We start from the raw sequence: 57,671 nt of genomic DNA, 5'->3' as shown, positions 1-57,671 counted from the left end.
ATATAGTCAAAATAGGTGATATGAGAAAATATTTTTTTATATCATTTTTAACGGGAATAGTGCTTTCAACTGGTTCATACCTTATAATACTTCCGTTACTCTCTATTATTACTATTGTTCAGTTAAATGCAGATGAGAACAAAATTAAGATATTAATAACTATTTATGTTATATATTTTGCAAATACAATATACACTTTTATATATACCTTTTATGGCGAAAAATTACAGAATATACCTTTTAGAGCTATATTGATACAGTTTATGATAATGTCATGTGTTATTATTATGGTATCTCTAATAATAAATAAAATTAGTTCTATGAAAAGAGTACAAAGGGAATCTTCTTCGTCTCAGATAAGACTTAAAATGATTTTAATAATAAGTATACCACTAACAGTAATTATATATGGAATTTTTCTACTTACATATCCATCTCCAATAGGTAAGGAAAAGATGGATTTTATAATGGGTAATTTTATTCCAGAAGCACTGCCTTTAATATCAATAATACTTACAAGTATCATAGTTTATAATTATGATAAGAGTGTTGAATATAGGGTAAGGTTAAAAAGAGAAATTGAAGAAAAACATGAAATAGAGGAATATTCACGTATAGTAGAAAATATGTATGCTGAAACTAGAAAATTCAAGCATGACTATATAAACATGCTTTTACCCCTTAAAGAATATATAGATAATAATGATAATGAGGCACTACGTGAATTTTTCTATAGCAATGTTATTGACATAGACAAAGATATAAAGTGGAGTGATAGTAATATAGACAAACTTAAATATGTTAAAATTTTAGGTTTAAAGGCATTACTATCTACAAAACTTATAAAAGCTGCATCTATGAATATCGATATAAAAGTTGACATTGTTGAGGACATACAGTATATATCTATGAATATAATGGACTTATGTAGAATAATAGGAATACTGATGGATAACGCCATTGAAGCGGCAGAATTATGTGAACATCCTAAGATCTGCATTTGTGTTGTAAACAAAAATGGTTATATAATCATAGCCCTGCAAAATAATTTTAGTGGAGAAAAGCCAGTGATTTATAAGATATATAAGGAAGGGTTCTCTACTAAAGGTAGTGGAAGGGGACTAGGTCTTTATACTGTTAAAAGTATTATAGATAAAAAATATGATAATGTATTTCTAAATACCTCTATAGAAGAGAGTATGTTTATACAGGAACTATGGATTAAGAATATGCAAAGGGCATCCTAAAAATAGGATGCCTTTTTCCTAATCGTAAATTTTTTAATCCTGAGCGTAAATAGTAATATTATTTATGATTTTATAAACATGACTTAGGAAGTAGGAGCAAATAGCGTGAAAAAATCCTGCTAATATAAAATAAACAAAATGTTTTAGAAAAGCTGTTAAATTGATTTACTACTTATATAGAAAAGATAGCGTATTGTTTATTAAAATTCCTAAGGAAAGGATGAATATTAGATGGAACCAATTTTAGAGGTAAGGAATTTGAGCAAAGAATATAAAAGCAAGAAAATAATAAGTGATATCAATATGAAGGTATTTAAAGGAGATATATATGGATTTATAGGACCTAATGGTGCAGGAAAAACTACTACAATTAAAACAGTTTTAGGATTATTAAAGGCATCTAAAGGTGAGATTTATATAGAAGGAAAAAGAATTCTTAATGATAATAATCCTCCAGATATTGGGGCAATGATAGAATATCCAAGCTTTTATCCATATTTATCAGGATATAAAAATCTATTGTTGTATGCAAATGTTTTAGATTTAGGTAAAAAAAGAGTAGAAGAGGTTTTAGAACTAGTTAAGCTATCAAATGATAAAAATAAAAAAGTAAGTGAGTATTCTATGGGCATGAAACAGCGGCTAGCAGTGGCCAGGGCCTTTTTAAACCAACCTAAAATTGCCGTATTGGATGAACCTACCAATGGGTTAGATCCAGAAGGGGTTAGAGATATGAGAGATTTAATAAAATACTTGGCAAAGGAAGATGGTACAACTTTTATATATTGTTCTCATATCTTAAACGAAGTCCAAAACCTGTGTAATAGAGTGGCTATTATAAATAAAGGGAAAATACTTGTGGAAGATTCCGTAAATAATTTATTGGGCAAAAATAATCATAGCTCATTAGAAGAGTACTTTATGAAAAAGGTTGGGCTTTAATATGATAAAAAATGAATTAATAAAATTTTTCACACCTTTAAAAGTATCAATATATGGAGGATTTATATTAACATTTATATTGATATCTGATGTGATATTTGCGGATAAACCAGTTAAAGTGCAGGACCTAGATGGGTTTTTAAATGATAATATGAAGATGTTAATATTTGTGCTCCCTTTAATTTTAGCAGCGATAATATCGGAGATTTTTACCTACGATTATGAATCAGGCTGTATGAAATTCTTTATTATTTATAAAAGGAGAGAAAGTGTATTTTTTTCTAAAATATTTGCTGGAACTATAATAACAGCATTACTTATTATTATTACCTTCATTATTTTAATTTTAGTTTATACTATTCAGAATCCAAATCAAATTAATGAATTAGAAAATCAGGTATCATTAGTTTTAAAAATGATAGTAATATTTTTAATTACTCTACTGCCTATTTTACTTATATATATATTAATTTCTATAATCTATAAGAATAGTACAATGATATCGATATTGACCTTCCTTCTAGTAATAATGTCTGATTTTTTTCCTAAATTCGTTGGAGATATAACTCCTAGAAGATTTTTTATGATATTTTTACTAAAAGATAAGCAGGTTGATAAATTTTCTATTGTTTTATTTCTGTTATATCTAATAGCTTTTACAGTGATAGATATAAAATTATTTTCAAAAAAGGAGATGATACATTGACAATTAAATTTTTAAAAAATGAAATTATTAAAATAATGCATTCAAAGAAAATTTATATATTATTGTCCTTTGTAATATTTATGGTTTTAGCCATCTCATATATTATGTATTCAGAAAAAAATAACATAATAAATAATGTGCCTCGTACTTTAAAGTATAGTGAGCAATTTAAAATGGAAGTTCTGCATATGAATAGTACTATATTCTTAAAGCAGTATAGTATTGAGTTTGTCTTTAGAACAGTTGTACCATATTTTATATTTTTTATAATTGCATTCTCAGTAGAGATTTTTGGTGAAGATTTTTTCAGCGGAAACATGAAGTATTTTGCAAGATTAGATAAGAATACTGATAGTATATTTAAAGCCAAAGTGCTAAGTCTGATTGTCTATTCATTTTTAATTGTAGTTATTAACATAATTTTAGGTTTTGTTATTAGTTCTTTTATTTTTGGAGTAAGTTTTTATGGATTAGCTAGAGTTATATTTATTTATTCGTCAGCGGTTATTCCGGCTGCTTCTTTTGGATTAATTATTGGGATAATATCCATGTTTATAAAGAATAGAACTGTTAGTTTAACTTTAGGAATTGTTTTTTCTATATTTTTAACTATTACTGATAGATTGGCAATTACAAGCAAGTTTTCACCTATTGGGATATTAGGGATTATGGACAAAGCCAGAATAGAAAATATAACTGCAAAAACTTTAATTATAGCCAATATAACTTCTTGCATTTATTTAGTTGTAGCTTATTTTATAGGAAAAAGGATTTTTAAAACTAAAGAATTTTATTATTAGATCACCTTAGAAACTTCCTTCTCCAGCACCTTTTATTACATAAACAAAGGTAATTTAAATAATATAGATAAACAACTCAAGATATAAAAATATTTTTCGAGTGTTTTTACAAATAAAGGTATTTTGATAAGAATGAAGAATATTTAAGTTGGGGGTGTTACTATGTTTAATTATATTGAAGATAAATTAAAAAGTTTTGATGATACTGAAATATTCTATAGGAAGGATATAGTTGAGAATTCAAAAGCTGCAGTAGTTATAGTTCATGGCTTGTGTGAACATTTTGGTCGTTATGATTACTTTACTAAAAGACTAAATGAAGCAGGATATACAGTTTATAGATTTGATAATAGGGGTCATGGTAAGTCTGCAGGGGAAAGAGGCTATGTAGATAACTTCCAGGATTTTTTTGAGGATGCAAATAAGATAGTTAATATGGCTATAGAAGAAAATAAACATGTTCCTGTATTTATGTTTGGTCACAGCATGGGAGGATTTATTACTGCTGGCTATGGTATGAAATATACGAATAAATTAAAAGGTCAAATATTATCTGGAGCTGCAGTAATTGAACTTCCTATATTTGAGGACTTAAAGAGAGATAACTATTTTGAAAGCCATCCTATGGAGAAGTCTCCAAATGCTCTTTCTAGTTTAATATGTAGAGATAAAAAAGTTGTAGAGGATTATGATAATGATCCGCTGGTATTAAAAGAAACTAACCTTAAACTTTTGGGAGAGGCCTTTGTAAAAGGACCTATTTGGATTAAGGAGAATGTTAAAAACTACACTTATCCTTGTTTAATACTACATGGAGAGAATGATCAAATAGTTATAAATCAAGCATCGAAATGGCTATTTGAAAATATAAATTCCAAAGACAAGGCTGTAAAAATATATCCTAAGTGTTATCATGAAATACTAAATGAAAAAGAAGAAAAATACATTGTTATAGAGGATGTTTTGAATTGGATTGAAGCTAAATTATAGGTATTGATCATGTTTATGTCCCATCAAACTAAAAGTTTGATGGGATTTTTCTTATTGCAAGAGGAGAATGAATGGAATTGAGTTTTTCTCTTAAAAAAGTAGAATGGGAAATGGAGATATATTGAAATTTTGTAACTAAATAAATTAAGGATTATTTAATGTTGAAGTTATCATCAGTTAAGGTTGTATATTTATAATAAAAATAAATGATAATTAAAGAGATGACAATAAATAAAAGAAAAAATGCATCTATAATATGTTTATCTACTATATTTACCAGTAGAACTTATTTTTAAAGAGTTATTCTTTGAAAATTACAAGTGGATGATTATTTTTGCAGCAACACTATTCTAATTGTATTTCTTAAATTGCTGAAAATATTGAGGAGGATTTTTATGCAAGAATATTTGTTACCTATAAAATATGCTTTTATCACATTCCCGTTTATAGCTTTACTTTTTACTTTTCCATTTGCGATTTATCAATACAAAAAGTATGGATATATAAACAAATTTAGAATTTTTATTTTATATTCCTTTTTATTATATTTAATTGCAGCTTATTATTTAGTAATATTACCTCTGCCAAAAACAAGAGATATAAAAAGTTTGCAAAGACCTGGTACTCAGTATTATAGTCTAGTACCCTTTAGGTTTATTAGTAATATATTTAAAGAAACCAGTGTAGTTCTAACCAAGCCCTCAACATACAAATATCTATTAACGGAAAGGGCTTTTTTACAGGCAGTTTTTAATGGAATTTTACTTACTCCACTGGGCATTTATTTGAGATATTATTTCAAAAAAGATTTAAAAAAAACTCTAGCGATTACTTTTCTAGTTTCACTATTTTTTGAAATAACACAGCTTACCGCATTATACGGTATTTACAATGCTCCATATAGAATTTTTGACATTGATGATTTATTTTTAAATACACTTAGTGGGTATATTGGATATTTGATAACTCCAATTTTTGCTTTTTTTCTTCCAGATACAAATGAAATTGATAATAATGTAAACTTTGAAGAAATAAGAGTAAGCTATTTTAGAAGAATTTTAGCATTTTTCATAGATATGTTTATAATTGGTTTAGTTCCAAACATAAAGGAAAATATTATTTTCGAAGGATTAATATATTTTGTATACTTTATTTTAATTGTTTATTTTACTAATGGTAAAACCATTGGTAAATGGCTTACAAGTACAAGAGTAAAAGGACGAGAAAATAAGTTAAGCTTTGAAGAAGTATTTAAGAGATATGGTATTTTGTATTTTGGGATATTTGGTTTAAACAAAGCTCTACTTTCTGCAGCTACATTAAATCTAAATAGTGCAATTGGGTATGTATTTGTTGTTATAACTCTAATACAATTTGTAATAATCTTCTTAATTCTAGTTCATGCAGTGCTTTGTGTTATTAAGAAAAACAGATTCTTTTATGAAAAAATTAGTAATACTCGTATTGTTGTATCAAAATAATAATCTAAATAATAAAGGTGGATTGAGTACAGTCCACCTTTATTATTTTGTAAAATATCATCGAGCAATAGGCGGTTTGTAATTGTAAGCTTTAATTAAGGTTAATGTTATCAAGAGGTAAGGATGGAGAGTTAAAATATTTTTGTAGTCAGAAAAATACAGGAGGAAGAAATAATGATTAACTGGGAAATAAAAAAAATATTTAAATCGAAAAATGGAATAATTGCTTTAATATTATTCTTTATCCTCTCTATATCTATGATATTTATAAAACCACAATTAGGAGGGGCAGGTGATTATAAAGATATCGCGTTTTGGAAGGTATTTAATTATAGAGCATTTCATCCATTTATGACCTCTATCATGCTTATTATAATAATAACAATTTTTTCTAATATTTATACAGATGAGGTTATATCAACTGTTGATAATTTAATTTTATCATCAAGAAATAAACACAAGGTTTTATATTCAAAGTTAGCCTTAAGTATAGGAGTTCCAACATTTCTTTATATTGTGTATTTAGCAATACAATTTATAATCACCAATATACAATATGGAAAACCAATTAATGGAGAGCTACAGGCTATAAGAATGTTTGATACTCCATTGTTACTTAAAGATGGGGATACCATATATAAATTTGTATTACTTAAAATAGGCATTATGCTAATAATCCTTATTTCATTAGGAGTATTAGCAAGCTTATTTTCATTCATTACCACAAATTCTATTCAATCTACAAGCGGATTTTTAATCTTTATATTTTTGGGTAAAGCAATGACTTTAATTAAATTTTTGCCAAAAGAAGCATTGCTTATATTTTCAAAAATTAATTTTATAGATTTGATATTTAATTTCAATGAATTTGTTGGTATGTATTTTGGAAGATTAAAAGTATTTTCTACAAGTTTAGATGTAACAAATCTATGCTTGAGTATTATTATAGCTGCTTTATTTATAGAAATATTTTTATGCAAAAATATCTTTAAAAAATTTTTAACAAGATAAATTAGGAGGAGTTAAATATGAATAGACTTGAAATGAAAAATTTAACAAAAATTTATGGAAATAAAAATGCAAATAACAACATAACACTTACATTAGAAAATGGAGTATATGGACTTTTAGGACCTAATGGAGCAGGTAAAACAACACTAATGAAGCAAATTGCTACATTAACTAAGCCTACAAGTGGAGAGATAATCTATAATGGTAAAAGCATTTATAGTATAGAAGATGAATATAGAGGGGTTATAGGTTACTTGCCACAAGAGTTTGGAGCTTATAAGAACTTTTCAGCTAAGAAGTTTTTGCAGTATGTAGCAGCATTAAAAGGCATAGATAAAAGGGAGGCAAATGGGAAAGTAGATGAATTATTAAACTTAGTTGGATTATACGATGTAAGAAATAAAGCTGTTGGAAAGTTTTCAGGAGGAATGAAAAGAAGAGTGGGAATTGCTCAGGTGTTATTAAATGACCCTAAAATTATAATATTAGATGAGCCAACGGCAGGGTTAGATCCTCAAGAGAGAACAAGATTTAGAAATCTATTATCAGAGATATCAAAAGACAAGATAATAATACTTTCAACTCATATAATTTCCGACATAGAATCTATAGCAAAGGAAACTATTATGATAAAAGATGGCGGAATAATTATGAAGGGAAGCCATAGGGAGATTCTATCTGATATGAATGGAAAAGTATATAGAATAAGAACTAATGATGAAAATCAATTAGCGGAAATACAGAATAAATATAAAGTAGTAAATCTCCAAAGGGGAATAGACTTTACCGAGCTTAGAATTGTAAGTGATAAAAGCATATCCTATGAAAATGCAGAGGTTATAGAACCTAAATTTGAGGATGTTTATATGTTTTATTTCGATTTAAAAAATACAAAGGAGGTATAATAAATGGGTACACTTATAAAGTCAGAATTAAGAAAGATGCTATTTAAAAAAAGTATTTTAATAACTTGGATAGCATCATTGTTGTTAGGAAGCTTATTAGTTCACAACGGTACTGTAAGTGATGTTTATGCAGATGTTTTTTATAAAAGCTACGGGTATACACCTATAATGGGGTTAATTATGTTTATGATTTTGTCTGGAGCTTATACCTTAGAGTATAATTCCAACATGCGTGATTTAATAAACACCACAAAGAATGGAAAGAAAAAATTAGTTATTGCCAAGGGAATAGGAGCTGGTATAGCCACTTCTATAGTAAATCTATCTATGGTAATTACAATATATTTGGATGGACTTAGGAAAGTAAACTTCAAAGGTTTGGACATGCCATTAAAAAATCTTTGGTACTTTAAAGGAATAAATTCAAATTTAAATGTACTGCAAATGATGATAATAGTAATTATTACAGTAGTTATAGCTTCTTTTTTCTTCTCACAGCTAGGTTTATATTTATCATCAATAAGCAGATCAGCTTCTATGCCGTTTATTTTCGGCGGCTTGATTATGGGAATTCCATATATATTAGAACCTATTATACCTAGCAAATTTATTGTTATGACTCCACTATGGGGAATGATGTCTTCACAGTTAATTAAGTATAAGGCAACCTCATCAATAATGGTAATTCAAGGAGTTATATTAATAGTGGGGTGTTTGATCTTCCTAAAACCCACATATACTGCATTTACTAAAGAAAGTAAAAGATAAAGTTTAAAATAAGAGTCAAGTTAAAAATATTATTTGACTCTTATTTTATTTGGATATAATTAATATTAGAATATAATTAATATACAGTGGTGGGATATTGGACAAATAATAGGAAAATGTGATGGGAGTGTTTAATATGGAAACGTCATTAAGCAAAAAAAAGATATTAATAATAGATGATGAAGAAGATATATTAAAGTTATTGTCTATGGTGTTAAAAAAAGAAGGCTTTGAAAATATATATACAGCTGAGGATGCAGAAAGTGGATTTGATTTGCTTGGAAGAGTTAATCCAGATATTATTCTTTTAGACATTATGTTACCTGATGAGGAGGGATATGAGGTTTGTAAAAAAATTAGAAAAACCTCCAATGTTCCTATTCTGTTTATATCAGCAAAAACTGAAGAAATTGATAGAGTACTAGGATTTGCCTTAGGGGGAGATGACTATATAACTAAACCCTTTAGCACTAAGGAAGTAGCTTATAGAATAAAAGCTCAGCTAAGAAGAAGTGGTTATAATGATGAAGAGGAAAATAAGAATATTGTACTTAATCTTGGAGCTTTTCAAATAGATGAGGAAAAAATAGAAGTTAGGAAAAATGGAGAGCTAATAGAATTGAAGCCAAAGGAATATAAAATGTTTTTGTATATGGCAAAGCATCCTAATCAAATTATGAGTAAGGAAAAATTGTGCAGTGAAGTTTGGGGAGAAGATTATATAGGCTTTGACAACACTATAATGGTACATATAAGAAGGTTAAGAGAGAAAATTGAAGAGGATGCGTCTAATCCGAAATATATTGTTAATGTAAAAGGTTTAGGATATAAGTTTGTTTTAAAGGATGAATAGATATGAATTGGAAAATAACAGGCAGGTTTATTATAACTGTAGTTTCAGTTGCCATTATTGTAATAGTTATTAATATTATTGGAGGGGCTGTTCTTATATTTAGTGGGGGTAGAAATAATATTGGTATAACAAAGGATATTAGCTATTCTTCGGCAGAGGATTTCACAAGGGAATTCCAAGAATATTTAATAGAAAACAACAATAAAATATATACCAATAGTAATGGAGAAAAAATTTTGGGAGAAAAAAAGGCTTGGATACAGGTTTTAGATGAAGAAGGAAATGAAATTTACAGTTATCAAAAACCTGCTAAAGCTAAAAGTCACTATACACCTGCGGAACTAATAGATACATATAAATATATTTCAATTGATACTATGTCCACCATATTTGTATCAGAAAAGAAGCTTGGAAATAAAAATTACAGCTATATTATAGGATTTCCAGCTAAAAAGATACGTAGAAATATTGTTTCTTATGATGTTTATAATTTAGGTAATGAATTAAAATTTGGAATATATATGATTTTGTTTATTGATACCATTATAGCTTTATTGTTTGGGTATTTATTTAGTAGAAGGCTTACAAAACCATTAGTAAATATTATAAAGGACGTTAAAAACCTTTCAGAGGGAGAATATAATTTAAAGAGAGAAGAAAGAGGAATTTATAAAGAAGTTTACCATAATATAAATAACCTATGTTCAAAGCTTAGAAGTAATGAAGAAGAAAGAAAAAAGTTAGATAAAATGAGGGAAGAATGGATATCAAATATCTCTCACGATATAAAAACACCATTAGTTTCAATAAAAGGATATGCTGAGATTTTATCCAGTGAAGATTATGAGTATACAAAAGAAGAAGTGAAAGAATACAGCAAAATAATAGAGGATAAGTCTAACTATATAAAAGATCTTATAGATGATTTAAATCTTAGTACCAGATTAAAGAATAAAGCTCTTGCGTTAAATTTAAAAAATACCAATATTGTAAGCTTAGCAAGAGGAGTTATAATAGATATTTTGAATAATCCTCAAACTAGCAATGTAAATATTGATTTTTCAGCCTCAAGGGAAGTAATTGAAAAGGATGTAGATGAAATATTAATAAAAAGAGTTATTACTAATATTTTATATAATTCTATGGTTCACAATGATAAAAATGTTAATATTGAAGTTAAAGTAGAAAAAAGAGATAGAGTTCATATATCTATAATAGATAATGGAAAGGGCATTAAAGAAGAAGAGCTAAAACATATTTTTGAAAGATATTATAGAGGGACAAATACAGGAAAAAGACATAAAGGTTCTGGACTTGGAATGGCCATAGCAAAGGATATTGTAAAAGCACATAATGGTATTATAAATATTGAGAGCCAGCTTGGAGTAGGAACTAAAATTGAAATAATCCTTTAATCTACTGCTTTTTTATATAAAAAACAGAAACTAAATATTTAACAATATGAAATCCAGTAGAAAGCTATTAACAAGGCTTGCTACTGGATTTATCATATCAAAGGGAACTTAATGGTTTTATCCGATGACTACCCGCTCTAATACTCTCCCTTCCCAAAGTGTGAGTAAAGAGCGGCTACGCCCCTGGATAACGATTTCTAAGCATCAGGTGGAGTTAAAACTCCATCTGATGCTTAGAAATCTGTTTATATAGGAATTTTTAACGCTTATGTAATTATTGAGCCAAACATAGTATATCTATAATTCTATCCTTATCTAATGGTAAATAGTGACCTACAGTACATGTATTGTTCTGAGTAGCTCTAAGAGCCATTTCTTCAAAGTGTTCATTTGTAATATTTAACTCTGTAAGGGTTGTCTTTAAATTAAGAGATTGGAAAAAATCTTTTAACTTCTTAGATAATATTAATGCCATTTCCTCTTCAGTATAGTCGTGATAGTCTACATTGAATACACGGTTAGCAAGTTGAGCCAGTTTTTTTGGTTTATGAGCTGTTGAAGCCATATAACGAGTCCAAGCAACGAGAACAACAGACATGCCTTCACCATGAGTAATTCCATATTGGGCACTTAATTCATGTTCTATTCTGTGAGAGCCCCAATCGCTAACTCTTCCTGTATCAAGAAGGTTGTTATGAGCAATGGATGCTAACCACTGAACTTCAGCACGTGCATTATAGTTATTTGGATCTTTCATAAGACGATGAGCATTTAAAATTAAAGCTTTTATAGCACCTTCTAATAAAAAGTCAGTTGTATCTACATTTTCTATATCTGTAAAATATCTTTCTAATAAATGTGAAAGAATATCTGCTAGTCCACATGATGTTTGATATGGAGGCAGCCCAATGGTGAATCTTGGATTCATAATAGCAAATTTAGGAATTATTAAATCACTTTCTACTCCAACTTTTAAAACACCATTAGAAATAATTGAACAGTTTGAGGTTTCAGAACCGCTGGAAGGCAAGGTAGTAATAACACCTATTGGCAGTGCGTTTTCTACAGTACTTGTTCCATCAAAGAAATCCCATACATCTCCTTCATGAGGAATTCCAATGGATACAGCTTTGGCAGTATCGATTGAGCTTCCACCACCTACAGCCAATATAAAGTCTACTTTCTTGGATTTTCCTAAGGACACTAAATCACGAACAAGCTCTATTTTAGGGTTAGGGACTACGTTTCCTTCTTCATAAAAAGCAATATTTAATTTTTGACAAGCAGAATGTACAGTATCCCATATTCCTAGTTTCTTTATAAAATCGCCACTATAAACTAAAAGTAATGAACTAGCTTTATACTCTTTTAATAGATTCTCGATTTCATTTTCTGCACCATCACCAAATATAACTTTTGCGGGATTATTGTATTTAAAATTTATCATATATAAACCTCCTATAATATAAGATTGCAAAACTATGCTGACGAACACCTATATTAAATATAATCTACTTTAATATTCAACTCTGAGCATTTTCTTTCCCATTCAGAAGTAAGTTTTTTATCAGTAACTATAATATCTATGCTGCTTAAATCAGCAAATATAACATTTGTAGATTCTGAAAACTTTGTATGGTCAACAATTAAAAAACGTTCACGAGATTGTTTTAACATATAGGACCTAACCATTCCCTCATCGCTATTGTTATCTACAAGACCATGATTAATATCAATAGAAGGACAGCTGATAAAGCTTTTGTCCGCAATAAATGATTGCAATGTATCAATGGTTTTGTAGTCAGCGAAAGAACTGTTTCTTGTACTTAGTGTTCCACCGGGGCATATCAATTTAATATTTGAAGGTGTGTCATTACATAGATTACAAATCCTTAATGAATTTGTTATAATCGTAAGACTCATATTAGTTGATAACAATTCTTTAGCAAGTGTTAAACAGGTACTGCTAGAATCTAACATTAAGAAGTCCTTCTCTTTTATGTAAGATTTAATAACATGCCTTGCCATAAGTTCCTTTTCTTTTACAAAATAGATTTCACGAAGTTGTATAGGAATTCCTTTAGTGTAGGTTTCAGGTAGATAAGCTCCTCCATGAATTCTACATAGCTTGTTTGCTTGTTCCATTTCCTTTAGATCACGCCTTATAGTTTCTTCACTAACAGATAATTTTTCACTCAGTTGAGATATTAAGACACTGCCCTTAGACTTAAGTACCTCTTCAATCTTATTATGTCTATCAATTTTCAACATGTGTATCTTCTCCTTTATAAAGTGTTGTTAATTAGACTATTTTAGAATGCTGTAATTTATAGATTAACCTTATTTATAATGTAGTATATTACTATTATAAATTGAATAACCTAATATTTTAAGTAAATATGTGAATTAAGTTTGTGCCATTTATAAGATTTCGAGGCTTAAAACAAAATTTAAAAATAATTCTAAAACATTTATGTTGAAATTAATAAACAAAAATCTAAAAATCAACTCACCATATTTTAAAATTTAAGAACTTACTAATTGTAAATGAATACAACAACATTATACAACATAAAAAAAAATAAAACAACATATTCGTTCAAAAAGCAAACAAAAAACCTCGAAGTTGTGTTGACTTTTGAATGAATGTGTTGTATATTGTTATTATTGTAAGATATCTATTAGGAGGATTGACGATGAGAGAAACAGAAATTGTATTAAATGCAGCCAAAGGTTTATATGAGGAAAAATTGGTAGCAGGAACAAGCGGAAATATAAGCATGAGGAAATTTGATGGAAATAATGAAAGTTTTTTAATTACACCAAGCGGATTTCCTTATCGCTTAATGACAGAGGAAGATATCGTAGAAATCGATGTAAACGGTATACCTAAAAAACCAGGACAAAAGCCGTCATCAGAATGGAGAATGCATTTAGAGGTATATAAGAAATATCCTAATATTAATGCCATTGTTCATACACATTCACCTTTTGCTACAGGTTTTGCAGTAAACAGGCAAGACATTCCTTTAATTTTAATTGAGATGAAGCCTTTCTTAGGAGGAGCAATTAAGGTAGCGCCATTTAAACCTGCAGGTTCTCTTGAATTAGGCCAAGCTATAATTCCCTACTTAGAAAAATCTAATTCATGTCTTTTGGCAAACCATGGAACTATTAGCTGCGGTAAAGATATGGAAGAAGCCTATACTGCAAGTGTATATGTAGAAGATGCTGCAAAGATATATTATTATGCCAAAACCTCAGGTAATCCAGTAATTATTGAGTAATACTTAACATTTATAAGAAGGAGCTCCAGAATATAAACATTTTTTCCAAAGGAAAAGGCAATAACGAATAAGACTAATTTCATTAATAATAAAGAGTAGTACAAGTAAATACAGGAAGAATACAGCAAAATAATAAAACAGAACCTTTAGTAACCCAGTATTATTTATGAATCCTTAATAATTGTTAAATGAATACAATAATTTTATATAAAAAGGAGAGTTATATTATGAATAATGATTTAAAGGGAAAAGGTAACTTTTTAGGACTAGTACCACTTATTGCTTTCTTAATTATTTACATGAGCACAGGAATTTTCACCAAGAGCTTTGACAATATGCCTCTTATGGTAGCAATTTTACTTGCCTCAGGTATTGGATTAGCTTTAAAAAAACCTGGAGAAAAGAAACCAACAACCTTTGATGAAAGAGTTAATATGTACTGCAAGGGCGGTGGAGAGCAAACACTTATTTTAATGGTAATTATCTTTATACTAGCGGGAGCCTTTTATGGTGTAGCAAATGCTATGCACGCCGTAGAATCTGTAACAAATTTTGGGCTCACAATATTACCTTCTAATATGATTTTGCCAGGATTATTTATAATAGGCTGCATATTAAGTTTTGCTATGGGAACATCAATGGGAACTGTAGCAGCCTTAACTCCTATAGCTGTTGATATTGCACATAAAACTGGATTTGGTTTGCCTTTGGTATGTGGTATAGTTGTAGGCGGAGCGATGTTTGGGGATAATCTTTCATTTATTTCAGATACAACTATAGCTGCAACCCGTACACAGGATATACCTATGAAAGCTAAGTTTAAAGCTAATATACTTATGGTGTTACCTGCTGTTGTGATTAATTTAATTCTTTTATCTATGCAGCATGCACCAAATCTTAATTTAGCAGCTACACACAATTATAACATTGTAAACGTTATCCCGTATATTTTAGTTATTGTACTTTCATTAATTGGCATGAACGTTATGTTTGTTATGACTTTAGGTGTTATTTCAGGTGTACTTATAGGAGTTATTCATGGAGACTTTACTTTAGTAGGATCTTTTACAGTTATTCATACAGGTATGACATGGATGGAGGATATGTCTATTATTGCTATACTTGTAGGAGGAATGGTAGCCTTAATGAATTACTTAGGTGGAATTGATTGGCTACTTGAAAAGTTAACGAGAAAAACTAAAACAGCACGTGGTGGAGAGCTAAGTATAGCAGCCTTAGTAAGCTTAATGGATATTGCTACTACAAACAATACAATTTCCATAATTGCAACTGGGCCTATTGCAAGGGATATATCTGATCAATTTGGAATTGCAAGAGAAAGGGTAGCGAGTATTCTTGACCTATTCTCATCAGGCTTTAACGGACTGCTTCCTTACGCAGGTCAATTGTTAGTTGCAGGTGGACTTGCAAAGGTATCACCAATGTCTATTATGCCTTATGTATGGTATTGTATACTTATGCTTGTATTCGGAACTTTCTTCATATTAATTGGATGGCCTAAATTTCAACCAAGAGGTAAAGGTCCACAGGTAGGAGAAGGTAAGAGTTTAGAGGTAGGAGGAATGTAATATGAGTAAATATTCTGAACACTTTTTAATGAATGCTGAGGAAGCAAAAATTTATTCTAAAGAGGTAGCAAAGTATTTCACCGCTGAAGAAGAGGTAGCAGCTGTAGAAATCGGAGATGGAAATATCAACTATGTATTTAAGATTTGGAATCCTAAAACTGGTAAATCATTAATTATAAAACAAGCTGACAAGCTTTTAAGATCTTCTGGAAGACCCTTAGACATTAATCGTAATAGAATTGAAGCTGAAATTTTAAAAATAGAAGGAACTTTGGCTCAAGCTTTTGTACCTAAAATTTATCATTATGACGAAACTATGTGTGCTCTTTGTATGGAGGATATATCAGAATATAAGAATTTAAGAACAGAGCTCTTGAGTGGAAAAACATTTCACCATTTAGCTGATAACATATCTACTTTTTTAGCAGATACTCTACTTCCAACTACAGATTTAGTAATTGACAGAGCAGATAAAAAGGACAGGGTTAGTAGATTTACAAATAAGGAACTTTGTGATATTAGTGAAGACTTAGTATTCACAGAACCTTATTACAACTATAAAAATAGAAATATAATTATAAAGGAAAACGAAAACTTCGTTGAAAACAACTTGTATAATAATGAAAGATTAAAGGCTGAAGTTGGTATTTTAAGAGATAGATTTATGAACCATGCACAAGCACTTATTCATGGAGACCTTCATTCAGGATCAATTTTTGCCAATGAAAAAGGAATTAAAGTAATTGACCCAGAGTTTGCCTTTTATGGACCAATGGGATATGATGTGGGAAATGTAATAGGTAATTTATTCTTCTCATGGGCTAATAAATACTATACTGAAGGCAGCAATTCAGAATTTTTAAGCTGGATTGAAGAAGCAATAAGAGACACCTATGATCTTTTTGCGAAAAAGCTTTCAGAAAAGTATGATGCTATAGTTAAATTTAATTTATATAATTCTTATTTTAAAGAGCATTACATAAAAGAAGTATTAGCGGATTCTCTTGGCTATGCTGGCACAGAAATAATTAGACGAGTTGTAGGCGACTCTAAAGTTCTTGAGGTAACTAGTGTGAAAAATTTAGAGCAAAGAATTCCTATGGAAAGAGCTTTAATTAAAATTGGTATTAGTTTAATAATGAACAGATACAGATTTACTAAAGGAAGCCATATTACTGAGGACTTTAAATTGATATTGTCTTAAGAATATAAATATAATAAAACTTCAAGGCAGCTTAATGGCTGCCTTGAAAGATAAAAAAGGTGATGTAAAATGGAAAGAATGGATCAAGACTTAGCTTTTATGCTGCAGTATGAAAATGTAGCTTGGTATGAAAATGGTACGGTAAGGATTTTAGATAGAAGAATTTATCCAAGAGAAATTAAATTTGTTGTCTGTAATACCTATAAAGAAGTAGCAAAGGCAATTAAGGACATGGTAACTCAGAGTGCAGGTCCTTATACCGCTGCAGGTATGGGTATGGCACTTGCAGCCTTTGAGGTAAGAGAAAAGAATGAGGCTGCACAGCTAGAATTTCTTGAAAAGGCAGCTTATGATATTTCTCATGCTAGACCTACTACGGCAAATCGCATGGGCATTGTAACAAAAGGCTGTTTAGAGGCTGCTAAAAAAGCTTTATCAGAAGGCAAAGATGCCTCAGAGGCTATTTTTAATACAACCATAAACTCTTTAAATAGACGTTACTCTACCATGGAGACGGTAGGAGAATATCTTGCTGATATGTTCCCTAAGAATGGAAGCATCATGACTCAGTGTTTTGGAGAGACAATCATAGGAATGATGCTGAGGGCAGCAAGAAAACGAGATAATCAAATAAAAATTTACTGTGCAGAGACAAGGCCTTATTTGCAGGGAGCTAGATTGACTGCCAGCTGTTGCAGCGGAATGGGTTTTGACACAACAGTTATAACTGATAATATGATTGCATATACCATGCAGAATAAGAATATAGACCTATTTACTTCTGCTGCAGATACAATAGCTAAAGATGGTCATATTGCAAATAAAATTGGAACCTTCCAAATTGCTATTTTAGCAAAGCACTTCGGAATACCTTATTTTGTAACAGGAATACCAGATGCAGATAAAGAAAAAGGTTCTGACATTGTGATAGAGGAAAGAGATCCTAAGGAAGTACTATCCTATGGTGGTATGAAAAACACATTAGATGGAGTTAAGGGAATTTATCCTTCATTTGATATTACACCACCTCATCTAATTAGTGGTATTGTAACGGATAAAGGAATCTTTTCAAGTTATGATTTAAAAAGATACTTCGAAACGAAGAGTGAGAAGTTTTACTAGAATATAATTTATATATAAGACTGCTGGCAAATATATTTTGTTAGCAGTTTTTTCGCAGGAAATACAAATAAGGAATACAGGAAATGGGATTTACTGGGGCAGTCCCTTGATTATGTAATCTTTATATGACAGATAATGAATTTATGCACCAAATATTAAAGATGTAGATAAATTAAGAAGAAAATTCTATAATAAATGCTTGAACAATATATAGTATACCAATATAATGAATAATATGTAGAAAATACAAGGTTTTAAAACAATTACTGGATGGAGGCTATTTGTATGGATTATAATAAATATTTTAGTGAAGAGTTAAGTGATGAGGAGATTTTAAGATCATTTTCTGTTGTTTTACCATATTTAAACAACCTCTCAAGAGATGATACAGCATTTGGGCTATCAGATAAGGAAAAATATATTTATTATGAACCTGCTGAAGGATTTGATTTACAAGTCAAATATGGTACTGATGTAGTTGCAACAGTAAAAGATTCTCTAAATAGCGGCAAGATTCAAAAAGGAAATATACCAGCAAGCGTGTTAGGCAAAGCTATTAAAGTTATAGCAATACCTATAAAAAATTCAAAGGGGCAGATTATCGGAGCAATTAGTAATGGAATTGATATGGAGAATTCTAATCAGATGGTAAGTAGCATAAGTGAATTATCTCAATCAATAACGCAAGTATCAGGTGGTGTTGGTGAACTAGCAGACACGGCTTCAGACCTTGCCAAGTCTGGGCAAAGTGCGATTCAGTTAGCTCAAGCTACAATGGAAACTTCAAAAAAGACTTCAGAAGCACTGGAAATTATTAAAAGCATTGCTGATAAAATTAATTTACTAGGACTAAATGCGGCCATTGAATCCGCTAGGGCTGGTGAACAAGGAAGAGGATTTAATGTTGTATCAAGTGAAATTAGGAAGCTTGCAAAACAAAGTAAAGACTCTGTCACTACCATAAGAGATATTATAGAAGATATGAATTTGTCGGTAAACAACATTACTAAAGCAATTGGTGAAGCAGCAACTGTAAGCGAAGTGCAAGCAGCATCTGTTGAGGAAATAAGTGCAACTATTGAAAATATTAATGATAACTTGCAGAATTTAAAGGAATTTAGCAAGAGATTTTTATAATGAGTATGTATCATTATTATGAGTTTTAAATATACATATATCACAATGACAAAATAGGGACTAGCAATAGTCTCTTAATTTTTTCTATTTTGAAGAGCTGAAAAGGCTCTTTTTTTAATTATAGAAATAACTTATAGACGTAGATTCAATAATAAGAAACATTAATTAGACTGCTATTATTTAAAATGCTACAATTGTTTGAGGATTATCAACAAAATAATACACATATAGAGCACAAAAGAACTATATGTGTTTTTATATACAAATATTAATATGAAATTATTAGTTCTTTAACATTCAAATAAAAAAATATTTACAAAGGAGGTTTACATTGAGCATTAACGTAAATATAATTTCTGGCTTTTTAGGAGCTGGGAAGACTACATTCTTAAAAAAAGTTATCCCAAATATAGAAGGTAAAATTGCCTTAATTGAGAATGAATTTGGTGATATTGGAATTGATGGAGACCTAATTAATGACAAGCTTCCTATTAGAGAAATCTATGCTGGATGTATTTGTTGTAGTCTGGTGCAGGATTTTAAGAAAAGTATAGAAGAGCTAGCCCTAGAATATAGGCCCGACCATATATTTATAGAACCATCTGGTGTAGGAAGTTTATCAGATATTGTAAAGGTTTGCGGGAGGGTTTCTGAAAATTCCCAGCTCGATATAAGAATAAATCACCTAATAACCATTGTAGATGTGAGCGCATTTAACGATTACATAGAGGACTTTGGTAAATTTTATTTAGATCAAATTCAGAATGCTCATATCATTTTTTTAAGCTATCTTGACAAAGTAGATGAAAAAGAAGTTGAAAAAGTAATTTTCAAAATAAAATCAAATAATGAAAAAGCATTTATCCTTAAGGATGAGTGGTATTCCTATGATGGCGAAAAAATAGTTGAAATACTAAATGCAATTGAAAGCTGTGAAATTGCTTTGAAAGATAAAAATTTATCAATGCCAGCAGGTAAAGTATTCAGCACTTTGTCTGTTGCTAATCCGAGAATTTTTTCGGAAAAAGAGCTCGATAAAACCCTAGAGTCTTTAAAGGATAAGGAATGTGGCTTTATTTTAAGAGCTAAAGGGATTTTAGAACTTGATACAAATCAATTTGTTTACTTTGATTTTACTCCACATCATTACCACTGGGAGTATGTAGAAGAATGTAAAGAAACAAAAGTAGCTGTTATTGGCAGCGCTTTGAAAAAACAAAAAATATTGCAATGTTTCACTAGGCAGACATCCAAAATTTTAAGCAGATATTCAAAATCCACGCTTTTAAAATGATAGCTTACTCATTCGATAGTATGGAGAAGGAGTTTCATAAGCAGACATCCAAAATCTCTGATTTTGAGATGGTCGCTTAAGCAGAGAACTCAAATCTATGATTTGAAGTGAATCGCTTACTCAGTGAGTACTCATTCGACGTATGGAGAAGGAGTTTCATTAATAATGAAGGAGGGGATTAGCATGAGTAAAATTATTGACTTTCAGTGTACCTATGATAATTCTGTAGGGATTAGTAAAGAAGTTACGCAAAAATTGGACTTGCAGTTTCCAGAAGCCTACAAGAACTGGCGCAGTATGGCTATACTAGCAGAAGAGTTGAAAAAATATGACAATGCAAATTTTTGCGGATTACCATTTTGCCACACCGTCGAAGGGGAAGCAATGGGAGGAAGCATTAATTTTGGAGATGAAAATATAGGCCCAAGAGCGAAGGATTATATTTGTACAACTGCTCAAGAGATATTGAACTTACCTGAAATCGACTACTCAAAAGGGCGTATATCGGAAGTTTTAAAAGCCTGTAAGTATTTAAGGGATAAAGGAGAAAATGTACTCCTATATATTTCAGGTCCTTTTACAATTATGAACGTTTTAATTGATCCACGTCATATTTTTAAGATCTTTAGAAAAGATCCAGATACCATGAAAGTCATTTTCGATAAATTTCAAAATGAAATATTACGTTTTGTAGAAGAGGCTCAAAAAGTAGGAGTCAACATGATTAGTTACGCTGATTCCTCTGGAGGATTAAATATTTTAGGACCTAAATTTGCTGAACAAACGGTAGAAATGTTCACTTATCCATTACTGAAAAAGATTGAAGAGATGATTAATAATGAAACAATTGTACTACTTTGTCCTAAAACCACTTTTGCATTACTGGGAACAGATAAAGCTGCATGGAAAGATATTAACCTTGGAGAGCCTATAAAGTATTCTGAAGCTTGTGTAAAAGTGATGGGACAATCAAAGTTTGTTGGGCAAATGTGCATTAAAAATAAAGAATTTGAATTAAAAAATGGAATAATCAAAACAATTGCTTTGCTTTAATTATTAATATAAAAATTAATTTAGAATAGGGAGGACACTATATGCACAAGTATGATCAAATGACCCCAAATGAAAGATTAGCCGCATTTATGACAGGAAAACCTATGGACAGAATTTTAGCTATGCCAGTTGTTTGCTCCATGTCTGGACTAGCTCTAGGAATGACTCACAAGGAAAAAAGAAGCAGCGCTTTGAATGAAGCGAGAGCACAGATTGCTTGTTATGAAAGGTTTGGAAATGATTTAACTATTGTTGAATATGGATTACATGGTGTAGGTGCAGCCCTAGGAAGTGAAATGAGCGACCCAGAGGACTCAGTACCAGCAATTATGAAATATGCTTTAGATGATTTGAATAATGTTGATCAACTAGATATGTCAAAACTAGAACTAAAAAATGATAAAGCATTCCAATTACATTTAGAAGCTGCAGGTATCATAATGGATAAAATAGGAAATGAGGTTCCGACTGGAGTTTTAATATCTGGACCTTTTACTGCTGCTGCAAGTATCTATAAAACAGAAAACTTACTTAGAGCCACTAGAAAAAATCCAGAAAAGTTACATCAACTAATTAAATTCTGCAATGATGCATTAAAAATCATTTGCAGAGAGTTTATAAAAGCAGGTGTTCTTATATTATTATGTGATCCTATTGCATCAGGAACTATTCTTAATAAAAAGCAATATCAAGAGTTTGTTCTACCATATACAATAGAGTTGATGAAAGATATTCATGATGCAAAGGGTATGGTTTGCTATCACATTTGTGGAGACACCACAGCAATTGTAGAGGACATGGTAAAGTCAGGTTGTGATATGATGAGTATTGATAATAGGGTAGACTTGACTTATACAAAAGAAGTAGTAGGAGATAAAGTTCCTATTCTTGGTAATGTAGATCCGGTAGAAGTGCTGATTTTAGGAAACACCAATGATGTGGATTTAGCAGTAAAAAATTGTATACAAAAGGCTTATGACAGCCCTTGCGGATATATTCTGGCATCAGGATGTGATCTTTCAGGAGCTGTTCCACTAGAAAATATTGATCAATTTATGGCTTCTGCTAGAAAATATGGAAAGTGGCCAATAGATCCAAAAAATTTTAAGTAATAAAAAAATGGAGGGTAAAACAATGACAGTATTAAAAGAAGAATTATTAAAAAGACTATCTGATGGTGTAGTGGAAATGGAAGAAGATGATGTAATTGAAGCAGCTAATGAATACGTAGAAGCAGGATATCCAATACTTGATGGTATCATGGGAGGGCTTGTAGATGGTATGAATCGTGCAAGTCAATTATATGAAGATGAAGAATACTTTGTTACAGATATATTATTATGTTCAGATGCAATGTATGAAGGTTTAGCAATTTTAAGACCTCATCTTCCTTCAGATGAAGTAGAAAGAGAAAAACCAAAGGGAGTAATTGGAGTTGTAGAAGGAGATACTCATGATATAGGAAAAAATCTAGTAAAAATCATGTTAGAGACAGCTGGATTTGAAATGATTGATTTGGGTAGAGATGTTCCACTTCAAAATTTTGTAGATAAGGCTAAGGAAGTTAATGCTGCATTTGTGTGCATGTCAACATTGATGACAACAACAATGGATGGAATGAAGACTGTTGTAGAATTACTAAAAGAAGCTGGTATAAGAGAAGATGTTAAGGTTGTTATAGGAGGAGGTCCAATTTCAAAGAAATTCTCCGATATAATTGGTGCAGATGGTTACTCTCCTAATGCAACTGAGGCAGTTAAATTAGTAAAAAGATTGCTTAATGTAGCGTAGAAGGAGGTGAGGACTATGTTATTGCCAAAGGAACGATTAAATAAGGTTTTCAGCGGAGAAAAAGTTGATAGACCACCATGTATTTGTCCTGGAGGCATGATGAATATGGTCACAACAGAACTAATAGAAAAGGTTGGAATACAATTTCCTGAGGCTCATAGCAATGCTGAAATGATGACTGATTTGGCAACAGCAGTATATGAAGAAGGTTGTTTTGAGAATTACGGGGTTCCTTTTTGCATGACTATTGAGGCAGAAAATTTTGGCGCAAAGGTTGACATGGGAACAAAGATGTATGAGCCTCATGTTGTAGAATATGCAATAGATTCTGTTAAGGAATGGAAGGAAATTTCCGAAATTAATTATGAAGAAGGAAGAGCAAAAGTAGTGATTGATGCAATTAAATTGTTGAAATCAAGGGGCAGCGATGTTCCTATTATAGGCAATTTAACTGGACCTATCAGCACAGCAAGCTCTATAATGGAGCCTTCTACTTTCTATAAAGAATTAAGAAAAAATAATAAAGAGGCCCATGAGTTTGTTGATTTTGTTACAGATCAGTTAATTGCATTTGCAAAAAAACAAATAGAAGCAGGAGCAGATATAATTGCAATTTCTGATCCTAGTGGCACCGGTGAAATCTTAGGACCAAAGCTCTTTGAAGAATTTGCGGTTAAATACATTAATAAAATTATTGATAGTGTACAAAAAGAAAACATAGGTACCATTGTGCATATATGTGGACAAATGAAAAGGGTATATTCAGAGGTAAATAAAATAAAAAGTGATGTCTTAAGTTTTGATTCTATAGTTAACATGAGTGATGCAAGAAAAAATCTAGGAGATAGATTACTAATGGGTAATGTAAGTACTTATACAATTGAATTTGGAGAACCAAAGAAAATTGCTGAACTAACTCAAAAGTGTGTAAAAGACGGGGCGAATATTATATCTCCAGCTTGTGGACTTGGGATGAAGTCTCCTCTAGAAAATATAAAAACAATGGTAGAATATTTATCTAAAGGAGATTCAGTAACTAATGCCTAAGATTTCTATTATGCCCCAGAATAAAATCTTTGAATATATACCTGAGAAAAATTTATTGCAACTTTTATTAGAAAATGAGATTTTCGTTGATAATCCTTGCAATGGAAAAGGGTCTTGTGGGAAATGTAAGATAAGACTTCTAAAAGGAAATCTGCCTGATATTTCAGAAACAGAGGAGAAACTTTTAAAGAAGGAAGAAATTGATTCAGGTATAAGACTATCCTGTCTCGTAGTGCCACAAGAAGATATTGTAATTGAAATTTTACAAAAAGAAAGAAAGCATGAAATACTTACAACGGGATATATGCCTGACTTCGAATTTAATCCTTTAATTTGTAAAGAGGTTTTTGAAATAGAAAAACCTACATTAGAAAATCAAATTTCCTTTGAGGACTCCATATGTAATACCTTTGATGTTGAGAAATTTGATTGGAGATTGCTGCAGCAGCATGAATTTATAACTGGAAAAGTTACAGGAGTTTTTAATGGTAGAGAATTAATTGGAATTGAGCCTGGTGATACCACTGACCTTCTTTACGGAGTTGCAGTTGATATCGGAACTACAACGGTTGTGACGGCATTGATTGATATGAAGACAGGTAAAGAGTTGGCTACAGCTTCAATGATTAATGCTCAAAAGAACTTTGGATTAGATGTTTTAACTAGAATAACTTATGAAATAGAGCATCCAGAGGATTCTAAAGAAAAGCTGCAATATGCAATTGTTAACTCTATTAATGAGATGATTGAAGATATATGCAATAAATCAAAAGTTGATAGAAGAAATATTTATGAGATTTCCATTGCGGCAAACTGTACAATGATGCATTTCCTTTTAGGAATTGATGCAACATCTATCGGAATGTCTCCATATTCACCGATATTTGTAAAGGCAAAGAATATACTGGCAAGGGATATTGGTTTAAAGGCAGCACCAGGTGCTAGACTGTACTGTCTTCCATCAGTTTCAGCCTATATAGGTGCAGATATTGTAGCAGGTGCATATGTCTGCCAGTTACATAAGGCTAAAGAAAATGTTCTATTCATAGACATTGGAACTAATGGAGAAATTGTTTTATCCAATCATGGAAAGTTGCTATCCTGTTCCTGTGCAGCAGGTCCAGCATTAGAAGGGATGAACATTAGCTCAGGTATGAGGGCAGCAGAAGGCGCAATTGAAGATGTAAAAATTACTGAAAGCGGAATTGAGCTTAAGGTTATAGGAGAGCAAAAGCCAATAGGAATATGCGGAAGTGGAATATTAGCTGCTGTGAAAGAGTTGATTCGCACAGGTCTTGTAAAAAAGGATGGAGCATTTATAAAAAAAGAAAAGCTAGAGGAATCAGATTACCGCTATGATATGATTCAATTAGATGGAAAGAAACGTGAGTTTATTTTAAATGGAGCTCCAGAACAACTATTAATTACACAAGCTGATATTCGACAAGTACAATTAGCAAAAGGAGCTATTCTTTCCGGTTTTTACGCTCTACTAAAAAAATCTAACATTGATATGAATCAACTTGATAAAGTTGTTATAGCAGGACAGTTTGGAGCACACTTGCCTGCTGACAGTTTAGTAGGAATAGGTATTTTACCAGAAGAAATTAGGGACAGATTAGTATATGTAGGGAATTCTTCTAAAACAGGAGCATATATGGCTCTTATGTCTGCTGAGGTAAAGCAGCAAATTGAAGAATTAGCTCATCAAATAGATTATATGGAACTAGGAGCATCTGAAGGCTATGAAAGACTTTTTGCTCAGTGTCTAATATTCCCTAACTAAAGAATTATTATAGCAGTGAAATAGTATTTCCTTATAAAATAGCCTTATAGTAAAGGCTTCAGAAGATTTTAATTGAAAATTAAAGTGTGCTTTATATTCCCTCAGACTAGTATGGTTTGAGGGATTTTTTACTTGAAGATTTTTATATAGTCCTTACAGAATACATTTATTTAAAAAACTTGAAAACGACACTAGTGTCGTTTATAATAAGTGTAAGGAAATACACTCTAGAGTGTAAGTCAATTTTCGGTATAGTATCCCTACGGCTTATGTTTTGTAAATAAATTAATTCTCCAAAACGTATTTCATTAAGATGTGGACACAGGAGGTGTAAATAGGATATGTCACCAAAAGTAAGTGACGATTATAAAAAGAAGAAAAAAAATGAATTACTCCAAGCTGCAAGAGATGTGTTTATCAGAGAAGGATATGCACATGCGACGATGCAAGACATTATAGATGAGGCTGGAGTGTCCAGAGGAGCTTTATATTCTTATTTCAGCAATATTGAGCATGTATTCAGAGAAGTTCTTCAAGCTGAAGATCAAGAAGATATAAACTATTTTGAACAAGATGATCTAACTTCTTTCTGGGAGCAGTTTACAAATTGGATTGAAGTACAACAAAAAAGCATTGAAGCTATCAACAAATCCCTTTTGCTCTGTAAGGCGGAGTTTTTTATCACAACACACTATGAGAAAAATAAAGAGGGCAATCCATATATAACAGAAAGGTACGAAAAGTTAGTAACCTCAGTAAAAAGATTTATTGAAAAGGGAACTGAAAAGGGAGAATTTCACCCATGCTTTCCGCCAGATAATATTGCTTTATATCTTATTTCATTTATAGATGGATTAATGTTGGATACATTTAACTTAGGCATAGAGAGAACAAAGGTAAATGAGCAACTTAAGATTTTACTTTTTACATTAAAACAAATGCTTTGTCCAATTATAAAAAGGTAAGGAAGTGTTTTTATGTTATTTGATTCTGATAGAATTTATTTTAAAAAAATGACTCCAGAGGATGTAGATGTTTACCATAGATGGAGAAATGATATGGAGGTTATGAGATCAACCTCTACTTTTTTAGATATTTATGATTTTGAAGAAACTAAAGAATTTATTACTAAAATTATTTTACGTTCTCATTCATCCAAAAGTTACATCATAGTAGAAAAGAAATCAGATACACCAATAGGAATTAACTCATTAATCAATATAGATTATAAGAATAGAAATGCAGAATGTATTATTGATATTGGTGATAAGAACTTTTGGGGGAAAGGATATGGAACAGAAGCATTGAGATTACTTCTTGATTATACTTTTCTTGAACTGAATCTTCATAGAGTATCATTGAGGGTTTTTTCTTTTAATGATAGAGCTATTAAACTATATGAAAAGATAGGATTTAAAAAGGAAGGAGAATCCCGTGAAAGTATTTTTAGAGAAGGAAAATGGCATCATATTATTCATATGGGAATCCTACAAAGTGAATATCTATATAGATAAGTTATTTATAATGATTTATCAGACTATAAGCTTGCTTTTTTATATTATCTACTATTTCTTGTGGTTCAATAACTTTTACATAAGTACCCAGCTGAACAAAATAGTTAGAAACAAAGTCTATCTCACTTTTATCGATTATTGTATCAATATATCCATTTTCATCATCAGTAGTAATAATATGAGGCTCTAACCATGGCTTGCTTTGACACTGTCTTATCCCTTCTCTTGTTAACTCAACATATAATCTTACTGGTGTTTTAACTGTATAGCTATCAAACCAATCTGTTAAATTCATTGGAAACTCATAAGTTCTTTCGGAAATTTCTAAGGATAGTATTCTATCAACTCTGAATAATAAAACCTTATTTTTTTCAAGGTCTAAAGCAGGCATATACCAAAGCCCGTCATGTGCATAGGTGCCGATTGGTTTAACTTCTCTTTTTTTATTCTTTGTTTTTGATAGATATTCAATTATTAATATATTGTTCTGAATAGATGCTTCAACTATATTCTTCAAGTAAGGGGAAGCAATATTTCGTTTTGGGTTCCATAAACATATAAGGGATTCTAAGCGATTTATCTTCTTTTTAGCATCCTCAGGAAGAGTAGCATACAATTTTCTAGAGGCTGAATCGATATCTGTATCAAAGGGTAATGACTTGTAATATTTTAGTGATTGAAAGGCGAAGAAAATCGCTGTAGCTTCATTCTCATCAAATATAATTGGAGGAAGAACTCTGTTTTCTAGTGTGCGATACCCACCATTTCTACCTTGCTCAGTATATATAGGAACCCCTAATTCACTTATTTCCATTAAATATCTATGTGCAGTTCTAACAGATATGTTGAATTCATATGCAACATCTTGAGCAGTAAAACTTCTTTTAGTATTCACATACATAATTAAATCAAATATTTTCTTAGCTTTTGACATATAAATTCTCCTTTACAACAGGATTTATTTTTACAATGTAGAGATCAATCTTAATAAAAATAGACAACAATTGTCATGTTTTTAGTATACAGTATTTATGATAGATACTCAAAGTATATATGCTTGTTAAATTAAAAGATTAATTCAAGTAAGAGTATTATCAATGTTGGTGAAGATATTTGTGGCTTAGAGAATAGCAAAGTTTAGAGTTTTAATAGTGTTATAAAGGATAAATACAGGTTTAGTGAAAGGAGATTACTATGAGAAAAGAAAAATTTGATAATAATATACATGTTATTGGAGCTAGAGAAAAAAACCTAAAGAATATTGATATAAAGGTTCCAAAGAAGCAAATTACTGTTTTTACAGGTGTTTCAGGCTCTGGAAAGTCATCTCTTGTATTCGATACAATTGCAGCAGAATCACAACGTCAATTAAATGAAACCTATTCAAGTTTTATACGTCATCGTCTCCCACAGTACGGACACCCTGATGTAGATTCTATTGAGAATCTCTCTGTAGCAATTGTAATTAGTCAAAAGAGAATCGGTGGAAATGCAAGGTCAACAGTTGGAACTATAACAGATATTTATTCATTGCTGCGTTTATTATTCTCACGAATTGGCAAGCCTTTTGTAGGGTATTCTGATGTGTTTTCTTTCAATAATCCTATGGGAATGTGTCCTAAATGTGAAGGATTAGGAAAGGTGGATACAATAAATGTTGAAAGGTTATTTGAGAAAAATAAATCCTTAAATGAAGGAGCCATTCTGTTTCCAACTTTTGAACCAGGAGGGTGGAGATGGAAACGTTATGTCTGTACAGGGCTTTTTGATAATGACAAAAAGCTTAAAGATTATAGTTCGGATGAATGGGATACACTGCTTTACAAAACCGGTTTTAAGCCACCAAATCCTACTAACGGTTGGCCTACCACTTCAAAGTATGAGGGAATTGTCCCAAGAATTGAAAGAACTTTTTTGAATAAAGAATCCAGGGGGGTGAAACTATATAAGGAGGAGATTAACTATGTAGTTGCAAGTGGTATTTGTCCATTGTGTAAGGGTGCAAGACTTAAAGAAGAGGCATTGGAGTGTAAAATAAAGGATAAAAATATTGCAGATTGCACAAAAATGCAAATCAGTGACTTAATTAGCTTTATGGAAACCATTAAAGAACCTTCTGCATATACAATGGTGGAAGCTATCATCAATCGACTGGAGCATTTGAATTCTATAGGGCTAGGCTATTTAAGTTTGGCTCGAGAGACAGCAACTCTTTCTGGAGGTGAGTCTCAAAGAATAAAAATGGTTCGTCAGCTAGGAAGCAGCTTAACTGATATTACTTATATTTTTGATGAACCAAGTATTGGTCTTCATCCCCATGATGTAAATAGAATTAATAATCTTTTGAGGTTATTAAGAGATAAAGGCAATACGGTTTTAATAGTGGAGCATGACCCCGATGTCATTAGAATTGCAGACCATGTAATTGATATGGGGCCAAAAGCTGGCACAAAAGGTGGCAATATTACGTACGAGGGAGGAGTGGAAGGATTATTAAAAGCAGATACATTGACAGGAAAGTTTTTAAATTATAAATCTAGTTTGAAGAAAGGTACTAGAGAACCTAAAGGATGGTTATCTATAAAACAGGCTACTTTGCATAATTTGAAAGAGGTTTCTGTTGATATTCCTATAGGTGTTCTGACTGTGGTTACAGGAGTAGCTGGTTCGGGCAAAAGCACTCTCATAAACCAAGTACTACCACAATATTATCCTGAAGCAATTTTCATAGATCAAAGAGCAATTCAAGCCTCTAAGCGTTCTAATATAGCTACCTTCACAGGAATTTTTGATTTTATACGAAAATTGTTTGCAAAAGAGAATCAGGTGGAAGCATCTCTTTTCAGCTTTAATTCCAAGGGAGCTTGTTCGGAATGTAAGGGTTTAGGAATAACATATGTTGATTTAGCTTTTATGGATCCTATTGTAGATGTTTGTGAGGTATGCCAAGGAGATAGGTTCACTAAAGAAGTACTGCAGCTTAAATTACGAAAGAAAAATATTAGTGAAGTTCTTAAGATGACAATTGATGAGGCTATGGAATTTTTCGATGAGAAAGAAATACTACCTACTTTAAGAAGTCTAAAAGATGTAGGAATAGGCTATATTACTCTTGGTCAGCCTTTAGACACACTATCTGGCGGTGAACTTCAAAGGGTTAAACTTGCGGCAGAGTTGGAGAAGGAAGGGAATATATATGTATTGGATGAACCTACCACAGGACTGCACATGTCCGATGTGTCACAGCTTATAACAATTATGAATCGCATTGTTAACCAAGGGAGCACACTAATTGTGATAGAACATAATCTTGATATAATGAGTCAAGCGGATTGGATCATAGATTTAGGTCCAGGAGCAGGTCAAGATGGAGGTAAAGTTATATTTGAAGGGCAGCCTAGAGATTTGATTAATAAGCCTTCGTCAATTACAGGAAAATACTTAAGAAAACATATTCATATTAAATGATTTTTTACAATGAAAAAGCTAGGAAAGAGCTAGTCCTTTAATAATGGAGTAAATATCTTTAAGTCTAATTATAAAATTGACGGATTTTTAGCAAAAATAATGATGAATTCAACAAATAATTCAATATCGTTGAAAAAGTGTAAGAAGAGGTATACAATAAAAATATACAAAATGTGCCATAGATAAAAATGTATTACTTTTTGTAAAAATATTAAAAATAGGGGGAACCGATATGGAACTTAATAAAAAAATTGATGAAATGAAAGAGGAACTTATTAAGGCAACTCAAGAAGTAATTAAAATTAAGAGTATTGAAGAAGAGGGAAAGCCAGGCATGCCTTTTGGTGAGGGCGTAGCAAAGGCACTTGATAAGGCACTTGAAATCTCTAAAAGCCTTGGATTTAAGACATACAAGGAAGAAGAAGGATATTACGGATATGTAGAGTATGGTGAAGGAGAAGATTATGTGGCAGTTCTTGGCCATATGGATGTAGTTCCTGAAGGAGATAACTGGATTCATCCACCATATGGAGCAGAAATTCATGATGATAAAATGTTTGGAAGAGGCACGTTGGATGATAAGGGTCCAATAATGGCAGCGCTTTTCGGACTAAAAGCTATAAAAGAACTTAATATGCCACTTTCAAAGAAAGTTAGAATTATTTTTGGAACAAATGAAGAAACAGGAAGCGGCGAAATGCATATTTACAATAAGAAAGAAAAGGCTCCAGTTGCTGGATTTACACCAGATGCTATGTATCCTGTTATAAATGCAGAAAAAGGTATAAGAAGATTTCACGTTGTTAAACCTTTAAAGCCTTGCAACTGTGGACTTGCAATTAAATCAATAAAAGGTGGAATAAGACCTAATATGGTACCAGACAAATGTGAGGTTGTAATAGCTACAAAGGATGGAGAAAGTATTGTTAATGCTGTAAAAGAATTTGCGGCTAAAACAGGATACAATATGAATGCTGAAATTGTTAATGGGGATGTTGTTGTAAAATCCTTTGGAGTATCAGCTCATGGTAGTATGCCAGAGTTAGGAAAAAATGCTGTAATGTATGCAATGGAGTTTTTAGGAACAATTGCTAAAGGAACTTGTGGACTTGCAGATTATATCAATTTCTTTAACAAGAATGTTGGATCAGAAACAGAAGGTACTTCACTTGGAATAGCATGTGAAGATAAACCATCAGGAAAATTATCATTAAATGTTGGAGTAGCTGACTTTAACGAAGAAGTGGCAGATCTTTGGATAGATATGAGATACCCTGTTACAATGAAGGGTGATGAAATAATGAATAAGCTTTCTGAAAGATTTGCTGAATGTGGTGCTAAAATAGAGAGAATAGATGCTGATGAGCCTCTTTACTATCCAGAAGATGGTGAGTTAGTTAAAACTCTTCTTAAAGTTTACAATGAGCAGACAGGTGAAGAAGCAAAGGCTTATGGAATAGGTGGAGGAACTTATGCTAAGGAACTTCCAAACATAGTTGGCTTTGGACCGATATTCCCAGGAAAGCCAGATCTTGACCACCAAGCTAATGAGTATATTGAAATTGGCGATCTTATTATGAATGCTAAAATATATGCTCATACATTATATGAACTTGCAAAATAATTTAAAATTAAAAGTGATTGGCAAAAGCCAGTCGCTTTTTTCGTTATTATTGAAAAAATTATTTACTGTAAATTATATGGTATGGAATAAAGTTTTTAATAAAGGAGAAATTATAGAAATGAACAAAGCGGAGGTGTAGTTCATGATTTTAAACATTATTTTAGGTTTTATTATTCCTTGGATAATCGCTTTAACTATTATTCGTGAATATAAAGTTATATATTATATAGCTCCCTTTGCCAGTGTTATATCATTTATAGTTAACGATTTAGGATTTTGCTATTTTTGGCGCCTATATCCTTTTAATCTTATTAATCTTTCAGCACTGCCTTTCAACATTGGATTATTTTGCCTCTATCCATGTGTTACTATTGAACTTGTGAGAAAATATCATATTAGAACTTATATTATATTACCGGTGACTGGATTACTCCTTACATTAATAGAGTGGTATGGAGTATGGATGGGTAGAGTAGTTTATTATAATCATTGGAATATAATAGCAACATACTTTTCATATTTTATTTCATTAATTATTTCTTACACATTTTATAAATTTTTAAAGAAACAAAATCTTATTTGATTATTAAACATTTATATCTTTTCTTTGAGTTCGTCTTCTAGAAAAGCTTCAAAATCCATAATACAAAAATTAACGGATTACTAGTGAATTATACACCAACTTAGTGGCAAGGTTGGTGTTAGACTAGCTTAATGAGCACTTTATTTAATAAAAGTGCTCATTTTCTGAAGCTAGATAATATAATACTAAAGTGTTTGCTTTGCAGATGTAACTGTTATCTCTAAAACCCTACTTAGGAAAGGGTATTTTTCTTTCATCATATCAAATTCTGAACCTGATTCAACGAATTTTGCGGTTCCTTCAATTAAGAAGCCCGTACCCAAGTATTTATATCCCATAACTTCTTTACTTCCTACAGTTACCTTAATTTTATTATTTAATTCTATGTTCTTTTGTGTTTTACGCATCCCAGCAGCCGGTATTAATAACCTGCCATCTTCAGTAGTATTAATATATGAGTTCCAAGTATTAACTACATGCACCTCGTTATTACTGCAAGAGGCGATAGCTGTCACTCCTTCATGTGAAATAACTTCAAGTAATTTTTCATTTAACATTTATGATTCCTCCTCTAAAATTCTATGAATTACTGTAACAATTATAAATACCTTCTTCTCTCTTCCTTTCTGCATTTTTACTTATGAAAGATCCTTCTATAATATTTTTATAACCCTTTTTTAATACAATATTCTTTATATAGTCAACATGAGGGCATCTATCATAATGATGATGGTCCGTTGTCATACAAGAAGATAAGTGTACAGCAACTTCATCTTTACCTATATTATTTTCTATTCTTAACTTTTTAGAAAGATGTTCTAATTTAGCAGCAACTCCCTTACCACAGCAGCCACCGCAGGTAAAGGAAATGTATCTAGTGTCGTCAGCATAGTTCTTAAAGATTTCCTCTCTATTATAAAAAGCATTTGTACAAGCGAATCCGCTGCAGCGTCTATGTGCAATATCACATTGAATAATAACTACATATTTTGTATTCATCGATTTATCCCCCTTTTTAATAAATATTTATCTAATTTTTTCAAATGCATAATATGAAAAGTCCTTATCACGGGCCCGTTGACTTCTCGATAAAACAATTATACAATCAAAGTGTAATGTTCAAAAGTGCCGGTTTTGATTATTTTATAGGATACAGTTTATGAGGAGAGTGTTTTTAAAAATGATTATTCTGCATAGCGATTCCAGTACTCCATTATATTTACAAATTTACGAACAGATAAAAGAAGAAATAATTTCAGGAAAAATATCAGAAGGCAGCAAGCTTCCTTCAACACGGACGCTTTCAACAACATTAGATGTTAGTAGAAACACAGTTGAAAGTGCATATCTACAGCTTTGTTCAGAAGGATACATTGCAAGTAAAGCGGGCAGTGGATTTATTGTTCTAAAGCTAGACAGCTTAATAATCTCAAAGTTAAAAGGAGAAAAGCTTAAAAATAATGAAGAACATGAGAAGATAATATCTGAAGCAGATTATAATAATTATAAATATGATTTTCAGTATGGAAACTTAAGTGCTGATGATTTTCCGTTAAGTTTATGGAAGAAAATTTCAAACAAATGTTTATCATCTATAAGTGCTGAAAATATGACTTCATATAAAGCAAGAAAAGGGGAACCGGAATTACAAATAGAAATTATGAAATACTTGAATAAATCAAGAGGTGTTTCTTGTAATCCGGAACAAATCATTATTTCCTCAGGTATGGAATACTGTTTAAGCATACTGTGCCAGTTATTTAGAGGAGATTTTAATCAAATAGCCTTAGAAGATCCAGGGTATGTTGGTGCAAGGGATATATTTATTAATAACGGGTATAATGTTATTCCAATTGGTTTAGATAAAGATGGAATTAATATTGAAGAATTAGAAAATAGTTCAGCAAAGATAGTTTATATAACACCTTCCCATCAATTTCCGACTGGAGTAGTGATGCCAATCCAAAAGAGATTAAAGCTGTTGGATTGGGCTATAAGAACAAATGGAATTATAATTGAAGATGATTATGATAGTGAGCTTCGATATAATTCAAGACCTATTCCATCGATACAAAGTATTGCTTCAAAAGAATCTGTTGTTTATATAGGCACATTTTCAAAATCTTTGTCACCTAGCTTACGTGTAAATTATATGGTATTGCCACAATCATTAATGGAAAGGTATGATAAACTTTTCAATAGCTATCAGGCAGCTGTCCCAATAATTCAACAAAAAATAATCCAACAGTTTATGTATTTAGGTCATTGGGATAGACATTTAAGAAAAATATGTCTTTCAAACAAAAGAAAACATGATATATTAGTTCATACAATTCATGAATTGATGGGAGATAAGGTTATTATCCATGGGAAAAACGCGGGCTTGCATATTTTACTGGAGTTCAATAATGGATTGTGTGAAGAAGAAGCAATAAAAAAAGCTAGAGATCATGGTATCATAGTATATCCAGTATTACCGTTCTGGATGAGGCAAGATAGATATTCTAATAATATGATTTTGCTCGGTTTTGGCAGCATGTCCGAAAGTGAAATTGTTGAAGGTATAAGGATACTTAATCACGCATGGTTCAACGATTAATGATATGCTTTTAAAAAATGCTCGATGAAGGTAAACAAGAAAATCTTTTTGGTAGATATAATATATTAATAAAGCATGAAGGAATTTTAGTAAATAGTAATATGGGTCAATCTAACACTAACTGGGATGCCGTTGAGAGACTTATAGAGACTAAAGAATATATTTATATCTATATAAGTTCTGTAAATGCCTATATTGTTCCCAAAAGAGTTTTGCAAGATACAATGCATAAAGATGAGTTTATAAATTTAATTAAGCAATATAGTGGAGTAGTTAAGGAGAACTTATAAAATTTAAATATCACTAACTTAGCAAAGTCTTTTCATAAAAGTAAATAGCGAAATTAAGCCTGTATCCATTAAGTATACAGGCTTTTGATTTTTAGTTTAATTCTCTATATTCTTTTCAAAATTGGTGAGATTACCTCATTAAAGTAAATATAATTTCCGAGTATTTGAATAAGTTTGAAATTTAAAATAATACTTATTTAGTAGTGTTTGATGTATATTTATGCATATTGAACTGGCTTTAGAAATATATAAATCAAAATACTTTTCGAATTATATTAACCTTTCTGAAAAATTTAAGCCAAATCATAAAAATAGTGATGTATTTTTAAGCGTTTCGAAGAAAAACTTAAATAATTTCGATGGAATGTTAGTTTTATAATTTGACGGATTATAATATATTTTTTATTATTATAAAGTATTTCGGTAATTTATAAACAAAATTTTTAGCAAGAGATGCAAAAGGAGATTTAAAAGAATGGGCTCTATTTTTAAGAAAAAAAGTGTAGATTCGGTTTTAGAACGTCACGAATCTGCATCCCTAGAAAAAACTCTTGGTTCCTTTGACGTAACCTTAATGAGTATTGGTGCTGTGATTGGAACAGGGGTTATGGTTCTAACAGGACTTGTGGCATCAAGAGATGCAGGTCCAGCAGTTGTATTATCATTTATTTGTTCTGCAATAGTATGTATGCTTGTTGGTTTATGCTATGCTGAATTTGCAGCATCCATACCAACCTCTGGTAGTTCTTATGCTTACATCTATGTATCCTTAGGTGAAATAATTGCTCACCTTGTAGGATGGTCACTTGTTATAGGATATATCATGAGCACCGCCTCTGTTGCAGGTGGTTGGGCAGCTTATTTTAATGGCTTTATAAGCGAATTTGGAGTACATATACCTAAACAGTTTGTAACTATTCCAAGCCAGGGTGGTATAATGAATCTTCCAGCAACTATAATAATACTATTGGTTACTTATCTACTTTCAAGAGGAACGAAAGAAAGTAAGAAAGTAAACAATTTTATGGTTATAGTAAAAGTTGCTGTTATAGTTTTATTTATAGTTGTAGGTGCTTTCTTTATAAAACCTCAAAACTGGCATCCATTTATGCCATTTGGTTTAAAAGGAGTGTTTGCAGGGGCGGCATCTGTTTTCTTTGCATTTACAGGATTTGATGCAGTTTCAACTTCTGCTGAAGAAGTAAAAAATCCACAAAGAGATCTTCCAATAGGAATTATTGCTTCATTAATTATTTGTACAATTATATATGTTGTAGTTTGTTTAGTTTTAACTGGTATTACTCATTACTCTCTATTAAACGTTGGAGATGCAATGGCATTCGCACTAAATCAGGTTGGACAAGGCTGGGCTGCTTCCATTCTTTCAATTGGCGCAGTTATAGGAATTACAGCAGTTATGTTCGCTTATATTTTTGGTACATCTCGTATACTATTCTCAATGAGTCGTGACGGATTACTTCCAAAGGCATTCTCTAAGATAAATACAAAAACAAATGTACCAACTTTCTCAACTTGGTTAACAGGTTGTACTGCTGCTTTAATAGCAGGTGTTGTTGATCTTAAACAATTAGCAGACCTTGCAAATATGACTCTTATAGCAACATTCATGCTTGTTGCTGCATCTGTAATTGTATTAAGAAAAACGCACCCAAACCTAAAGAGAAGTTTTAGGACTCCATTAGTGCCATTGGTGCCAATACTGGCAGTAGTATTCAGCTTATTTTTAATGTCTAATTTATCAAAGACAACTTGGATATATTTCTTAACATGGTTAGCATTAGGAATTATAGTTTACTTTACATATTCACGTAAAAACAGTTCACTACAAAATGCAAATAAGTCTTCAACAAAAAAGGCTGCATAAGTAAATCGCTATTATAAATATATAATAAATAAAGAGCTTATCTTGCTTTAAGTATCTCTCTTAAAGTAAGGTAAGCTTTTATTATATTTGATTATAAAATATATATTATTAATTTTATTGATAAATCTTGAGATTTTTCAATAAGAATAATAACATTTAATATTTAGAGTATAATGAAGTTAAAGACTTGGAATATATACAATACCAAATGAATGGGGTGTTATATTTGAATTTAGATGAAATGCCAACAGGAAGGATAGCTAAAAGAGGTGTTGATCCTCAAGATGATAGATGGTTTTCAAAGGAAGCTGTTTTAAAACTACAACAGGCTCAGGAAGAAGTAGAGTGGCTTCTTAATAGAGGGTATAAAATAAATGGAATTATGGATTTAGTCGGTGGAAGCTATCAATTTTCAGCACGTCAGCGTCAAGCATTAAAGCGTTCAACAAGTGCAAAACATGAATATGAGAAGAGAAAGTTAAGCTTACTTCCTTATTCTTCTGCAAAAGATGGAACCATTTATATTGACGGATTTAATTTAATTATAACCCTTGAAGTTGCTCTTTCTGGAGGAGTTTTAATACTTGGCAATGACGGTGTTGTTAGAGATATTGCAGGTTTACAGGGAAGTTACAGACTTATTGATAAAACAGATAAAGCGCTAGAGCTTATTGGAAAGAGCTTTGGAGAGCTTAAAGTACCTAATGCCAAGTTTTTTCTCGATGCTCCCGTTTCGAATTCAGGAAGGCTTAGAGAAAAGATACTGAAGCACTCTTTAAATTGGGATTTTTCTACTGAAGTTGAGCTAGTGCCTAATGCTGACCCTATTTTGTGGAAATTAGAGAGAATAGTAACGGGAGATTCTGTAATACTTGATAACTGCCCAAGCTGGTTTAATATGTCAAGGAAGATTATAGAGGATCATATAGGGGATGCAAATTTGGTAGATTTAAGTGGTGAAAATGATAATTAAGTAAGGTACCCAAAAAAGTATAGCTATGATACAAGTTTAGATAAGGTGATCGTAGTATAAAGCTTCATCATAAGATCTGGAGTCGAATAGTAAGTTAACTTAAAAGTAAAATTAATGGGCCTTTATACATGTTCTTAAAAAGATATTGGTATATTTGTTGAAATTAGGAAGGTGTATTTGGAATTTTGTAGAATATTAATTAAGGTGGTAGAAAGTTAAAGGCTATTTTAGATTTGGAGTGATAATGATGAAGATAGAAAGTATTGAATTAGCATATGTAAAAATATTAGATGTATTTAAAGACAAAACTATAAATTATCTTAAAACATTAGATGCAGCACAAATAGATGAAGTTCTAAGCAATAGAGATTGTGAAGCTTTTTCAACACAGTGGACTCGAGCTTATAGTGAAGTAGATAAAGTTAAACAAAAGGAGAACTTAACAGAAATATATAGGAAACAGGGTGCAAAATTAAGAAGAGCCATATTTTTAGAAGTATATAATATTACTTTATCAGGGATTATGGCGTCATATATTTCCGACGACTTTGGATTGATATTAGATAGCCTTGTATTTGACTATAAAGATGGCTGGATAAACTCCTTATGGAGTCAATATATTCGTAGGAAAATACCTCAAGGAAAATTAATGCCAACAGATATAACAATAGAATTGTAATTTTAAGAATAATTCAATTAACCTCTGAAGATCATATGATATCTTTTAATAAATCATTGAATAAAGCTGTAATTAAGTAAAGAGTGAAAAATGGAGAGGTCTCTAAATTATTTGGCCTCTCCATTTTGTATTATTGGTCTAAACTATTTCCTTTGTATTATTATCTTGCTTAGTGCTGCTGCAGCAACTTTTTTCTTTCTTGCCACTCATCATTGTAAAAATTCTACAATTTATGTATTTAATAAATATTAGATATCTTCACGTAGTAAGTATTCATTTCCATCTTGATCTTTAAAGGAAAACATTTTTCCATATGGCATATTCATAAGATCTCCTACTTCAACACCATTTTCCTTCATTTTATTATAAGCATTCTCAATATCAGTAGTACTTAATATTATAGAAGGATGTGAAACATTAGTTGCTGGATTTTGAGCCATCATTAAATTCTTATCATATAAAACAAAGGTTGTAAATTCACCTTCACTTGGTCCAACTTCTAACCATTTCATATTAGGTCCCATTGGCTGTTCAAATTTAACTACAAAATTTAATTTTTCAGTCCAGAACTTCTTAGCTTCATCTTGATTGTTTACGTATAATGTTATTTTTCCTATTTTATTGATCATTTTTGTTTCCTCCTTTAAATATCATAAAAACTAACTTTATATTATTTGCAAAAATACTATTCTGCTCTAATATATTAATTATTTTTCATAATACATTAGTATAAACTAATTATTATAATTAAGCTACTTTATTATATAGATTTCACTCAAAGCATCAAAATATACACTCACGGAGGCCATTGGAATATAATGAACATTAATAAAGTATAGTCAGTCTTTTATCAAGTGATTCTTAGGTTCAGATGGAGTTTGCTTATAAGGATGACTTTCTCCATCTGAACCTTAGAAGAACTTATCCAGGCGCGTAGCAGTGCTTATCCCCCACTTTGATAGAAGATGGGGGGTTAGCAATGGTAGCGATCGGATAAATTTATATCGAAAACTTGAGGTATAACTTACCATAAAATGAATTGTGGAGTTAGAATGAAATAGTATATAATTAATATGCTTATTTAGAATGTTCACTTTATACTTTGGGGAGAGTATTACAATGATTGTTGATTTATTTATTAATGCATGCATTTTAATTACATTTACAAGTGTTTCTCATAATTTCGTCATAAATAAAAATATATCTAAGAATCCATCAATATCTTTAAAAATATCAATTGGGGCATGCTGCGGTTCATTAGGAATCTTATTAATGTTCTTTGGGGTACATATTACTTCCACAATAGTAACGGATTTTCGTACAGTACCCATTATGCTATCAGCTATTTTCGGTGGAGTTATACCACCTATAATAACCGTTATAATGATGTGTTTTTTTCGAACTTTGTATTTTGGAATTTCTAAAGCTGCTGTAGTTTCTATAATAGCTACTATGTTTTCAGGAATAGGCTTTGGAGTTATCTCCGTTATTAAAAAAACAAGAAGGGATAAATGGATTTATTCTGTTATATATTCAAATTTAGTTAGTACTATTTCATATATAATTCTTATTAAGGATAGGATATTTTTACTCAAGCTTCTACTAGTATACTATATTGGGATTTCATTTGTATCATATTTTGTATATAGATATACTGAGTACTTATGCGAGCTTGTTGAATTTTATAATAGATTGAGAAATGAAGCAACAACAGACTTTTTAACTGGATTAAATAATGTAAGGCAGTTTGACAAGATTTTTAATAGTGTTTCTAAGCAAACAATTAAGGATGGAAAAAATCTATCTTTGCTATATTTAGATATCGATTATTTTAAAAAGATAAATGACACCTATGGACACATTGCAGGGGATACTATATTAAAGAATATAGCTGATATTTTACGTAATACATGCAGAGAAATTGATATTATATCTCGTAATGGAGGAGAAGAATTCACGGTGTTATTATTAGATTGTTCAGCTTCTAATGCAGTTAGAATTGCAGAAAGAATAAGAAGAAATGTCGAAGTTAACAAATTTTATATTTCTGACAAGGTTAGTATTTATGTAACAGTTTCTATAGGGGTTTCAATGTATCCTGGTAAAACTAATAATATAGACATGCTTCTTGAAAATGCAGATCTTGCATTATATGAAGCTAAAAGAACAGGTAGAAATAAAGTAATGGTATATAATAACAAGTAATATTGTAAATAACGTAGACTCCTTTATATAAGTTAACTTTCTAGTTAGTTTTCCTATGATGTAAGTAATTTGTATGGTAATTTTTAATAATTTAATATATAATTTTCATATATTTAACATAAATTACTACAGAACATAAGGGTGTAAATTTATATATTAACTTCAGAAGGAGTAAACAAGAAATGTTTAAAAAATTTAATATCTACAAAGGGTTACCGAAAGGTGTATACATATTGTTTTTAGTTCAGGTAGTAAATAGATTTGGGGATTTTGTGCTGCCATTTATGACGTTATTTTTGACGAAAAAACTAGGATTGTCTTTCCAGATAGTTGGGATAATTGTTATGATCGAATCTATTCTCAGCATACCTGGGGCTATAGCAGGAGGTAAATTCGCAGATCAAATTGGAAGAAAAAAGACCTATATTTTTGCTCAGACAACAGCGGCTTTAGCACTAATACCCTGTGCCTTTATAACCAATCCATATGTTATTGTTTCTTTTCTTTTGACCTCAACTTTTTTTAATGGAGCTGTTAGGCCGCCTTTAAATGCAATAATTGCAGATGTTTTGCCTCCAGATAGGAGACAAGCTGGTTATTCACTTCTATATTTGGGTATAAATTTGGGAGTATCCATTGGCCCTATTGTAGCAGGATTCTTATTTAATAATTTTCTTCCTATGCTTTTTATAGGTGACGCATTAACATCATTAACAGCAGTGATTCTATTTATTGTATATATAGATGAAACTAAGCCGTCAAATGAAACAGAAGCAGCAGCTTCAAAAGAAAGAGCAGAAGAGGGTAATGTTTTTCAAGTTCTTTTAAGACGTCCACAGATTTTAATATTTCTAGTTATCTACATAATATACAGTATAGTATACACGCAGCATAGATTTTCCTTACCTTTAATGTTAGACAATGTTTATATGGGAAATGGAGCAGAGAAATTTGGTTTCCTAATGAGTGTAAATGCTTGCACAGTTATTTTTCTAACTGTGTTTATTACTAGCTTTACACGGAAATTACATGCCCTGCCAAATATGATAATAGCAGGAGTTCTTTATGCTGTTGGTTTTGGTATGATTGGGATAGTAAAATCTTTTCCTTTATTTATGTTATCAACAGTACTATGGACAATTGGTGAAATACTAACTGTTACAAATTTTGGAGTGTATGTGGCTAACAATAGTCCTGCTAATTATAGAGCTAGATTCAGTGCAGTTGGAAACTTGAGCTGGGCTACAGGAGCTGCTCTTGGAACATCACTTATGGGAAAATATATAGATTCATTAGGAATTGCTGCTGTTTGGCCATTAACCTTTATATTGTCTTGTATTGCTGTTTTCTTTATGATGATGCTTTATATGTATTCATATAAAAAGGGAGATTTATCATAATGAAATAAAAGGTAGGTATATTTTCTATGATAATAAAAAACTGAAGCCTATCGTCATAAAAATAAAGAAACCTACTAAAAATCAAAAGAATTAGCCGTGATTTTTAATGGGTTTCTTAATGGTTAAGTTGGAAAAGGAATTCCATACTTAATACTATTATTCTATAATTTTATTATCTTTCCTTAAATAAGTTTGCTATTGGACAATTTCAACCTTAAGCATATTTGTAGTGCCAGAATATTGAACAGGCACACCAGCAGCTACAATTATTAAATCGCCTTTTTTAATATAGTTGGCGTCCAATGCTGTTTTTGTAGATTCTTCTATTAGTTCGTCTGTAGAATCAACATTTCTTGATAATATAGGTATTACGCCCCAACTTAGAGCTAATCTTCTTGCTACTTTTTCATTTGGAGTGACGGCAATTATTTGGCACTCTGGTCTATGCTTTGATACTGTCTTAGCAGTACTTCCACTTTGAGTAGCAGTTATTATTGCTTTAGCATCAAGTTCTGCTGCAGTTAAACAGGTAGATAAGCTTATTGCATCAGCCACATTAGTTAAAGTTGATTTCTTCTTTTGATCTAAGCAAGAAGCGTAATTTATTTTACTTTCAGCTGTTTGTGCTATTCTTGCCATAGTTTGAGCGGCTTCCACAGGGTATTTACCATTTGCACTTTCTCCACTAAGCATTATGGCATCAGTTCCATCTAAAATAGCATTAGCTATATCGGAGGCTTCAGCTCTTGTTGGTCTAGGATTTCTTATCATAGAATCAAGCATCTGAGTAGCAGTTATAACTGATTTTCCTGCTTTATTACATTTTTCTATTATCATTTTCTGAATGATAGGAACTTGCTCTATAGGAATTTCTACCCCCATATCACCTCTAGCCACCATTATGCCATCAGAAAATTTAATAATTTCATCAATGTTTTTTATGCCTTCATGGCTTTCAATCTTTGAAAATATTTGAATGTATTCATCACTGTTGGCTTCTAATATTTTTCTTACCGATAAAACATCAGTTGCCTTTCTTATATAAGAGGCAGCTACCATATCAACATTCATTTGACATCCAAATATCAAATCTTCCTTATCTTTATCTGTTACAGCAGGGACATTTATTGAAACATTAGGCACGTTTACTCCCTTGTGATTCCCTATGAAACCTGTATTATCGGCTATGCAATGAATTTTATTTCCTTCTATAGATTCGATAGTTAATTCCAAAAGCCCATCGTCTACTAAAAGTTTATTGCCAACAGTAACATCTTTATATAAGTCACTATAACTAATTGAACAGTGAGTTTCATCACCAAGCACTTCATCACCACAGATTATAGTAAACTTTGATCCTTTTTGTAATTCTACTTTATCATCTTTAAAATTATGGGTTCTTATTTTTGGACCTTTTATATCCATCATAATAGCTACATGTCTATTATATTTTTGTCTTAGTTTTTTTATAAGGTCCATTTTCTCTTTATGTTCTTCATGAGTACCATGGGAAAAATTAAGTCTTGCTGCATTCATTCCTGCTTCAATTAACTTTGATAAAGTTTCCTCGCTCTCACTGGCTGGGCCAATAGTAAAAACCATTTTAGTTTTTTGCATACTAATAATCCCCTTACACTTTTTAAATTTTAACTAGGATTATTATTGCACAGTGAGTTATATTTTAAACCTATAAGGCATCTTCAAAAAATAACTAGTCAGTATGTTACTCTATTTTCCGTAACATCTTTGACTTGTTATTTTCTTTCAGATGCCTAAAAGAACGATAAAAAATTGGCTTATGAAAAACAAAAATGTTATTTGGGTTTACTTAAAACAACTCTTAATTATAATTTGTAAAAAATACCTTTAGAAAAATCTATTTCAATAGAGACTAGATCACCAATTTTAATATTACTATCTGAAGGCATAATAATAAAAAGATTTATGTTGTGCCCTTCAACTCTAACATTATATTTGTCTCCAAGGTAATTCAGTGCTGTTATCCTATATTCGCCAGGTTTGTTTATAACTTTTATATGATTTGGCTTAAACATTAGTGTATAATCTCCATCAATAACTAAAGCTTTAAAATCACCAATTGGGCTCTTAAAAGTTTCTTTTTCAACTATTCCTTTAATATAATTCATTTCGCCAAAGTAATTAGCAACTTCAGGACAGGAGGGATGTTCATAAACATTTCTAGGGGTATCATATTGAATTATCTTTCCATCAAGCATTACAGCTATTCTGTCAGACATCAATAAGGCTTCAGATTGATCGTGAGTAACCATAACTGTAGTTATCTTAAGTTGTCTCTGCAGGGTCATTACAAGCTCTCTCATCTTTTGTCTTAGGCCTTCATCAAGACTTGAAAAAGGTTCATCCAGCAGAAGTACTTCTGGTTCCGCTGCTGCAGCTCTTGCTAAGGCAACTCTCTGCTTTTGACCGCCGGACAGCTCAAATACCTTTCTCTTTTCAAAGCCCGCTAGCCCAACTTTTTCAAGCATATCTAAAGCTTTTATTTTTCTGGTATTCTTATCAATACCTTTCATCTTAAGACCAAACTCAACATTTTCTAGCACATTCATATTAGGAAATAGCCTTAGATCCTGAAATACTATGACTATCTCACGTTTTTCAGGGGCAATACCTTTTATTTGCTCTCCATCAACTAGAATATCTCCATTATTTGGTTCAATAAGACCTGCTATTGTTTTAAGCAAAGTACTTTTACCACAGCCTGAGGGGCCAAGTAGGGAGACGAGTTCCCCTTTCTTTACATCAAAATAAATGTCTTTTAATATCTCTTTTCTATTTAAATTAACATATAAGTTTTTCAAATAAAGTTTGTGCATTTTTTAATCCTCTTAACTAAAAAAATAAGTATTTTCTATTTTATAGTATCTTTTTAAGGTTTTTTCAAATAAAACAAAAACCAATAGGGTTGAGATTATGAATAAAACACTGTATGCAGAGGCGATTGTTCTGTCTTCACTCTGAATATAGGGAAACATAAGCATGGCATAAGTAACAACATTTCCTCCTCCTATAAGGAAGGTAATAAAATACTGGCTGAAAGATACTATAAAAGCCATGCTGCCTGAGGAGATTATGCCCGGCATAGCAACTGGCAAAGTTATATTAATAAAGGCTCTTAAAGGGGAAGCACCAAGAACTCTAGCCTGCATTTCAAGCTTATCTCCTGTGGCTTCCGTAACTTCAGTCATAATTCTTACAGTATAGGGTAAGCAGAGAATTGTATGTACCAATATTACCCCAAGTATAGAGTCATTTAAGCCTATTTTAATAAAAAATATGTGTATACCCATGGCAAAAGTAGTAACGGGCACAATTACCGGCATTAAAACAGCGAACTTAATGAAGCTTCTGCCGAAAAAGTCATATAGCACAATAGCTCTAGCTGCAGGAATACTTATTACAATTGAAAGTAGTGCTACAGCTATAGAAATAAGAACGCTAGAAAAAAGAATTTTTATAGCGCCGGAATAACCACCAAATAATTCCCCAATGGCCCTTAAAGAGAAGCTTTTTGGAAAAAGGTCTGGCCAAGGCCATATACCTGTAAAGCTCCACACTAAAAGAATAGCCAAGGGGAAAAGTATAATAAAAAAGCTTAAATATATAATTATTTTCATTGTTATAGTATAATGCTTATTCATTAGTGTCCACACCTACCTTTTTAAGGTTTCTTTGAAGTATCTTATAGTAAATGTATGTAAGCAGCACTGAGATTGTCGTCATTAAACTATTTAATACCATAGCATAAGGTCTGTGTGCCAAATCCGGATGTGTATACTCAAGGTATGTCAAAACCGGTAGTGATTTAGGTGATGTTGCTCCTAATAAAAAAGGAATTTCAAAGGCACCAAAAGAGTAGGCAAATACAATTATAAATGAAGTAACAATTGAAGGAAGGCACAGAGGTAGAGTAATATTAAAAAAGGCCTTAAGCCTTGTTGCACCGAGATTTATTGCCGCCTCACCTAAAGATGAATCTATATTTGCCATAATTGTCACCACCACTAGTGTAACAAAAGGTATCTCCTTCCAGAGATATGCAAGAATTATACCAATGGAACCTTTATCAAATACTAAAGAAATAAACTGCTGCTGATTATGTATAATATCAAGATGATAAGACAATCTAGATAGTATTCCGCTTTGTGAAAATACATTTATTATTAGCAGTGCTGAAACGGTGTGGGGAAGAATAATAGGCACTTTTAGAAGCTGAAAGGATCTTTTTTTTACGATTCCTGATGCAGAAGCTGCAGCACTTATAAGTACACCTAGTATCACCGCAATCAAGGATGATACTAGGGAAATGTAGAGACTCAAAAATAATGACGACATCATGTCTCTTCTGGTAAAAATTTCCTTATAGTAAAGCAAGGTGAATTTTGTGAGTCCTGCAGCAGGAAGTATTCCGAAGCTTTGTATCAGACCATTTATCAGTGCATATATAAAAAGTACCATGAGTAAACTTACAGGAAGTACCATTATATAAGGCTTTAATTTTGAATAAATCATTTCTTAGGAGCACTTCCTAGTACTTCAGATTGCCATATTTCTTCTATTATAGGAATAGTATCTGCTGGCATTTCAGGAAGTCTCTTCTTTAAAAGCTCAGATTGTGGTATTACACCCTTTCCAAGAGGAACCTTATCAAAAAGATCTTTTTCATTCTTTTCAAGTTTTTCATAATCAAGAACTGGCAAATCACCCCAATTAGCAGGATCATATTTTGATGCTTGCATTTCTGCGCTAAGTATTGCGTTGATAACTGCAAGTGCTCCATCTTTATTAGAAGCATTAGATGGAATTGCAATAAAATGAGTATTACCTATTGTTCCTTTATCAAAAACAAAAGACCTTGAAGTAGCTTTAAATCTTCCTGATGCTATCATTCCTCCAACTGAATTTGGATTGTAGGACATTGTCATAACTGATTCATTATCTGCAAACATGTTGTCCAACTGTGCAATATTTGCAGGATAGGTTTTTCCTTCTTTCCAAAGATATGGCTTTAATTCTTTAAGATAATCCATTGCAGGTTTTACAGCTTCTCTTATTTTTTCCTTATCATTTCCTGCACTCATGAGTTTGTCGTATCCAACTATATCGTATACCACGTTTCTTACAAAAGCACTACCAGTAAAATCAGGTGGTGCAGGGTATGTAACTTTTCCTTTATATTTCTTTGCAAATTCCATAAGTTCCTTTGTGTTTTTAGGAGTCTCTGATGTTACTGCTGAATCGTTTATAAGAACAAATTGGGCTTTCCCATAGGGTGCCTCATAGCCTTTTATTTCATATCCAAAGTCATACTTAACATCGTTGGAATTTGTATTTACGTACTTTTTATAGTTTGGTAAATAATCAACAAAAGGTCCATATAAGAGATCATTTTTCTTAGCTGTATAAAAGTTTTCTCCATTTATCCATACTAAATCGATTGACCCTTTTTTACTTCCAGCTTGTTTTTCACCAAGCATTTTATTGAGTATTTGGTCGATATCCATAGGTACTCTTTTTAAAGTGATATCATAGTTGTCCTTCACATACTTGGCAAGCTTAGTGTCAATCCACTTATTAGTTCTTTCATCTCCACCCCAGCCATAAAAGTTTACTGTAGTGCCTTTAGCACTCTTTAGGACAGTATCAAAATTGCTTTTATCAGTATTTGAGCTTTGGGGAGCATTTTTTGAACAACCTACAGTAAAAATAATAAAAATAAATAAAAGCATACTAGATAAAATTCTTTTCAAAAAAATCACCTCTTCTATAGTTTTTGTCTAATAACTAAAACCTTTACAAAACAAGTCATTATATTATTAGACAAAGTCTAGTACTTGTGCTATAATCCTATAATATTATGAATAATTTGTCAACGAATTCGGCCAATGTCGATTCATAAAGAATCTTGATTATAGAATCCTAATCTATAAGGCTAACTTATACAAAGGGATATATTGGATAAATCAAAGTTTCAGTTAGAACCCGTATATAAAGGGGCTGTATTCTGAGTTTTTATTTTTAATAAAATAGTTGGAGGATAAAATAATGAAAAAAGTTATATTTGATTGTGACAACACAATGGGGGTTGAAGGCTGCGATGTTGACGATGGCCTTGCTTTAATATATCTTTTAGGAAAAGAAAACATAGATTTATGTGGAATAACTACTACCTATGGAAATAGTGATATTAATACCGTGTACAGCAACACAACTTTGATGCTAAAAGAGCTGAGGAGAACTGATATACCATTATTAAAAGGTTGTGCAGATAAGCAGGATTTAAAAAGTGAAGCTGTAGATTTTATAGTAAAAACGATAAATTTACACAAAGGAAACATATCGATTCTAGCAACAGGTTCCCTTACAAACCTTTATGCTGCATATCTTGTAGACAATTCTATATTTGAAAAAATATCTGAGATTGTGCTAATGGGAGGCATAACAGAGAAACTTATTATAAATGGACGAAATCTTGATGAACTTAATTTTTCCTGTGATCCCGTCGCTACTGAGTGTGTTTTAAAAAACGGAAAAAACCTATCTATAATAACCGGTAATAACTGCCTTAGTGCTTATTTTTCAGAGACAGATTTTAAAACAAGGCTTTTATCAAGAGATAATGCTATGGCACAATATATATCACAGAAATGCATGTATTGGTTTGGAAACATGATGTCTTTCTTTGATATTAATGGCTTTCACAACTGGGATGTTGTTGCTGCTGCTTTTTTAGCTAATTCTTCTATTTTTCAAAACAATTTGTTTAATATAAATTCGGACATTAAATCCCTTGAGAGAGGATTTTTAAACAAAAGTTGCTCAGTAGGGGAGTATTCATATTGTATTAACCTTCCTGTGATACAGGACATTAAAAAGTTTACTGATGATATTTATCAAACATGGCTAAGTGTAAGCTTAACTAAATCGGGGGGGAATTAATATCATGGTGTCTTATGAAAAATGTTCCTGTAAGGGTGATAATTTAGATAAATTCGTCCAAACAATAATACTTAAAGTACTTTATGAGTGTGACACCTATGGTTACGCTATTTTGAAGAAAATATCGGAATCTTCGATAATGAAGGGAACAAAGCCTGATCCTACTGGCATATACAGACAGTTGAAGAATATGGAAGAAAAAGGACTGCTTATGTCAAAGAAGCAGATATCTGACAATGGCAATTTAGCAAAATATTATAGCATTACGGAAGATGGTAAGCAGTGTCTTTTGAGTTGGGTATCTACGCTTAAGAATTATAGAGACTCAATAGATCTTTTCATTCTAGAAATAGAAAAAATAATTGAATAAAACCTAGTTTTAATATAAAAATTATTTTTATTATGAAGCAGTAATAGTTACTTATATTACATTTATAGGTATTAATAATGTTGGAAAAAAATTAATTTAAAATTTTTTTTATTTTTTGAAGCGAAAAATAATGTTTAAGCGTCTATATTTATGAAGACTTAAAAGTTAAATCTAGGAGGTTTAAACATGAATAGGAAAAATATATTAATACTGGCATTGGTCTTTGCAAGTGTCTCAGCAGCGCCTGCAAATCTAGTAAAAGCCAAAGAAATCAAGCCTAAGGTTACATCTACAGTGATTTGTGGAGCTACTACTCCTGTTCAGGGAATTACTACAAACAAACTAAATCCATATGTATTAAATGAAAAAGAAGTCCAAACTGTATTTGGAAGATTTTCAAAAGAAATTGAAAACTTAAAGCATCATGAGGGGTACTATGTTTTCGATAATGCAAAATACGGCATAAAAGATTCTGAGGTTTATGTGATGATTTCGCTAGGTGAGAGGAATACAACCGGATATGGAATTAAAATACTTTCAGCTGAGGATATAGAAGGGATTTCTAAAATTACTATTCAAGAGACAAAACCATCAACGGGTACGATGGTAGGAGAGGCAATTACCTATCCTTATGTAATTGTAAAGTTTGCACAGGGAACTCCAAAGGTGAAGGTTCTAACAGATAAGGGGACAGAGTTACCTTTATTAGTAGACCTATCAGAACTGGAAAACAAAGACTGGAAAAGCTTAAAACCTTGTTGGAATGTTCCAGAAGATAAGGAATGGCTTATTACTTTTAAAAAAGATATTTCTAAGACAGAGGTTAATGACAATACAATCTATGTTAGGGACAGTAATGGAGGCAAGATACCAGTAAAACTTGTTATTGGAGAGGATAACAAAACAGTAAAAGTGGTGCCAGTAGAAAAATATGTCTCAGGGCAAACTTATTATCTCTTTATTTCTGACAAGGTTTATTCACAAAAAGATTTAGCTAATAATAAAAAAGGATATCGTATGACCTTCAGTATTAAAGGAAATGTAACAGTGGGAGATTCTGCAAACCAGAAAGCAAATTCCTGTGTGGTATCAAGCAGAATAGGAAATGCACCTATTTTTGATGCTAGTACAAATCAACAAGCAGGAGTTATTTCAAAGGATTTTTCAATCAATTTAAATGATATTAGAGATGGTAAGGTATACTTTTCTCTTCCAGTAACTGAAGGTAAAGATAATGTGATTCAGAAGCAGTACTATGTGCCAATAAAATATTTAGATAAAGCTTATAAGGAGCCTCTTGCTGTTCCGTTGATCATTTCTACTGATATGATCAAAATAAAAGAAAATGCATCTATTTATACAATTGATAATGGTACTAAGCAGTTAATAATGAAGACTTCCAAGAATATTGGACCTATGCATTATATAATGAAAACTGAAAATGGGTATCAATTTGTACTTGCAAATAATGTTGTTTATGTTCAACCTGAAGATGTTGAACTTATAAAAGAATAGAAGGAGTGATAAATTTGAAAAGTATTAACTTACTAAAGGCAAAATGGTCATTTGTATTTATGTCTGTAGCTACGTTTCTTTTCTTGATGGCAATGGTTCCAACTGCAAATTACAAGGTATTAGCAGCAGAAGATAAAACGGCAGCAAGAACAATAAATGTTAATGGAGATGGTGAAGTAAGTGTGGCACCTGATATTGCATATATTACACTAGGAGTAACTACAGAAAAGAATAGTGTAGGTGAAGCTCAAAAAAGCAATTCAGATACTATGAATAATGTTATTGCTGCAATTAAAAAGGCTGGGGTAGCAAGTGAGAATATTAAAACATCTAACTACTCTATTAGTCCTAAGTATAATTATGAGGATAAGACAGGAAACAGCACAATTGTGGGATATACAGTTACAAGTACTTTAAATGTTACAGTTAAAAATATAAGTTCAGTTGGAATTATAATTGATACAGCTATATCAAATGGAGCAAATAACTCTAATGGAATAGCTTTTGGAGTTAGTGATTATGGAAAATATTATAACATGGCTCTTACGAATGCTATATCAAATGCAAAAGCTAAAGCACAAGTAATAGCAGGCTGTATAGATGTCAAATTATCAAATCCAGCGAAAATAACAGAGAATTCAAGTGGTGTTCCTGTTGAATATCCAGTTTTATATGATTCAGTTACAAAGAACAGTTCTGCAGGACGAGGCATGACTGTGGAATCAGGCACTTATAAGATAAAAGCTAATGTTAGCTTGGTTTATGAGTATTAAAACTAATTTTTATATTGTATAAAATTTAGACAAGCTTGTCTGAGGTAAAAAATGAGAGGTTAATAAATATAGATAGGGTAGAGAAAAAATCTCTACCCTGTTTTGTTGTTTATTCTTTATGTTTTTCTATGAATATATCAAGTGCCTTAATTCCTCTGTTTGCAAGCTTAACAAACAATATAAATCCATAAATGCTCATACCTAACATCATTAATAAAATAATTAAATTAAATAGAGCAAATGAGGTAGCTAGCATCATAATAATATCCCCCTAACGACTTTTATATACTGATTATACAATTTTCACCAATAAAAATAAAGGAAAGTAGCATTATTTATAGAATGTATATATTCAAGGCTCTTTTGAGGAAGCAATGTATTGTAAATCTTTTTGTGAAAACAGAGAGCTAGGCCATTGTAGCAAATAACTATGATTTAGAATATAAAGCAAAGGAGCAGTAAAATGAATATTATATCAGTCAAGGAAAGCCCGGAATATAAAGATAAAGCAATTAAATATTTTCAAAACAAATGGGCAAGGGAAGATAGCTTAATGGTATATGAAGATTGCATTTCTAATTGCATAACAACAACTAATCCACTGCCTCAGTGGTACTTGCTAGAGAATAATGGAGATATTATCGGATGTGCTGGACTTATTACTAATGATTTTATCAGCAGGATGGATTTGTATCCTTGGGTTTGTGCTTTGTATATTGAGAAAGAATATCGTGGCAATGCTTATGGATCATTACTGCTAGATAAGGCAAAGAGGGATGCAAAAAAGGGTGGCTTTTCTCATTTGTATCTTTGCACCGACCATATTGGATACTATGAAAAATATGGTTTTACCTATGTTGGAAGAGGATATCATCCTTGGGGTGAAAGTTCCCGAATTTATGTAGCAAATTTATAGCATAATAAAAATGAATTAAATCTAACATAATTTAAAGTTTTATATATTGTAAACAATTGGAGGAAAACGAGTATGACAATAGCTATATATGCAGGTTCTTTTGATCCATTTACTATAGGACATCTTCAGGTTCTTACAGAGGCAAGTTATCTATTTGATAAAGTAATAGTTGCTATAGCTAATAACGCTGATAAAAAACGTAGAATTGATTCTCAGCTAACACTTAGCGCCATTGAAGACACAGTTTCGGACTTGAGCTATGGTAGTAAAATTGAAGTTATTAGATTTGAAGGCCTTATAGCGGATTTAGCTAACGAAAATAAGGCTGATTATTTAATCAGAGGTATTAGAAACGGAATTGACTATGAATATGAAGAAAACTTAGCAAGGATTAATGAATCCTTTGGATTAAAGACTATATATATAAGGGCTGGCAGCCTAAGTCACGTAAGCTCGTCAATGGTTATGGAACTTTATAAGTATGGACGTGATATATCTTCATATGTTCCTCCGTCTGTATTAAAAGTAATAAATGAAAACTGTGATGTGATTTGTAAATAAATTTAATATCAAGAAGTTTTTAAATATCTAATCTAATTTTTGTTTATATGAAGTAAAACTTGAATCAGATGGAGTATTAGAGCAGGTAGTCATCGGATAAAAGTTGAAGAATAATAAAAGGAGAATAGATTGTGTATAAAAATATTATATTTGATTTAGGGAATGTATTATTGGACTTTAAACCAGAGGAATATCTAAAGACAAAGATTGTGGAAGTTGATAAAATTTCAGAGATACATAAAGAATTATTTCAAAGCGAAGAGTGGGTAATGCTAGATAGAGGAACACTTACTGAAGAAGAGGCAAAGAGTATTATAATTAAGAACAGCAATAAAAATGGGCACTTGATAAATCTCGCTTTTGAAAATTGGTATGAGCTTCTTACACCTATCGAAGAGTCGGTCAAGGTTATGAAAGAATTAAAAGATGCAAAATATAAGGTTTATTTTTTATCTAATTTTCATTTGCTAGCATTTGAATATGTAACTAAGAGATATGACTTTTTTAATCTTTTCGATGGTGGAATTGTTTCTTATAAGGAAAAACTAATAAAGCCTGAAGATGGTATTTATAAAAGAATAATAGAGGAGTATCAGATAAAGCCTGAAGAATCGATTTTCATAGATGATTCTCATGGCAATATTGAAGGCGCCAAAAAACTTAATTTTGAAACTATACTTTTTAAAAACTCTAAGGATTTAAGAGAAAGATTAAAAACTTATAATGTTTTATAGTATAGATAGGAGACTAATTGATGAATTTTTTATGGAAGGTTTATCAATTATAATTATTTTTATCTGGAGGATAAAAAATGAAATATGTAGTAAATATAATTTTATTTGAAGAATTTGAAACACTAGATGTGTTTGGACCTGTTGAGATATTTGGATGTTTACCTGATATATTTAAGTTGAATTTTATTTCTCTTAATGGAAAAACTGTCTCGAGTACTCAAAATGTAAAAGTAGAAACTAATAAATATGAGAAGAAAAATGATGAAAATACTATTACATTTATTCCAGGAGGCATGGGCACAAGGGAGAAAATCAATGATAAAAACCTAATTAACTTTATACAGAATATTGCAGTAGAATCAGAATATATCATGAGTGTTTGCACAGGTTCAGCACTACTGGCTAAAACAGGATTGCTAGATGGTAAAAAAGCAACTACGAATAAAAGAGCCTTTGATTGGGTAGCAGCGCAGGGAAAGGACGTGTTATGGGTAAGGAAATCAAGATGGGTAAATGATGGTAATATTTTTACATCCTCAGGGGTTTCTGCTGGAATTGATATGACTTTAGGCTTTATATCGGAATTACTAGGAAAAGAAAAAGCAAAGGAAATTAGTAATAAAATCGAATATAAATGGAATGAGGACAAGGAGTGGGACCCTTTTGCTGAATTATATGGGTTAGCATAATACTATCAAGAGATATGAAATGAATCAAAGTACTTTAAAGTATAATTTAATTTTTAATTTAACTGATAGAGTATATGATAGTTCTAAATTATAAAATATAAATAATGGAGGATTTTATTTGAGAGAACATATTACAATAAGTGAACTTGCGAGATTGATGAATGTTTCTACTCATCAAATAAGATATTTTGAAGAAAAAGAGGTTCTTCTACCTTATAGGATTGATGAAAATGGGTACAGACTATATGGTTTAAATGAGATATATAAACTGGCCCACATACTGCTTTTAAGAAAGTTTAACATTCCTGTTAATAGTATTAAGATGTGTTTTAATGATTACACAATTGGGGATTATACGCATCTATTAAATACTTCTGTAGATTGTATCAATGAACAGATAAACAATCTTATAGCATTAAGAGATTTTACTATGAGTATTGTTGAAAAGATAAATATGGTTGATATTTCAAAGGATAAATATATTATAAAAGGTATCGAAGAACGTAATCTTAAACAAATCTTTAAAATGAATTATCAAGTACCATTTTCAGCGAAGCAATTCTATGACATTATGAGTGAATCTAGTAAAACATTAGGTCTATATGAAACTGATATTATCAATCTCTATGACAATACCAATGTGTATATATGTATAGGAGAGGATGAGAAAGATTCTGGTACTAGCCATAAACTAGTTGCAGGAGAGTATCTATGTTATGAGTTCCTTGCAGAGAATGATGAGGAGTTTGAAAAACAAATTAATAAATTTTTTGAATATGCAAAAGTAAATAATATAAATATTAAAGGGAATCTCGTTGCTATAGAAAATTCCATGATTTCGATTTTTTATAACAATGGAATATACTATGAACTTCAAATGCTTATTGAAAAAATAGCTTAAATTTAGAGCTGTAGCCTTAAGCTACAGCTTTGGTAAAAAATATTTTAACTTTGTGTATTTTAGTGAAAAATGAGTGATGAGTAGTACAATGAAGCCAATGATCATAGCCACATAATCTGTCATTTGATTTGCACCTAAGAGCAAAATACTCCACCCAAATATTACCCATTGAATGATGTAAACTCCTGTAACATTTTTGCTCCAGAAATAAATTGTATTTAAGAGTTTGTCAAATCTTTTTTTTCTTAGTTTTGTAACAAAATAATCAGATAGTGGTAACCATAAAAATATAAAGCTCATCATTAAGAAATGAATGCTTAACCCACTTCTATAGTAATCACCTATAGGGAAGAATGAAATTGTTACAATGCCTATTGTAGCTAAAAATAAACTACCTAAAATAAGCTTTTTCTTTATCTGTTTTTCTAAGACTTGCTTTTGAAGGTATTTACTTAAATACATACCTAAAAGAAAATATACTACCCATGGAAATAGTGGAAAATCAGTAGTTTTATTAGCACCCCATAGCGGGTCAAAAATGAAAATATGGCCTTGAAATCCCCATAAATATGGTGATACAAGTAAT

56 protein-coding genes (2 of these 56 running past the window's edge) are annotated in these 57,671 nt (G+C 31.2%); 43 read left to right on the top strand and 13 right to left on the bottom strand.

Features of this window, described 5'->3' with window-relative positions:
* The 11 genes from I6U51_RS17510 to I6U51_RS17460 form a co-directional block, all read left to right on the top strand.
* Nucleotides 1-1,247: the 3' portion of a sensor histidine kinase gene (locus tag I6U51_RS17510; protein WP_246517420.1), read on the top strand. The gene continues 103 nt to the left of window position 1, outside the view; the window shows 1,247 of its 1,350 coding nt (coding positions 104-1,350); the start codon falls outside the window, past its left edge; its stop codon occupies nucleotides 1,245-1,247.
* A gap of 231 nt (nucleotides 1,248-1,478) precedes the next feature.
* Complete coding sequence (locus I6U51_RS17505) at nucleotides 1,479-2,189, top strand: ABC transporter ATP-binding protein (RefSeq protein ID WP_211143850.1); 711 nt, start codon at nucleotides 1,479-1,481, stop codon at nucleotides 2,187-2,189.
* 1 nt (nucleotide 2,190) lies between these two features.
* Nucleotides 2,191-2,895, top strand: a complete 705-nt coding sequence (locus I6U51_RS17500) for an ABC transporter permease (protein ID WP_211143849.1) — start codon at nucleotides 2,191-2,193, stop codon at nucleotides 2,893-2,895.
* Complete coding sequence (locus tag I6U51_RS17495; protein ID WP_211143848.1) at nucleotides 2,892-3,695, top strand: hypothetical protein; 804 nt, start codon at nucleotides 2,892-2,894, stop codon at nucleotides 3,693-3,695. Before I6U51_RS17500 ends, I6U51_RS17495 begins: the two co-directional genes overlap by 4 nt.
* A gap of 162 nt (nucleotides 3,696-3,857) precedes the next feature.
* Nucleotides 3,858-4,685 carry an alpha/beta hydrolase gene (locus I6U51_RS17490; protein ID WP_211143847.1) on the top strand — a complete coding sequence of 276 codons (828 nt, stop codon included), beginning with the start codon at nucleotides 3,858-3,860 and terminating at the stop codon, nucleotides 4,683-4,685.
* Nucleotides 4,686-5,080: 395 nt separating this feature from the next.
* Nucleotides 5,081-6,166: a VanZ family protein gene (locus I6U51_RS17485; protein WP_211143846.1), complete on the top strand. Its 1,086-nt coding sequence runs from the start codon at nucleotides 5,081-5,083 to the stop codon at nucleotides 6,164-6,166.
* 174 nt (nucleotides 6,167-6,340) lie between these two features.
* Nucleotides 6,341-7,177, top strand: coding sequence for a hypothetical protein (locus I6U51_RS17480; protein WP_246517418.1), 837 nt, complete (start codon nucleotides 6,341-6,343; stop codon nucleotides 7,175-7,177).
* Nucleotides 7,178-7,194: 17 nt separating this feature from the next.
* Complete coding sequence (locus tag I6U51_RS17475; RefSeq protein WP_211143845.1) at nucleotides 7,195-8,082, top strand: ABC transporter ATP-binding protein; 888 nt, start codon at nucleotides 7,195-7,197, stop codon at nucleotides 8,080-8,082.
* A 3-nt stretch (nucleotides 8,083-8,085) separates the two neighbouring features.
* Nucleotides 8,086-8,850, top strand: coding sequence for a hypothetical protein (locus tag I6U51_RS17470; protein WP_211143844.1), 765 nt, complete (start codon nucleotides 8,086-8,088; stop codon nucleotides 8,848-8,850).
* A gap of 136 nt (nucleotides 8,851-8,986) precedes the next feature.
* Nucleotides 8,987-9,703, top strand: a complete 717-nt coding sequence (locus tag I6U51_RS17465) for a response regulator transcription factor (protein WP_211143843.1) — start codon at nucleotides 8,987-8,989, stop codon at nucleotides 9,701-9,703.
* A 2-nt stretch (nucleotides 9,704-9,705) separates the two neighbouring features.
* Complete coding sequence (locus tag I6U51_RS17460; protein ID WP_211143842.1) at nucleotides 9,706-11,118, top strand: sensor histidine kinase; 1,413 nt, start codon at nucleotides 9,706-9,708, stop codon at nucleotides 11,116-11,118.
* Nucleotides 11,119-11,392: 274 nt separating this feature from the next.
* On the opposite strand, the gene I6U51_RS17455 is transcribed toward I6U51_RS17460, so the two are convergent.
* Together I6U51_RS17455 and I6U51_RS17450 are read right to left on the bottom strand one after the other, a co-directional pair.
* Complete coding sequence (locus tag I6U51_RS17455) at nucleotides 11,393-12,565, bottom strand: iron-containing alcohol dehydrogenase (protein ID WP_211143841.1); 1,173 nt, start codon at nucleotides 12,563-12,565, stop codon at nucleotides 11,393-11,395.
* A 53-nt stretch (nucleotides 12,566-12,618) separates the two neighbouring features.
* Entirely contained in the window at nucleotides 12,619-13,389 is a 771-nt protein-coding gene (locus tag I6U51_RS17450; RefSeq protein WP_211143840.1) for a DeoR/GlpR family DNA-binding transcription regulator, read from the bottom strand.
* Nucleotides 13,390-13,814: 425 nt separating this feature from the next.
* On the opposite strand from I6U51_RS17450, the gene I6U51_RS17445 reads away from it, so the two are divergent.
* The 13 genes from I6U51_RS17445 (at nucleotide 13,815) to I6U51_RS17385 (ending at nucleotide 27,942) form a co-directional block, all read left to right on the top strand.
* Nucleotides 13,815-14,405 (top strand): class II aldolase/adducin family protein, encoded by a 591-nt coding sequence (locus I6U51_RS17445; RefSeq protein WP_211143839.1) that lies wholly within the window; start codon nucleotides 13,815-13,817, stop codon nucleotides 14,403-14,405.
* 227 nt (nucleotides 14,406-14,632) lie between these two features.
* On the top strand, nucleotides 14,633-15,994 hold the full coding sequence (locus I6U51_RS17440) for a Na+/H+ antiporter NhaC family protein (RefSeq protein WP_211143838.1): 1,362 nt from the start codon (nucleotides 14,633-14,635) through the stop codon (nucleotides 15,992-15,994).
* A 1-nt stretch (nucleotide 15,995) separates the two neighbouring features.
* The gene (mtnK, locus tag I6U51_RS17435) at nucleotides 15,996-17,198 is read left to right on the top strand and encodes an S-methyl-5-thioribose kinase (RefSeq protein WP_211143837.1); all 1,203 of its coding nucleotides are present in this window, start codon (nucleotides 15,996-15,998) and stop codon (nucleotides 17,196-17,198) included.
* Between the two features lie 69 nt (nucleotides 17,199-17,267).
* On the top strand, nucleotides 17,268-18,320 hold the full coding sequence (locus I6U51_RS17430) for an S-methyl-5-thioribose-1-phosphate isomerase (RefSeq protein ID WP_211143836.1): 1,053 nt from the start codon (nucleotides 17,268-17,270) through the stop codon (nucleotides 18,318-18,320).
* A gap of 285 nt (nucleotides 18,321-18,605) precedes the next feature.
* The gene (locus tag I6U51_RS17425; protein ID WP_211143835.1) at nucleotides 18,606-19,457 is read left to right on the top strand and encodes a methyl-accepting chemotaxis protein; all 852 of its coding nucleotides are present in this window, start codon (nucleotides 18,606-18,608) and stop codon (nucleotides 19,455-19,457) included.
* Nucleotides 19,458-19,788: 331 nt separating this feature from the next.
* Nucleotides 19,789-20,751, top strand: coding sequence for a CobW family GTP-binding protein (locus I6U51_RS17420; protein ID WP_211143834.1), 963 nt, complete (start codon nucleotides 19,789-19,791; stop codon nucleotides 20,749-20,751).
* Nucleotides 20,752-20,934: 183 nt separating this feature from the next.
* On the top strand, nucleotides 20,935-21,804 hold the full coding sequence (locus I6U51_RS17415) for a uroporphyrinogen decarboxylase family protein (protein ID WP_211143833.1): 870 nt from the start codon (nucleotides 20,935-20,937) through the stop codon (nucleotides 21,802-21,804).
* Nucleotides 21,805-21,845: 41 nt separating this feature from the next.
* Nucleotides 21,846-22,916 carry a uroporphyrinogen decarboxylase family protein gene (locus I6U51_RS17410; protein ID WP_211143832.1) on the top strand — a complete coding sequence of 357 codons (1,071 nt, stop codon included), beginning with the start codon at nucleotides 21,846-21,848 and terminating at the stop codon, nucleotides 22,914-22,916.
* A 22-nt stretch (nucleotides 22,917-22,938) separates the two neighbouring features.
* Nucleotides 22,939-23,595 carry a corrinoid protein gene (locus I6U51_RS17405; protein WP_211143831.1) on the top strand — a complete coding sequence of 219 codons (657 nt, stop codon included), beginning with the start codon at nucleotides 22,939-22,941 and terminating at the stop codon, nucleotides 23,593-23,595.
* A gap of 15 nt (nucleotides 23,596-23,610) precedes the next feature.
* Entirely contained in the window at nucleotides 23,611-24,642 is a 1,032-nt protein-coding gene (locus I6U51_RS17400; protein WP_211143830.1) for a methylcobamide:CoM methyltransferase MtbA, read from the top strand.
* Nucleotides 24,635-26,428 (top strand): ASKHA domain-containing protein, encoded by a 1,794-nt coding sequence (locus I6U51_RS17395; protein ID WP_211143829.1) that lies wholly within the window; start codon nucleotides 24,635-24,637, stop codon nucleotides 26,426-26,428. The genes I6U51_RS17400 and I6U51_RS17395 overlap by 8 nt, the downstream gene beginning before the upstream one ends.
* Before the next feature lie 341 nt (nucleotides 26,429-26,769).
* The gene (locus I6U51_RS17390; RefSeq protein WP_211143828.1) at nucleotides 26,770-27,393 is read left to right on the top strand and encodes a TetR/AcrR family transcriptional regulator; all 624 of its coding nucleotides are present in this window, start codon (nucleotides 26,770-26,772) and stop codon (nucleotides 27,391-27,393) included.
* Nucleotides 27,394-27,405: 12 nt separating this feature from the next.
* On the top strand, nucleotides 27,406-27,942 hold the full coding sequence (locus I6U51_RS17385; protein ID WP_211143827.1) for a GNAT family N-acetyltransferase: 537 nt from the start codon (nucleotides 27,406-27,408) through the stop codon (nucleotides 27,940-27,942).
* A gap of 1 nt (nucleotide 27,943) precedes the next feature.
* On the opposite strand, the gene I6U51_RS17380 is transcribed toward I6U51_RS17385, so the two are convergent.
* Nucleotides 27,944-28,876, bottom strand: a complete 933-nt coding sequence (locus tag I6U51_RS17380; RefSeq protein ID WP_246517417.1) for a helix-turn-helix transcriptional regulator — start codon at nucleotides 28,874-28,876, stop codon at nucleotides 27,944-27,946.
* Nucleotides 28,877-29,136: 260 nt separating this feature from the next.
* Between I6U51_RS17380 and I6U51_RS17375 the strand changes: the two genes are divergently transcribed.
* From I6U51_RS17375 to I6U51_RS17365, 3 genes are all read left to right on the top strand, one after another.
* Entirely contained in the window at nucleotides 29,137-31,410 is a 2,274-nt protein-coding gene (locus tag I6U51_RS17375) for an ATP-binding cassette domain-containing protein (protein ID WP_211143826.1), read from the top strand.
* A gap of 232 nt (nucleotides 31,411-31,642) precedes the next feature.
* Nucleotides 31,643-33,034: a dipeptidase PepV gene (gene pepV / locus I6U51_RS17370; RefSeq protein WP_211143825.1), complete on the top strand. Its 1,392-nt coding sequence runs from the start codon at nucleotides 31,643-31,645 to the stop codon at nucleotides 33,032-33,034.
* A gap of 142 nt (nucleotides 33,035-33,176) precedes the next feature.
* Entirely contained in the window at nucleotides 33,177-33,617 is a 441-nt protein-coding gene (locus I6U51_RS17365; RefSeq protein WP_211143824.1) for a hypothetical protein, read from the top strand.
* Between the two features lie 185 nt (nucleotides 33,618-33,802).
* Here the strand turns inward: I6U51_RS17365 and I6U51_RS17360 are convergent, their stop codons facing one another.
* Together I6U51_RS17360 and I6U51_RS17355 are read right to left on the bottom strand one after the other, a co-directional pair.
* Nucleotides 33,803-34,174, bottom strand: coding sequence for a pyridoxamine 5'-phosphate oxidase family protein (locus I6U51_RS17360; protein WP_211143823.1), 372 nt, complete (start codon nucleotides 34,172-34,174; stop codon nucleotides 33,803-33,805).
* 22 nt (nucleotides 34,175-34,196) lie between these two features.
* Nucleotides 34,197-34,616 carry a CGGC domain-containing protein gene (locus I6U51_RS17355; protein ID WP_211143822.1) on the bottom strand — a complete coding sequence of 140 codons (420 nt, stop codon included), beginning with the start codon at nucleotides 34,614-34,616 and terminating at the stop codon, nucleotides 34,197-34,199.
* Between the two features lie 181 nt (nucleotides 34,617-34,797).
* On the opposite strand from I6U51_RS17355, the gene pdxR reads away from it, so the two are divergent.
* From pdxR to I6U51_RS17330, 5 genes are all read left to right on the top strand, one after another.
* A complete protein-coding gene (pdxR, locus tag I6U51_RS17350; protein WP_211143821.1) occupies nucleotides 34,798-36,216 on the top strand; it encodes a MocR-like pyridoxine biosynthesis transcription factor PdxR in 1,419 nt (472 codons plus the stop codon).
* Nucleotides 36,217-36,233: 17 nt separating this feature from the next.
* Nucleotides 36,234-36,506, top strand: coding sequence for a YcxB family protein (locus I6U51_RS17345; RefSeq protein ID WP_211143820.1), 273 nt, complete (start codon nucleotides 36,234-36,236; stop codon nucleotides 36,504-36,506).
* Nucleotides 36,507-36,981: 475 nt separating this feature from the next.
* Nucleotides 36,982-38,391, top strand: a complete 1,410-nt coding sequence (locus I6U51_RS17340; RefSeq protein WP_211143819.1) for an amino acid permease — start codon at nucleotides 36,982-36,984, stop codon at nucleotides 38,389-38,391.
* Between the two features lie 226 nt (nucleotides 38,392-38,617).
* Nucleotides 38,618-39,364: a DUF434 domain-containing protein gene (locus I6U51_RS17335; protein ID WP_343069706.1), complete on the top strand. Its 747-nt coding sequence runs from the start codon at nucleotides 38,618-38,620 to the stop codon at nucleotides 39,362-39,364.
* 247 nt (nucleotides 39,365-39,611) lie between these two features.
* On the top strand, nucleotides 39,612-40,043 hold the full coding sequence (locus I6U51_RS17330; protein WP_211143818.1) for a hypothetical protein: 432 nt from the start codon (nucleotides 39,612-39,614) through the stop codon (nucleotides 40,041-40,043).
* 248 nt (nucleotides 40,044-40,291) lie between these two features.
* Here the strand turns inward: I6U51_RS17330 and I6U51_RS17325 are convergent, their stop codons facing one another.
* Nucleotides 40,292-40,672, bottom strand: a complete 381-nt coding sequence (locus I6U51_RS17325) for a VOC family protein (protein WP_211143817.1) — start codon at nucleotides 40,670-40,672, stop codon at nucleotides 40,292-40,294.
* Nucleotides 40,673-41,162: 490 nt separating this feature from the next.
* Between I6U51_RS17325 and I6U51_RS17320 the strand changes: the two genes are divergently transcribed.
* Nucleotides 41,163-42,248, top strand: a complete 1,086-nt coding sequence (locus tag I6U51_RS17320) for a diguanylate cyclase (RefSeq protein WP_211143816.1) — start codon at nucleotides 41,163-41,165, stop codon at nucleotides 42,246-42,248.
* A gap of 182 nt (nucleotides 42,249-42,430) precedes the next feature.
* On the top strand, nucleotides 42,431-43,648 hold the full coding sequence (locus I6U51_RS17315; RefSeq protein ID WP_211143815.1) for an MDR family MFS transporter: 1,218 nt from the start codon (nucleotides 42,431-42,433) through the stop codon (nucleotides 43,646-43,648).
* Nucleotides 43,649-43,843: 195 nt separating this feature from the next.
* On the opposite strand, the gene pyk is transcribed toward I6U51_RS17315, so the two are convergent.
* From pyk to I6U51_RS17290, 5 genes are all read right to left on the bottom strand, one after another.
* Nucleotides 43,844-45,265, bottom strand: coding sequence for a pyruvate kinase (gene pyk, locus I6U51_RS17310; RefSeq protein ID WP_211143814.1), 1,422 nt, complete (start codon nucleotides 45,263-45,265; stop codon nucleotides 43,844-43,846).
* A 227-nt stretch (nucleotides 45,266-45,492) separates the two neighbouring features.
* Nucleotides 45,493-46,503, bottom strand: coding sequence for an ABC transporter ATP-binding protein (locus I6U51_RS17305; protein WP_211143813.1), 1,011 nt, complete (start codon nucleotides 46,501-46,503; stop codon nucleotides 45,493-45,495).
* Between the two features lie 12 nt (nucleotides 46,504-46,515).
* Nucleotides 46,516-47,328, bottom strand: a complete 813-nt coding sequence (locus tag I6U51_RS17300; RefSeq protein ID WP_211143812.1) for an ABC transporter permease — start codon at nucleotides 47,326-47,328, stop codon at nucleotides 46,516-46,518.
* The gene (locus I6U51_RS17295) at nucleotides 47,321-48,199 is read right to left on the bottom strand and encodes an ABC transporter permease (RefSeq protein WP_211143811.1); all 879 of its coding nucleotides are present in this window, start codon (nucleotides 48,197-48,199) and stop codon (nucleotides 47,321-47,323) included. Before I6U51_RS17295 ends, I6U51_RS17300 begins: the two co-directional genes overlap by 8 nt.
* Nucleotides 48,196-49,437 (bottom strand): ABC transporter substrate-binding protein, encoded by a 1,242-nt coding sequence (locus I6U51_RS17290; protein ID WP_246517415.1) that lies wholly within the window; start codon nucleotides 49,435-49,437, stop codon nucleotides 48,196-48,198. The genes I6U51_RS17295 and I6U51_RS17290 overlap by 4 nt, the downstream gene beginning before the upstream one ends.
* 295 nt (nucleotides 49,438-49,732) lie before the next feature.
* On the opposite strand from I6U51_RS17290, the gene I6U51_RS17285 reads away from it, so the two are divergent.
* The 4 genes from I6U51_RS17285 to I6U51_RS17270 all read left to right on the top strand — a co-directional run bounded on the left by I6U51_RS17285 (nucleotide 49,733) and on the right by I6U51_RS17270 (nucleotide 53,284).
* On the top strand, nucleotides 49,733-50,626 hold the full coding sequence (locus tag I6U51_RS17285) for a nucleoside hydrolase (protein WP_211143810.1): 894 nt from the start codon (nucleotides 49,733-49,735) through the stop codon (nucleotides 50,624-50,626).
* Nucleotides 50,627-50,630: 4 nt separating this feature from the next.
* Nucleotides 50,631-50,996: a PadR family transcriptional regulator gene (locus tag I6U51_RS17280; RefSeq protein ID WP_211143809.1), complete on the top strand. Its 366-nt coding sequence runs from the start codon at nucleotides 50,631-50,633 to the stop codon at nucleotides 50,994-50,996.
* Nucleotides 50,997-51,182: 186 nt separating this feature from the next.
* The gene (locus tag I6U51_RS17275; protein WP_211143808.1) at nucleotides 51,183-52,511 is read left to right on the top strand and encodes a protease complex subunit PrcB family protein; all 1,329 of its coding nucleotides are present in this window, start codon (nucleotides 51,183-51,185) and stop codon (nucleotides 52,509-52,511) included.
* A 5-nt stretch (nucleotides 52,512-52,516) separates the two neighbouring features.
* Nucleotides 52,517-53,284 (top strand): SIMPL domain-containing protein, encoded by a 768-nt coding sequence (locus I6U51_RS17270; protein ID WP_343069704.1) that lies wholly within the window; start codon nucleotides 52,517-52,519, stop codon nucleotides 53,282-53,284.
* A gap of 109 nt (nucleotides 53,285-53,393) precedes the next feature.
* On the opposite strand, the gene I6U51_RS17265 is transcribed toward I6U51_RS17270, so the two are convergent.
* Nucleotides 53,394-53,543 carry a hypothetical protein gene (locus tag I6U51_RS17265; RefSeq protein ID WP_211143806.1) on the bottom strand — a complete coding sequence of 50 codons (150 nt, stop codon included), beginning with the start codon at nucleotides 53,541-53,543 and terminating at the stop codon, nucleotides 53,394-53,396.
* Between the two features lie 204 nt (nucleotides 53,544-53,747).
* Here I6U51_RS17265 and I6U51_RS17260 point away from each other — a divergent pair, with 204 nt between their 5' ends.
* The 5 genes from I6U51_RS17260 to I6U51_RS17240 all read left to right on the top strand — a co-directional run bounded on the left by I6U51_RS17260 (nucleotide 53,748) and on the right by I6U51_RS17240 (nucleotide 57,085).
* A complete protein-coding gene (locus tag I6U51_RS17260; protein ID WP_211143805.1) occupies nucleotides 53,748-54,200 on the top strand; it encodes a GNAT family N-acetyltransferase in 453 nt (150 codons plus the stop codon).
* Between the two features lie 72 nt (nucleotides 54,201-54,272).
* Nucleotides 54,273-54,761: a pantetheine-phosphate adenylyltransferase gene (gene coaD, locus I6U51_RS17255; RefSeq protein WP_211143804.1), complete on the top strand. Its 489-nt coding sequence runs from the start codon at nucleotides 54,273-54,275 to the stop codon at nucleotides 54,759-54,761.
* A gap of 131 nt (nucleotides 54,762-54,892) precedes the next feature.
* Entirely contained in the window at nucleotides 54,893-55,495 is a 603-nt protein-coding gene (locus I6U51_RS17250; RefSeq protein WP_211143803.1) for an HAD-IA family hydrolase, read from the top strand.
* A gap of 77 nt (nucleotides 55,496-55,572) precedes the next feature.
* Nucleotides 55,573-56,184, top strand: coding sequence for a DJ-1/PfpI family protein (locus I6U51_RS17245; protein WP_211143802.1), 612 nt, complete (start codon nucleotides 55,573-55,575; stop codon nucleotides 56,182-56,184).
* A gap of 118 nt (nucleotides 56,185-56,302) precedes the next feature.
* Nucleotides 56,303-57,085, top strand: a complete 783-nt coding sequence (locus I6U51_RS17240; protein ID WP_211143801.1) for a helix-turn-helix domain-containing protein — start codon at nucleotides 56,303-56,305, stop codon at nucleotides 57,083-57,085.
* A 21-nt stretch (nucleotides 57,086-57,106) separates the two neighbouring features.
* Here I6U51_RS17240 and I6U51_RS17235 read toward each other — a convergent pair whose 3' ends face one another.
* Nucleotides 57,107-57,671: the 3' portion of an acyltransferase family protein gene (locus I6U51_RS17235; protein ID WP_211143800.1), read on the bottom strand. Its footprint extends 473 nt past the window's final position; only the last 565 of its 1,038 coding nucleotides appear in the window; the start codon falls outside the window, past its right edge — the gene reads right to left on this strand; its stop codon occupies nucleotides 57,107-57,109.

This window comes from Clostridium aciditolerans, assembly GCF_016316925.1.
GTDB classification, from domain to species: domain Bacteria; phylum Bacillota; class Clostridia; order Clostridiales; family Clostridiaceae; genus Clostridium_AM; species Clostridium_AM aciditolerans.
The sequence above is the reverse complement of the archived record's forward strand: the minus strand, read 5'-3'. Positions and strand labels throughout refer to the sequence as shown.

Coding starts and splice junctions, on each gene's coding strand:
- I6U51_RS17505 (WP_211143850.1), top strand. CDS start 1,479: ATGGAACCAATTTTAGAGGTAAGGAATTTGAGCAAAGAATATAAAAGC.
- I6U51_RS17500 (WP_211143849.1), top strand. CDS start 2,191: ATGATAAAAAATGAATTAATAAAATTTTTCACACCTTTAAAAGTATCA.
- I6U51_RS17490 (WP_211143847.1), top strand. CDS start 3,858: ATGTTTAATTATATTGAAGATAAATTAAAAAGTTTTGATGATACTGAA.
- I6U51_RS17485 (WP_211143846.1), top strand. CDS start 5,081: ATGCAAGAATATTTGTTACCTATAAAATATGCTTTTATCACATTCCCG.
- I6U51_RS17480 (WP_246517418.1), top strand. CDS start 6,341: ATGATTAACTGGGAAATAAAAAAAATATTTAAATCGAAAAATGGAATA.
- I6U51_RS17475 (WP_211143845.1), top strand. CDS start 7,195: ATGAATAGACTTGAAATGAAAAATTTAACAAAAATTTATGGAAATAAA.
- I6U51_RS17470 (WP_211143844.1), top strand. CDS start 8,086: ATGGGTACACTTATAAAGTCAGAATTAAGAAAGATGCTATTTAAAAAA.
- I6U51_RS17465 (WP_211143843.1), top strand. CDS start 8,987: ATGGAAACGTCATTAAGCAAAAAAAAGATATTAATAATAGATGATGAA.
- I6U51_RS17460 (WP_211143842.1), top strand. CDS start 9,706: ATGAATTGGAAAATAACAGGCAGGTTTATTATAACTGTAGTTTCAGTT.
- I6U51_RS17455 (WP_211143841.1), bottom strand. CDS start 12,565: ATGATAAATTTTAAATACAATAATCCCGCAAAAGTTATATTTGGTGAT.
- I6U51_RS17450 (WP_211143840.1), bottom strand. CDS start 13,389: ATGTTGAAAATTGATAGACATAATAAGATTGAAGAGGTACTTAAGTCT.
- I6U51_RS17445 (WP_211143839.1), top strand. CDS start 13,815: ATGAGAGAAACAGAAATTGTATTAAATGCAGCCAAAGGTTTATATGAG.
- I6U51_RS17440 (WP_211143838.1), top strand. CDS start 14,633: ATGAATAATGATTTAAAGGGAAAAGGTAACTTTTTAGGACTAGTACCA.
- mtnK (WP_211143837.1), top strand. CDS start 15,996: ATGAGTAAATATTCTGAACACTTTTTAATGAATGCTGAGGAAGCAAAA.
- I6U51_RS17430 (WP_211143836.1), top strand. CDS start 17,268: ATGGAAAGAATGGATCAAGACTTAGCTTTTATGCTGCAGTATGAAAAT.
- I6U51_RS17425 (WP_211143835.1), top strand. CDS start 18,606: ATGGATTATAATAAATATTTTAGTGAAGAGTTAAGTGATGAGGAGATT.
- I6U51_RS17415 (WP_211143833.1), top strand. CDS start 20,935: ATGAGTAAAATTATTGACTTTCAGTGTACCTATGATAATTCTGTAGGG.
- I6U51_RS17410 (WP_211143832.1), top strand. CDS start 21,846: ATGCACAAGTATGATCAAATGACCCCAAATGAAAGATTAGCCGCATTT.
- I6U51_RS17405 (WP_211143831.1), top strand. CDS start 22,939: ATGACAGTATTAAAAGAAGAATTATTAAAAAGACTATCTGATGGTGTA.
- I6U51_RS17400 (WP_211143830.1), top strand. CDS start 23,611: ATGTTATTGCCAAAGGAACGATTAAATAAGGTTTTCAGCGGAGAAAAA.
- I6U51_RS17395 (WP_211143829.1), top strand. CDS start 24,635: ATGCCTAAGATTTCTATTATGCCCCAGAATAAAATCTTTGAATATATA.
- I6U51_RS17390 (WP_211143828.1), top strand. CDS start 26,770: ATGTCACCAAAAGTAAGTGACGATTATAAAAAGAAGAAAAAAAATGAA.
- I6U51_RS17385 (WP_211143827.1), top strand. CDS start 27,406: ATGTTATTTGATTCTGATAGAATTTATTTTAAAAAAATGACTCCAGAG.
- I6U51_RS17380 (WP_246517417.1), bottom strand. CDS start 28,876: ATGTCAAAAGCTAAGAAAATATTTGATTTAATTATGTATGTGAATACT.
- I6U51_RS17375 (WP_211143826.1), top strand. CDS start 29,137: ATGAGAAAAGAAAAATTTGATAATAATATACATGTTATTGGAGCTAGA.
- pepV (WP_211143825.1), top strand. CDS start 31,643: ATGGAACTTAATAAAAAAATTGATGAAATGAAAGAGGAACTTATTAAG.
- I6U51_RS17365 (WP_211143824.1), top strand. CDS start 33,177: ATGATTTTAAACATTATTTTAGGTTTTATTATTCCTTGGATAATCGCT.
- I6U51_RS17360 (WP_211143823.1), bottom strand. CDS start 34,174: ATGTTAAATGAAAAATTACTTGAAGTTATTTCACATGAAGGAGTGACA.
- I6U51_RS17355 (WP_211143822.1), bottom strand. CDS start 34,616: ATGAATACAAAATATGTAGTTATTATTCAATGTGATATTGCACATAGA.
- pdxR (WP_211143821.1), top strand. CDS start 34,798: ATGATTATTCTGCATAGCGATTCCAGTACTCCATTATATTTACAAATT.
- I6U51_RS17345 (WP_211143820.1), top strand. CDS start 36,234: ATGCTCGATGAAGGTAAACAAGAAAATCTTTTTGGTAGATATAATATA.
- I6U51_RS17340 (WP_211143819.1), top strand. CDS start 36,982: ATGGGCTCTATTTTTAAGAAAAAAAGTGTAGATTCGGTTTTAGAACGT.
- I6U51_RS17330 (WP_211143818.1), top strand. CDS start 39,612: ATGAAGATAGAAAGTATTGAATTAGCATATGTAAAAATATTAGATGTA.
- I6U51_RS17325 (WP_211143817.1), bottom strand. CDS start 40,672: ATGATCAATAAAATAGGAAAAATAACATTATACGTAAACAATCAAGAT.
- I6U51_RS17320 (WP_211143816.1), top strand. CDS start 41,163: ATGATTGTTGATTTATTTATTAATGCATGCATTTTAATTACATTTACA.
- I6U51_RS17315 (WP_211143815.1), top strand. CDS start 42,431: ATGTTTAAAAAATTTAATATCTACAAAGGGTTACCGAAAGGTGTATAC.
- pyk (WP_211143814.1), bottom strand. CDS start 45,265: ATGCAAAAAACTAAAATGGTTTTTACTATTGGCCCAGCCAGTGAGAGC.
- I6U51_RS17305 (WP_211143813.1), bottom strand. CDS start 46,503: ATGCACAAACTTTATTTGAAAAACTTATATGTTAATTTAAATAGAAAA.
- I6U51_RS17300 (WP_211143812.1), bottom strand. CDS start 47,328: ATGAATAAGCATTATACTATAACAATGAAAATAATTATATATTTAAGC.
- I6U51_RS17295 (WP_211143811.1), bottom strand. CDS start 48,199: ATGATTTATTCAAAATTAAAGCCTTATATAATGGTACTTCCTGTAAGT.
- I6U51_RS17285 (WP_211143810.1), top strand. CDS start 49,733: ATGAAAAAAGTTATATTTGATTGTGACAACACAATGGGGGTTGAAGGC.
- I6U51_RS17280 (WP_211143809.1), top strand. CDS start 50,631: ATGGTGTCTTATGAAAAATGTTCCTGTAAGGGTGATAATTTAGATAAA.
- I6U51_RS17275 (WP_211143808.1), top strand. CDS start 51,183: ATGAATAGGAAAAATATATTAATACTGGCATTGGTCTTTGCAAGTGTC.
- I6U51_RS17265 (WP_211143806.1), bottom strand. CDS start 53,543: ATGATGCTAGCTACCTCATTTGCTCTATTTAATTTAATTATTTTATTA.
- I6U51_RS17260 (WP_211143805.1), top strand. CDS start 53,748: ATGAATATTATATCAGTCAAGGAAAGCCCGGAATATAAAGATAAAGCA.
- coaD (WP_211143804.1), top strand. CDS start 54,273: ATGACAATAGCTATATATGCAGGTTCTTTTGATCCATTTACTATAGGA.
- I6U51_RS17245 (WP_211143802.1), top strand. CDS start 55,573: ATGAAATATGTAGTAAATATAATTTTATTTGAAGAATTTGAAACACTA.